General features: G+C 70.6%; 50 protein-coding genes (1 of these 50 running past the window's edge). 28 read left to right on the top strand and 22 right to left on the bottom strand.

Going from position 1 to position 57671, the window contains the following annotated elements; translation table 11 throughout:
* The 8 genes from VFZ70_00890 to VFZ70_00855 form a co-directional block, all read right to left on the bottom strand.
* Positions 1-694, bottom strand: the 5' portion of a protein-coding gene (locus tag VFZ70_00890; protein ID HEX6254342.1) for a PhoH family protein. The gene continues 296 nt to the left of window position 1, outside the view; only the first 694 of its 990 coding nucleotides appear in the window; its start codon is at positions 692-694; its stop codon lies beyond the left edge, outside the window.
* Positions 695-767: 73 nt separating this feature from the next.
* Positions 768-1169 carry an HIT family protein gene (locus VFZ70_00885; GenBank protein ID HEX6254341.1) on the bottom strand — a complete coding sequence of 134 codons (402 nt, stop codon included), beginning with the start codon at positions 1167-1169 and terminating at the stop codon, positions 768-770.
* Between the two features lie 243 nt (positions 1170-1412).
* Positions 1413-3617 carry a prolyl oligopeptidase family serine peptidase gene (locus VFZ70_00880; protein ID HEX6254340.1) on the bottom strand — a complete coding sequence of 735 codons (2205 nt, stop codon included), beginning with the start codon at positions 3615-3617 and terminating at the stop codon, positions 1413-1415.
* 14 nt (positions 3618-3631) lie between these two features.
* Complete coding sequence (locus VFZ70_00875) at positions 3632-5539, bottom strand: AAA family ATPase (protein ID HEX6254339.1); 1908 nt, start codon at positions 5537-5539, stop codon at positions 3632-3634.
* A complete protein-coding gene (locus VFZ70_00870; GenBank protein ID HEX6254338.1) occupies positions 5536-5910 on the bottom strand; it encodes an RNA methyltransferase PUA domain-containing protein in 375 nt (124 codons plus the stop codon). The genes VFZ70_00875 and VFZ70_00870 overlap by 4 nt, the downstream gene beginning before the upstream one ends.
* Before the next feature lie 10 nt (positions 5911-5920).
* On the bottom strand, positions 5921-7045 hold the full coding sequence (locus VFZ70_00865; protein HEX6254337.1) for a J domain-containing protein: 1125 nt from the start codon (positions 7043-7045) through the stop codon (positions 5921-5923).
* Positions 7045-8106 (bottom strand): heat-inducible transcriptional repressor HrcA, encoded by a 1062-nt coding sequence (gene hrcA / locus VFZ70_00860; GenBank protein ID HEX6254336.1) that lies wholly within the window; start codon positions 8104-8106, stop codon positions 7045-7047. The genes VFZ70_00865 and hrcA overlap by 1 nt, the downstream gene beginning before the upstream one ends.
* Before the next feature lie 164 nt (positions 8107-8270).
* On the bottom strand, positions 8271-8735 hold the full coding sequence (locus VFZ70_00855) for a hypothetical protein (protein HEX6254335.1): 465 nt from the start codon (positions 8733-8735) through the stop codon (positions 8271-8273).
* Positions 8736-8798: 63 nt separating this feature from the next.
* Here VFZ70_00855 and VFZ70_00850 point away from each other — a divergent pair, with 63 nt between their 5' ends.
* The 4 genes from VFZ70_00850 (at position 8799) to VFZ70_00835 (ending at position 15346) form a co-directional block, all read left to right on the top strand.
* Positions 8799-9224: an SRPBCC family protein gene (locus tag VFZ70_00850; protein HEX6254334.1), complete on the top strand. Its 426-nt coding sequence runs from the start codon at positions 8799-8801 to the stop codon at positions 9222-9224.
* Between the two features lie 265 nt (positions 9225-9489).
* On the top strand, positions 9490-11658 hold the full coding sequence (locus tag VFZ70_00845; protein HEX6254333.1) for an adenylate/guanylate cyclase domain-containing protein: 2169 nt from the start codon (positions 9490-9492) through the stop codon (positions 11656-11658).
* Complete coding sequence (locus tag VFZ70_00840) at positions 11655-13184, top strand: mechanosensitive ion channel domain-containing protein (protein ID HEX6254332.1); 1530 nt, start codon at positions 11655-11657, stop codon at positions 13182-13184. Before VFZ70_00845 ends, VFZ70_00840 begins: the two co-directional genes overlap by 4 nt.
* A gap of 2 nt (positions 13185-13186) precedes the next feature.
* Positions 13187-15346, top strand: a complete 2160-nt coding sequence (locus tag VFZ70_00835; GenBank protein HEX6254331.1) for a HAMP domain-containing protein — start codon at positions 13187-13189, stop codon at positions 15344-15346.
* Positions 15347-15386: 40 nt separating this feature from the next.
* Here the strand turns inward: VFZ70_00835 and VFZ70_00830 are convergent, their stop codons facing one another.
* The 3 genes from VFZ70_00830 to lepA form a co-directional block, all read right to left on the bottom strand.
* The gene (locus VFZ70_00830) at positions 15387-15641 is read right to left on the bottom strand and encodes a DUF308 domain-containing protein (protein HEX6254330.1); all 255 of its coding nucleotides are present in this window, start codon (positions 15639-15641) and stop codon (positions 15387-15389) included.
* A gap of 131 nt (positions 15642-15772) precedes the next feature.
* Positions 15773-16966 carry a radical SAM family heme chaperone HemW gene (hemW, locus tag VFZ70_00825; protein HEX6254329.1) on the bottom strand — a complete coding sequence of 398 codons (1194 nt, stop codon included), beginning with the start codon at positions 16964-16966 and terminating at the stop codon, positions 15773-15775.
* Positions 16967-16970: 4 nt separating this feature from the next.
* On the bottom strand, positions 16971-18800 hold the full coding sequence (lepA, locus tag VFZ70_00820; GenBank protein HEX6254328.1) for a translation elongation factor 4: 1830 nt from the start codon (positions 18798-18800) through the stop codon (positions 16971-16973).
* A gap of 244 nt (positions 18801-19044) precedes the next feature.
* On the opposite strand from lepA, the gene rpsT reads away from it, so the two are divergent.
* Together rpsT and VFZ70_00810 are read left to right on the top strand one after the other, a co-directional pair.
* Complete coding sequence (gene rpsT, locus VFZ70_00815) at positions 19045-19305, top strand: 30S ribosomal protein S20 (protein ID HEX6254327.1); 261 nt, start codon at positions 19045-19047, stop codon at positions 19303-19305.
* Positions 19306-19343: 38 nt separating this feature from the next.
* Positions 19344-20147 carry an HAD-IIA family hydrolase gene (locus tag VFZ70_00810; protein ID HEX6254326.1) on the top strand — a complete coding sequence of 268 codons (804 nt, stop codon included), beginning with the start codon at positions 19344-19346 and terminating at the stop codon, positions 20145-20147.
* A gap of 264 nt (positions 20148-20411) precedes the next feature.
* Here VFZ70_00810 and holA read toward each other — a convergent pair whose 3' ends face one another.
* From holA to leuS, 4 genes are all read right to left on the bottom strand, one after another.
* Complete coding sequence (gene holA / locus VFZ70_00805) at positions 20412-21371, bottom strand: DNA polymerase III subunit delta (GenBank protein ID HEX6254325.1); 960 nt, start codon at positions 21369-21371, stop codon at positions 20412-20414.
* A gap of 52 nt (positions 21372-21423) precedes the next feature.
* A complete protein-coding gene (locus tag VFZ70_00800; GenBank protein HEX6254324.1) occupies positions 21424-23658 on the bottom strand; it encodes a ComEC/Rec2 family competence protein in 2235 nt (744 codons plus the stop codon).
* Between the two features lie 110 nt (positions 23659-23768).
* Positions 23769-24455 (bottom strand): helix-hairpin-helix domain-containing protein, encoded by a 687-nt coding sequence (locus VFZ70_00795; GenBank protein ID HEX6254323.1) that lies wholly within the window; start codon positions 24453-24455, stop codon positions 23769-23771.
* 353 nt (positions 24456-24808) lie between these two features.
* A complete protein-coding gene (gene leuS, locus VFZ70_00790) occupies positions 24809-27283 on the bottom strand; it encodes a leucine--tRNA ligase (GenBank protein HEX6254322.1) in 2475 nt (824 codons plus the stop codon).
* 314 nt (positions 27284-27597) lie between these two features.
* Here leuS and VFZ70_00785 point away from each other — a divergent pair, with 314 nt between their 5' ends.
* Positions 27598-27951, top strand: coding sequence for a phage holin family protein (locus tag VFZ70_00785; protein ID HEX6254321.1), 354 nt, complete (start codon positions 27598-27600; stop codon positions 27949-27951).
* Here VFZ70_00785 and VFZ70_00780 read toward each other — a convergent pair.
* The 4 genes from VFZ70_00780 to VFZ70_00765 all read right to left on the bottom strand — a co-directional run bounded on the left by VFZ70_00780 (position 27948) and on the right by VFZ70_00765 (position 31869).
* Positions 27948-28436: a hypothetical protein gene (locus tag VFZ70_00780; protein HEX6254320.1), complete on the bottom strand. Its 489-nt coding sequence runs from the start codon at positions 28434-28436 to the stop codon at positions 27948-27950. The two genes, VFZ70_00785 and VFZ70_00780, sit on opposite strands and share 4 nt — an antisense overlap.
* A 143-nt stretch (positions 28437-28579) precedes the next feature.
* Positions 28580-29080 carry a hypothetical protein gene (locus VFZ70_00775; GenBank protein HEX6254319.1) on the bottom strand — a complete coding sequence of 167 codons (501 nt, stop codon included), beginning with the start codon at positions 29078-29080 and terminating at the stop codon, positions 28580-28582.
* Positions 29064-29867 (bottom strand): phosphoadenylyl-sulfate reductase, encoded by an 804-nt coding sequence (locus tag VFZ70_00770; GenBank protein HEX6254318.1) that lies wholly within the window; start codon positions 29865-29867, stop codon positions 29064-29066. Before VFZ70_00770 ends, VFZ70_00775 begins: the two co-directional genes overlap by 17 nt.
* Before the next feature lie 10 nt (positions 29868-29877).
* Entirely contained in the window at positions 29878-31869 is a 1992-nt protein-coding gene (locus VFZ70_00765) for a MoaD/ThiS family protein (protein HEX6254317.1), read from the bottom strand.
* A 221-nt stretch (positions 31870-32090) separates the two neighbouring features.
* Here VFZ70_00765 and VFZ70_00760 point away from each other — a divergent pair, with 221 nt between their 5' ends.
* The 4 genes from VFZ70_00760 to VFZ70_00745 all read left to right on the top strand — a co-directional run bounded on the left by VFZ70_00760 (position 32091) and on the right by VFZ70_00745 (position 36399).
* Positions 32091-33197, top strand: coding sequence for an acyltransferase family protein (locus VFZ70_00760; GenBank protein HEX6254316.1), 1107 nt, complete (start codon positions 32091-32093; stop codon positions 33195-33197).
* A gap of 177 nt (positions 33198-33374) precedes the next feature.
* A complete protein-coding gene (locus VFZ70_00755; GenBank protein HEX6254315.1) occupies positions 33375-33623 on the top strand; it encodes a hypothetical protein in 249 nt (82 codons plus the stop codon).
* 335 nt (positions 33624-33958) lie between these two features.
* Positions 33959-35599: a thiamine pyrophosphate-binding protein gene (locus tag VFZ70_00750; GenBank protein HEX6254314.1), complete on the top strand. Its 1641-nt coding sequence runs from the start codon at positions 33959-33961 to the stop codon at positions 35597-35599.
* A 26-nt stretch (positions 35600-35625) separates the two neighbouring features.
* Positions 35626-36399, top strand: coding sequence for a cyclase family protein (locus tag VFZ70_00745; protein ID HEX6254313.1), 774 nt, complete (start codon positions 35626-35628; stop codon positions 36397-36399).
* 289 nt (positions 36400-36688) lie between these two features.
* On the opposite strand, the gene VFZ70_00740 is transcribed toward VFZ70_00745, so the two are convergent.
* Positions 36689-40513, bottom strand: coding sequence for an adenylate/guanylate cyclase domain-containing protein (locus tag VFZ70_00740; protein HEX6254312.1), 3825 nt, complete (start codon positions 40511-40513; stop codon positions 36689-36691).
* A 21-nt stretch (positions 40514-40534) separates the two neighbouring features.
* On the bottom strand, positions 40535-41908 hold the full coding sequence (locus VFZ70_00735; GenBank protein HEX6254311.1) for a hypothetical protein: 1374 nt from the start codon (positions 41906-41908) through the stop codon (positions 40535-40537).
* Positions 41909-42157: 249 nt separating this feature from the next.
* On the opposite strand from VFZ70_00735, the gene VFZ70_00730 reads away from it, so the two are divergent.
* Positions 42158-42589 (top strand): cyclic nucleotide-binding domain-containing protein, encoded by a 432-nt coding sequence (locus tag VFZ70_00730; protein ID HEX6254310.1) that lies wholly within the window; start codon positions 42158-42160, stop codon positions 42587-42589.
* Positions 42590-42717: 128 nt separating this feature from the next.
* Here the strand turns inward: VFZ70_00730 and VFZ70_00725 are convergent, their stop codons facing one another.
* Entirely contained in the window at positions 42718-43026 is a 309-nt protein-coding gene (locus VFZ70_00725; GenBank protein HEX6254309.1) for a YbjQ family protein, read from the bottom strand.
* A gap of 179 nt (positions 43027-43205) precedes the next feature.
* Between VFZ70_00725 and VFZ70_00720 the strand changes: the two genes are divergently transcribed.
* The 16 genes from VFZ70_00720 (at position 43206) to VFZ70_00645 (ending at position 57671) form a co-directional block, all read left to right on the top strand.
* Positions 43206-43652: a hypothetical protein gene (locus VFZ70_00720; GenBank protein ID HEX6254308.1), complete on the top strand. Its 447-nt coding sequence runs from the start codon at positions 43206-43208 to the stop codon at positions 43650-43652.
* The gene (locus tag VFZ70_00715; protein ID HEX6254307.1) at positions 43649-44866 is read left to right on the top strand and encodes an AI-2E family transporter; all 1218 of its coding nucleotides are present in this window, start codon (positions 43649-43651) and stop codon (positions 44864-44866) included. The genes VFZ70_00720 and VFZ70_00715 overlap by 4 nt, the downstream gene beginning before the upstream one ends.
* 91 nt (positions 44867-44957) lie before the next feature.
* On the top strand, positions 44958-45344 hold the full coding sequence (locus tag VFZ70_00710) for a DUF6325 family protein (protein ID HEX6254306.1): 387 nt from the start codon (positions 44958-44960) through the stop codon (positions 45342-45344).
* Positions 45345-45583: 239 nt separating this feature from the next.
* Positions 45584-46414, top strand: a complete 831-nt coding sequence (locus VFZ70_00705) for a putative protein N(5)-glutamine methyltransferase (GenBank protein HEX6254305.1) — start codon at positions 45584-45586, stop codon at positions 46412-46414.
* A gap of 394 nt (positions 46415-46808) precedes the next feature.
* Positions 46809-46955, top strand: coding sequence for a hypothetical protein (locus VFZ70_00700; GenBank protein ID HEX6254304.1), 147 nt, complete (start codon positions 46809-46811; stop codon positions 46953-46955).
* 211 nt (positions 46956-47166) lie between these two features.
* Positions 47167-47817: a phosphoribosyltransferase family protein gene (locus tag VFZ70_00695; GenBank protein ID HEX6254303.1), complete on the top strand. Its 651-nt coding sequence runs from the start codon at positions 47167-47169 to the stop codon at positions 47815-47817.
* A 140-nt stretch (positions 47818-47957) separates the two neighbouring features.
* Positions 47958-49124, top strand: a complete 1167-nt coding sequence (locus tag VFZ70_00690; protein ID HEX6254302.1) for an FAD-dependent oxidoreductase — start codon at positions 47958-47960, stop codon at positions 49122-49124.
* On the top strand, positions 49121-49879 hold the full coding sequence (locus VFZ70_00685) for a 2Fe-2S iron-sulfur cluster-binding protein (protein HEX6254301.1): 759 nt from the start codon (positions 49121-49123) through the stop codon (positions 49877-49879). Before VFZ70_00690 ends, VFZ70_00685 begins: the two co-directional genes overlap by 4 nt.
* Before the next feature lie 2 nt (positions 49880-49881).
* Positions 49882-50283, top strand: a complete 402-nt coding sequence (locus VFZ70_00680) for a hypothetical protein (GenBank protein HEX6254300.1) — start codon at positions 49882-49884, stop codon at positions 50281-50283.
* A 1-nt stretch (position 50284) separates the two neighbouring features.
* Positions 50285-50671 (top strand): hypothetical protein, encoded by a 387-nt coding sequence (locus tag VFZ70_00675; GenBank protein ID HEX6254299.1) that lies wholly within the window; start codon positions 50285-50287, stop codon positions 50669-50671.
* Between the two features lie 184 nt (positions 50672-50855).
* Positions 50856-51140: a dsRBD fold-containing protein gene (locus VFZ70_00670; GenBank protein ID HEX6254298.1), complete on the top strand. Its 285-nt coding sequence runs from the start codon at positions 50856-50858 to the stop codon at positions 51138-51140.
* 356 nt (positions 51141-51496) lie between these two features.
* Positions 51497-53863 carry a M14 family zinc carboxypeptidase gene (locus VFZ70_00665; protein HEX6254297.1) on the top strand — a complete coding sequence of 789 codons (2367 nt, stop codon included), beginning with the start codon at positions 51497-51499 and terminating at the stop codon, positions 53861-53863.
* A gap of 71 nt (positions 53864-53934) precedes the next feature.
* Positions 53935-54570 carry an HAD-IA family hydrolase gene (locus VFZ70_00660; protein ID HEX6254296.1) on the top strand — a complete coding sequence of 212 codons (636 nt, stop codon included), beginning with the start codon at positions 53935-53937 and terminating at the stop codon, positions 54568-54570.
* 307 nt (positions 54571-54877) lie between these two features.
* The gene (locus VFZ70_00655) at positions 54878-55765 is read left to right on the top strand and encodes a basic amino acid ABC transporter substrate-binding protein (GenBank protein HEX6254295.1); all 888 of its coding nucleotides are present in this window, start codon (positions 54878-54880) and stop codon (positions 55763-55765) included.
* 62 nt (positions 55766-55827) lie between these two features.
* The gene (locus tag VFZ70_00650; protein ID HEX6254294.1) at positions 55828-56934 is read left to right on the top strand and encodes an amino acid ABC transporter permease; all 1107 of its coding nucleotides are present in this window, start codon (positions 55828-55830) and stop codon (positions 56932-56934) included.
* Positions 56931-57671 (top strand): amino acid ABC transporter ATP-binding protein, encoded by a 741-nt coding sequence (locus VFZ70_00645; protein HEX6254293.1) that lies wholly within the window; start codon positions 56931-56933, stop codon positions 57669-57671. Before VFZ70_00650 ends, VFZ70_00645 begins: the two co-directional genes overlap by 4 nt.

The raw sequence follows: 57671 nt of genomic DNA, 5'->3' as shown, positions 1-57671 counted from the left end.
TGAAGCTGTCGTTCAGGGTGCGCCCCCGCATGTACGCCAGCGGCGCGACCTCGATCGTGCCGCGCTCCATCAGCATGGTCAACTGCTCGGCGTCCATCATGTCGTGCAACGCGTCGAACAGCGGTCGCAGGTACGGGTCGATCTTCTCGTACAGCGTGCCCGGCAGGAACCCGAGCCGCTCGCCGGCCTCGACCGCGGGGCGCGTCAACATGATCCGGTTGACGTCCTTGCGCCGCAGCGCCTCGACGGCCATCGCCATGGCGAGGTAGGTCTTGCCCGTGCCGGCGGGCCCGATCGCGAACACCACCGTGTTGTTGCGGATGGCGTCCAGGTACGCCCGCTGGCCCGGCGTCTTGGGCCGGATCAGGCGCCCGCGGTGCGACAGGGCGGTGTCACCGAGCACATCGGCCGGACTGGCATCGGTGTCGGCGCGGACCATGTCGATCGTGCCCCGCACGAGCGACTCGTCCAGTTCGTAGCCGCGCTCGAGCAGCTTGACGAACTCGTCGAAGACCCGTGACACCTGCTGCGCCTCGGCCTCGGGACCGGAGATGGTCACGTCGTTGCCGCGCACGAGGATCTCGACGTCGAACGCGCGCTCGACGATCCGAAGCAGCGAGTCACCGGTTCCCAGCAGGGACAGCATCGAGTGCTCGACGGGGACGGAGGTCTTGATGCTGGTGATGCCTGGCAACGATGGCTCTCGTCGGTCTCATGGTCGTTTGCGTCAGCAGTGTATCCCCGGGCGCGGCGACGCGGTACGGCGATCAGCCGCCGTCGAGCGCCGTGCGGATCGTCTCGGCGGCCCGGTCGAGATCCGCCGGTGACGGGTCAGGGTCGGCGTTGGCGAAGTTGAGGTCGCGCTCGTGGTCGATCGGCACGAGGTGGATGTGCACGTGCGGCACCTCCATCCCGGCGAGGATCACCCCGACCTTGACGGGATCGTAGGCGCGCTGCAGCGCCCGGCCCAGCCGCTGCGCGACCTGGTTCAGGTGCAGCCATTCCTCGGCGTCGAGATCGACCCAGTGCTCCACCTCGACGCGTGGCACGACGAGCACATGGCCAGGCCTGAGCGGGTTGATGGACAGGAATGCCACGCAGCGCTCGTCGCGATGGACGAACCGGCCGGGCAGTTCACCCTCGATGATGCGCGTGAACACGCTGGGCATGGCACTATTCCCGTTGGTCAGACGCGTCCGGTGTGGTGACGCTGCCGGGTCCGGCCGGTTCGCCGGGTTCGTGGGCGAGGTGGCCGGGGCGTTCGTGCGGGGCGCGGCCGCAGTCGCACTCGCCGGCCACTCCAGACGCCTTGCGTGCCATCCCCAGCGTCGGCAGGGCAGTGGTGCCCGGCGGGGTCTCCAGCCGCACTTCGCCACAGCGTGGGCAGACGACCTGGTTGGCCTTGGCGCTGGTCATCGGTCTGTGTCTCCTGCCGCCTCTAGTACGGTGTCGCAGAACGCGAGCACGTCGGCGGCCTCGTCGATCAGCTTGCTGGTCGGCTTACCCGCTCCGTGGCCCGCCGATGTCTCGACGCGCAACAGCACCGGCGCGTCAGCGGCCTGCGCCGCCTGCAGTGCCGCGCAGAACTTGAACGAATGGCCGGGCACCACACGGTCGTCGTGGTCACCGGTCACGATCAGCGTCGCCGGGTACCGGGTGCCCGGCCGCACGCGGTGCAGGGGCGAGTAGGCGTACAGCGTTGCGAACTGCTCGGCGTCGTCAGGATCGCCGTAGTCGCTGCGCCAGGCCCACCCGATGGTGAAGCGGTGGAAGCGCAGCATGTCGAACACGCCCACGTGTGCGACCGCGGCCCCGAACAGATCGGGGCGCTGCGTGATGCACGCCCCGACCAGCAGCCCACCGTTCGACCCGCCCTCGATGGCCAGGCGCCCGCGGGTGGTCCACCCGTTGTCGGCGAGCCAGTGGGCACACGCGATCGCGTCGTCGAACACCTGCTGCTTGTTGGCCAGGCGTCCGGCGTCGTGCCACGACGTGCCGTACTCGCCGCCGCCCCGCAGGTTGGCGACCGCAAGGACGCCCCCGCGTTCGACCCACACCATGCGCGTGACGCTGAACGCCGGCGTCAGCGAGATCCCGAACCCGCCGTAGCCATACAGGATCGTCGGTGCGGGGCCGTGCCGCGGGCCCACATCGGCGCGGTGGATCAGGAACATCGGCACCCGGGTGCCATCGTCGGAGTCGACGAACACCTGCGACGTCACCAGGTCGTCCGACGCCGCCGGGCGGCCGTCGCCGTCGCCGTCGGACGGACCGGCGGCCGGCGAGGCGCGGCCCGGCAGCGTCGGCGCGAACACCTCGGCGGTGCGCGCTGTCCCGATGTCGACCGACAGCACCCGCGTGGGCGCGGTGAACGTCGACCACGCGACGTGGGCCACGGGGTCGGACGGCAGGCCCGTCAGGCCGGTCACGGCACCGTGGCCACCGAGCTCGACGTCCAGGCTCGAGGACCCGTCCAGGTCGACGATCGCGACGCGGTGGCTGGCGTGGTGCAGGCGGACGACGACGAGCCGCCCCCCGATGAGTGCGGCATGCTCGATCGCGTCGTCACCGGCGGGCACGATCTCACGCCAGCGCGACGGGTCATGGTCGCGCGCGTCGATGGCCACCACGCGACGGTTGGGCGCGTCGCGGTCGGTCAGCACGAACAACGTGTCGCCACTGGTGCCGATGCACTGGTACTCGGCGTCGAAGTCGTCGAGCAGCGGCCGCACCCGTGCGGCGCCCGGGTCCACCGCCGCGGGCCGCCCGACCGCGTTCCGCGCGTCACCGGTCGACGCATCACTCGACGCGGCATCGGACCCGCCGTCGTCGCGGAGGTCGGCGATGTACAGCCGGGTCCGCGGATCGGTGCCCTCCCAGACGGTGACGACCAGCCATCGCCCGTCGTAGGACACCCACGGCGTGTACCCCCACTGCGGCCGGTCGTCGCGGGCGTACACGACCCGGTCGTCGTCCTGGTCGTCCCCGATCCGGTGGAAGCACAGCCGTTGATCGGTGTTGACCTCGACGTAGTCATCGCCAGGCGCGGGACGGTCGTACGCGCTGTAGTAGAAGCCCGAACCATCAGGCGCCCACGCGGCGGTCGAGAACTTGCTCCACTCGACGACGTCGGGGTGGTCGTCACCGCGCTCGAGGTCGCGGACACGCCAGGTCATCCAGTCCGACCCACGGTCGCTGCGGGCGTACGCCATCCACCGCCCGTCCAGGCTCACCGACAGCCCGGTGAGCGCCGCCGTGCCGTCATCACTCCACGCGTTCGGATCCAGGAGCATCTCGCCCGCGTCACCGGCCGTGGGCATCGTCCACAGCACGTCCTGCGCCTGCAGGCCGGTATTGCGGAGCTGGAACCATCGCGCGCCACGCCGCCACGGCGCGCCACGGCGTGGATGGTCCCACACCGCCGTCAGACGTGCGCGGATCGCCTCGCGCCCGTCGGCCTCCGCCAGCCATGACGCAGTGAGCTGCTGCTGCGCCGCGATCCACGTTCGCGTCTGCGGGGCGTCCGTGTCCTCGAGCCACCGGTAGGGGTCCGGGACGGACGTGCCGTGGAACTCGTCGACGACGTCACCTGTCGGAGCGGCTGGGTAGGTGCGCACGATCTGTTCCTCGCTCACGGCGCCGACGGTGCCCGGTCATCGTCGACGGGGTCGACCGCCACGACGACGAGATCACGCGTCGTGCGGGTCAGGGCCACGTAGAGCCCGGCGCCGCCGGACTCGCTCGCGATCTGGTCCGGGGCCACCAGGACGACCGCATCGAACTCCAGGCCCTTGGCCTGGAGCGGGGTCAGCACGGCGAGGTCCTCGGAGCCGAGCGCCGCGTCGATCCGCTGCGCCCACGACGGTGCGGCGATGACGGCCAGCGTCCCAGCGGCATCGTCGAGATCGTCGATCGCACCGCGCACTTTCGGCACGACCTCGGCGCCTTCCACCCGCATCACGAGGGGATCCCGTCCGCTGTGACGCACCGACATGGGTGGGTGGTGGCGGATGCCCGTGATCGCCGCCTGCCCCTCCACGTAGGCCATGACCTCGGCAGGGGTCCGGTAGTTGACCGTCAGCTCGTACACCGACAGCCGCGCCGGGAGCTGCGGCGCGAGGTCGGCCCAGTCGTCCAGCGCGGTGGCGCTCATCGCCTGGTCGAGGTCCCCGACGACGGTCATCGATCCCGACGGGCACCGCCGAACCAGCATCAGCCACTGCATGGGCGAGAGCTCCTGCGCCTCGTCCACCACGATGTGGCCGTAGACGTCGTCGCCGCTGACGTCGGGCTCGAGCTGACGTCGCAGCATCTGACGTACCTCGGCGCGTCGCCCCGGATCGATGCCCAGCGTGTCGATCGCCTCCTCGATCCGCCTGCCGTCGTCGCGTCGTTCCCGGCGCGGCCGTCGGCGCTCGACCGCGGCGACCAGCACGTCGAGCAGGGCGACGTCCGCCTCGGTCCAGCCGTCGCGCACGGTGCCGGCCAGCAGGTCGATCTCCTCCGCCGGTAGCACGTCGGTGGCGACGCGCCGCAGCAGATCGCCGTCGGACAACAACACCCTCAGCATGGTGGCCGGCAGGTCGTCCCACTCGTCGTCGCGCACCCGCGACCACGGCCAGCGGCGCGCCAGGCGGTTGAGCACCGTCGCCATGCGCGCGTCGCCCTTGACGAGCTGCAGCTCGGGGGATTCGTCGAGCGTCGCCAGTCCGTCGCCGAGCAGGTCGACGATGCGGGACATGCGCACCGACCGCTCGCCCAGGCCCGGCAGGACGTCCCCGATGTAACGCAGGAACCGCGCGCTGGGTCCGATGATCAGCACCCCGCTACGCTCGATGCGGTCGCGGTTGGTGTACAGCAGGTAGGCGACCCGGTGCAGGGCAACCGCCGTCTTGCCGGTCCCAGGTCCGCCCTGGACGACCGTGACCCCGTCCAGCGCCGCCCGGATGACATCGTCCTGCTCGCGCTGGATCGTGGCGACGATGTCGCCCATCCGCTCACCCCGTGGGCGCGCCACCGCCGCCAGCAGCGCCGCTTCGCCCACGAGTTGCACATCCCCGTCGGTCGCGGCGGTGACGTCCAGCAGTTCGTCATCGAGACCGATGACGTCACGCCGACGCATGTGCACGTGCCGCCGGCGGCGCAGGCCCATCGGCTCCAACGGGGTGGCGCGGTAGAACGCGGCGGCGATCGGCGCCCGCCAGTCGACGACGAGCGGCTCGTAGTCCTCGTCACTGATGCCCAGCCGGCCGATGTGCCACGCGTCGCCGTCGTGCTCGTCGATGCGCCCGAACACCAGCCCATACTCCGCGGCGTCGATCTGGTCGAGGCGATGCAACGTCGAGCGGACGAGGGCGTCGCGGTCGTGCCGCGCCTGGTGCGTGCCACCGCGCCCCTGGGTCAGTACCTCGGACGACCGCTCCTCGGCGCGCCGCCGGAGCACCTCCAGACGCGCGTAGGCGCGGTCGACGTACGCCTGCTCGCGTTCCAGCTCGTCGGACGACCGCCGACGCTCGCCTTCGTCGTCCGAGCACATCATCCCAGGCGACCCAGTCTGTGGAGCACCAGCGCCGGTGCAACGACCGCGGCCATGTCGGCCCGCATGATCGTCGGACTCAGCCGTTGGATGCCCTCGTCCAGCTTGCGGCGCTTCGGCAGGCCACACACCACACGCACCGACGCCGGCGGCGACGGCGCGTGCGTCTCCGCCGTCACCGCGCAGACCGCGGTACCGTTCGACGTCGACGAGATCACGGCGCGACGCACCGTGCCCGTGCCGTCGGCCACGCTCACCGGGTCCCCCACGCGCCGGCGCAGCACCGTGAGCACGTGGTGCGCGACATCGTCGCGCAGGACCACCCGACCGTCGGCGCAGTCGGCTGGTTCGACGAACACGTGCGGCGTCGCCATGGCTGTCGGCTCAGGTGCCGAACACACCTCGCAGCCGGTCGAACAGGCCACGGTCGGTCGACGAGCCGGGACGGTCCTCACCACGCAGCTCCGCGAGCTCGCGCACCAGCCCTCGCTGCTGATCGTCGAGACCGGTCGGGATCTCGACCTGGCAGTGGACGTACAGATCACCACGGGCTCCGCCGCCGTTCAGCTTCGGCATGCCGGCACGCCGGACGGTCAGCACGGTGTCGGGCTGCGTTCCCGGCGGCACGGTGAGGGTGTGTGACCCGTCGATCGTCGGGATCTCGATGTCCACGCCCAGCACGGCCTGCACCATCGGCAGACGCAGGCGGCAGTGGAGGTCGTTGCCGTCGCGCTCGAAGACGTCGTGGGGCTCGACGCGGATGCGCACGAACAGGTCGCCGCTGCGCGCTCCCATCCGGCCGGCCTCGCCGCGGCCGGCCAGACGCAGGCGAGTGCCGGTGTCCACACCCGGGGGTACGTCGACCGTGACGGTCTCGTTGGTGCGGCGGCGCCCCTCTCCGGCGCACACCGGGCACGGGTTTGCGATCGTCTTGCCCGACCCACGGCACCGCGGGCAGGTCGTGGTCGTCAGCATCTGTCCGAAGATGCTGCGCGTGACCTGCTGCACGCCACCGGTGCCGTTGCAGTTGCTGCACCGGACCGCTCCGTTGCCGTCGGCGTCACCGCTGCCGTCGCACGTCTCACAGGTGCGCAGGACGTCGACCCCGAGATCGCGCCGGACGCCTTCGGCGGCCTCGTCGAGTGCGATCGTCAGATCGATCAACGCGTCGCGTCCGGCCGTCGACGCCGTGCGCGTGCCACCCGTGCGACCGGCGAACCCGCCACCGAAGAACGAGTCGATGAGGTCCGACAGGTCGCCGAAGCCGGCGAACGGATCGCCACCGGCCGCCCCACCCGGACCACGCGGATCTCCGAACCGGTCGTAGTTGGCGCGCGTCTCCGGGTTGCGCAGCACCTCGTACGCGGTGGTCAGCTCCTTGAAGCCGTCCTCGCTCCCGCCCGCGTCGGGGTGCAGCTGGCGTGCCTTCCGTCGATAGGCACGCTTGATGGTCTCCTGATCGGCATCGCGCTCGACGCCCAGGATCTCGTAGAGGTCACGCGCTGCCATCAGCCGTCCGTCGTGCCGGTGCCGGTGAGCGCCGCCAGCGCCCGCTCGAGTGAGGTCGCGACCGCCCGGACGGTCGCCATCGCCTGCCCGTAGTCCATCCGCGTCGGGCCGAGCAGGCCCAGCGATCCCAACGACTCGCTCGCGCCGTACCGCGATGCCACCATCGCGAACGGCGACAGCTCGTCCACCGGCAACTCGCTGCCGATCCGCACCGCGAGGTCGTCCTGCTTCAGCGTCTCACGCAGCATGCCGAGCAGCACCACCTGTTCCTCGAGCATGTCGTAGACGTCGTCGAGCCGGTCGATGGTCTCGTCGGTGGCCCGCAGAGCCAGTTGCGCGGCGCCGCCGACGAACACGCGATCGACCTCGAGCGCCGGTGCCGTCGCGCCCGAGCGGATGGTGGTCGCCACGCGGTCGAGCAACGGCTGCAGGTTCGTGGGCGCGGCCAGCGACACCCCGGTGATCGCGTCGTGCGCTTCGGTCAGGCGCAGTCCCGACGCCGCGTCGTTGACGACGTAGCGGGCACGCTGGACGTCGTCGTCGGCGACCGGGACGTCCAGGTCGAGGATACGCTTCTCGACCCGCCCCGTGTCGGCGATGAACACCAGCAGGATCGCATGCGGGCTCAGCGTCACGAGCTCGATGTGGCGCAGCTTGCTGCGGTCCAGCCGCGGGGCCGTGACCAGCGCGGTCAGCCGGGTCAGCCGCGAGAGCACCGACGATGTGCGCCGCAGGAGGTCCTCGACGTCCGTCGCCCGCAGCAGCATCTGGTCCACGACGTCCGGGCTGGTGGGCTTCGCGAGCTCGAGCGACGTCAGGTGGTCGACGTAGTAGCGATAGCCGGCGTCGGTGGGGATGCGCCCCGCGGAGGTGTGCGGCTGGCGGATCAGGCCGGCCTGTTCGAGCTCGACCATCTCGCTGCGCACGGTGGCCGCCGACACCGCGAGGTCGAGCTCTTCGACCACGCGCTTGGAGCCGACCGGATGGCCGTCCAGGATGAAGTCACGAACGATGGCGCGCAGGATCTGTTCCTTGCGCTGATCAAGCTGTCGGGCGGCCATGGTCACCTCCCCCACACGCGGAATGTGAGTGCAACTGTGAAATGGTATCGACCGTGGCCGGGCCGATCCGCGACGGATGTACGGTGCCTGGTGAAATGCTATCCGGCCACGCCGGCGTGGCGTCGGCGGCGCAGCGTCGGCACTGCGACGCGCCGTCCCGAGGGTCAGACATCGCTGTGGGGCACGTCCACCGTGATCGTCTCTCCCCCGAACCCGTACCGCTGATCGCGACCCTCGACCGTCACCCGCCCGACGTCGGGCGGGATCTCCACGCCGGTCTGCGTGCGGGTGAACGGCTGCTCGCCGGCGTGGTCGTGCATGAGCGTGTGCGTGGCCAGTTCGGTGCCGTCGGGGGTCAGCACCCGCCACCCGTCGGCGTAACGGTCCGGCGTGTCGTACGGCGACGACACCGTCACGGCCAGATCGAAGGTCTGCTCCCCCGCCGGGGTGATCTCGACCTCCACGATGTCGGGGTGACGCTGCGCGGCCACGGACTGGGAGGCCGTCGGCGCCGCGGCCGGCGACGCGTCGGCCCCGGCGTCCGCTCCGTCGTCGCCGGTGCTCTGGCCGCAGCCGACGAGCATCAGCGGCACGACGGCGACGAGGACGGCACGGAGGGTGGTGGCCATGCCCACAGTATGTCGGCGCGGGCCGACCGTTCACGCCCCGCCATCGGCGGGCAGCATCAGCGCATGCGCATCACACACACGGTCGAGATCCCTGCGTCGGTGGAGCAGGTGTGGCGGACCTACACGCAGGTCGAGCTGTGGCCGCACTTCATGGAGCCGATGAGCCACGTCGACATCATCGACGGTGGCCCGCTCCAGGTCGGCTCACAGGTGTGGATCAAGCAGCCCAAGCTGGGCGCCGGCACGTGGGAGGTGACCGAGATGGTGCCCGGACGCAGCTGGACGTGGGTGTCGCGGCGCCCGGGCACGACCGTCACGGCCGTCCACCTGCTGGAGCCTGTCGGGGACCGGAACACCCGCGTCCACACGACCATCGACTTCGGCGGCCCGGTCGGCGCCGTGCTCGGTCGCTTCCTGGCCGACATCACGCGCCGCTACCTCGCGGCGGAAGCCGACGGCCTCCGGGAGGCGTGCGCGCGCGACGCGTGAGCCAACGGTCAGGCGGCGCGGGCCACAGGCCCCGATGGTCGACCCGCACGATCGGCACCGAAGCCCCGACCGTGTCACCGGGCCGGCGCTGCGCAGCAGGTGCTGGTGCCCTCCTCCGTGAGGTCCTACCCTCATCACACCATGACGCGATCCGCACCCGACCCAGCCGTCGCGCCGGCCGGGCACATGATGGGCACGGCCGTTGCCGGGCGTCCCGCCGTCGACACCGTGGCAGCGCACAGCGTCAGACGACAGCCCTAGCGCCATGGCGGACGAGGCAGCCGGTGCCCGGTCCACCCCGCGGGTCCGCCGTCGCGTCGTCACACTGTCGATGGGCACGTGGCTGGCGATCGCCCTGCTGGCCGTGGCCATCGTCTCGCTGATCGCCGCGTCAGCGGTCACGTTGACACGTGCCTCGTCCGTCGCCGACACCCTGCTGCACGCCCGGTCCCGTGCGCTGCTGAGCCTGCAGTCCGGCGAGGTGGAGCGGTACCTGCAGGGCACGCGGACGTCGGTCTCGGCGCTCGCCGCCTCCGAGCGCGTCGCCCGGACCGCGGACGACTTCGCCACGGCCTACCAGCAACTGGGCGACCTCCAGCCCGCGGACGTCGAGGGCGCCGACGATGAGCTGGCCACGTGGTACCGCACCGAGCTCGTACCCGGGATCGGCGTCGCGACAGGCCAGGCGCCCGATCTCCGTCGTCTCCTGCCGGAGACCACCGCCGCGCGGTACCTGCAGCACCGCCACGTCATCGTCGACGCGGACCCGTCCGCGGACGGCGACGTCGGGGAGCCGGCGGCCGGGGACACATGGAGCACCGTGCACGCGGAGGCCGATCCCCGTCTCACCGATCTGGTCGAGGCGTCGGGCCTGGAGGACCTGTACCTGATCGACGCCGACACGGGACTCGTCGTCTACTCGGTCGAGAAGCTTCCCGACTTCGCGACCAGCCTGGACGTTGGGCCGTACAGCGGTTCGCTGCTCGCTCAGGCGTTCCGTCGGGTCCGCGACGATCCCGAGGCCGGCGTCGTGTCGAGCGACATCGCCCCGTACCTGCCCGCATCGGGCCAGCCGCAGGGGTTCGTCGCGGCGCCGGTGCACGACGGGGACCGGCTCACATCCGTGATCGCCGCGCGGATATCGCTCGACGAGATCGACCGCATCATGACCGTGGGAGGTGACTGGGAGGACGTCGGCTTCGGCGCGACCGGCGAGACCTTCCTGGTCGGCGCCGACGGCCGCATGCGGTCGATCTCGCGGGCGTTCGTCGAGGACCGTGCGGCCTACCTGCAGACCGTCGCCGATGCGGAGACCGCGACGGTCGAGGAGCGCGCGGCCATGACCGCCACCGGGACCACCGCCATCCAGCAGCGGGTGTTCACCGACGCCGAGATGGCCGACGTCGCGACCGGGGACACCGTGGACGGGACGGCCGCCGGCTACCTCGGTGAGGAGGTGTGGACGGCGCTCGAACCCGTCGATGTGCCCGGGCCGGAGTGGTCCGTCGCACTGCAGGTCATCGACGCCGAGCTGACCGCGCCGACACGCCGGTACCGCCGCCAGACGATCGTCGCGCTCGCGGTCCTCGTGTTGATCGTGTCATTCCTCGCGGTCGGGTGGGCCCGCAACGTGTTCCGGCCCATCAGGACGGTCGCGGAGCGCCTTGGCGACGTCACCGCCGGCCGCTCGGGCCCGGCGGCTACCGTGCCCGCCCGCACCCCCCGGGAGTTCGCAGTGCTGGCCTCGTCGGTCGAACGCATGATCCGCGCACTCGAACGCCGACGGGCCGAGGTCGAGACCGCCATCCGGGAACGTCGTGACATGGTCCGGACATTGCTGCCGCCGACCGTCGCCGAACGGCTCGACGCCGGAGACAGCCGCGTCGTCGACGAGATCGCGCGGGCCAGCATCGCCGTGGTGACGGTCAATGGCCTCGCCGGCCTGGTGCAGCGGCGCGACGAGGTACGGCGACGCGCGTTGCTGGACCGCATCGTTGGCGAGCTCGACGACCTCGCAAGGCGGAACGGACTGGATCGCGTCAAGATGCTCGGTGACGCCTACTTCGCCGGATGCGGCCTGGACCGGCCGTACCTGGATCACGCGCCGCGCGCCGTCGCGTTCGCGCGGGCGGCGCAACAGGCGGCGACGGTGGCCGCTCGGGAGGTCCCCGACCTGTCAGTGTCGATCGGCGTGGACACCGGGCCGGTCACCGTGGGGCTGGCGGGCAGCGCAATGCTCGTGTACGACCTGTGGGGTGACACGGCAACCAACGCCCACGCGCTGTCGCAGGCAGCACGGGCGGGCGAGATCCTGATCTCCGACCGGAGCCGGGCGGTGCTGCCGTCGGCGGTCGATGTCAGTGCCCGGCATCTGCCGGACGGGACCGCCTGGCGTGTGGACGAGCCCGCACCCGTTGAGGAGTCGGCGACATGACGTCCGTGTTGCGGGACCCGATCGTCGCGATGGTCATCGCACTGCTGGTCGTGCTACCCGTCGCCGTGATCGCCGCCGGCGAGGCGGAGGAACGGCTACGACAGCGCGACTCCGCGTTCCGTCCGGTGCTGTCCGTCCTGCGCTGGTGGACGCTGCCGTTGACCGCCCTGTGGTTCATCCTCCGCAGCGTCGTCGGCCTGCCGGACACGGGCCCTCTGGTCCGGGTCGTCGCGACCGGCATGCTGCTGTCGCTGGCCGTGGCGGCGCTCCTGGCGACACGGTTGGTGATCGCGCGGCTCAAGCGTCGACGGGGTACGGACAGACGCGGACAGCTGCCGCAGATCGTGCTCGCCCTCCCACGGCTGGCCATCACCCTGGTGATCGGCTGGCTGCTGCTCGACACGGTGTGGGGCGTCGACCTGTCCGCGGCGCTGACAGCGCTCGGGGTCGGGACCCTCGTGGTGTCCTTCGCGCTGCAGGACACCCTCAGCGGTCTGGCATCCGGGTTGCTGATGCTGGCGGACGCACCCTTCGCACCCGGTGACTGGATCCGTCACGGCGAGGTCGAAGGACGGGTCGTCGACCTCAGCTGGCGCAGCACGCGGATCGAGAGCCGGGACGGTGACCTGATCATCGTGCCCAACGCCGAACTGGCGGCCGCGATGCTCGTCAACTTCGACCGTCCGGGCCGCCTGCACCGCGTCGTCGTCCCGGTCCAGGTCGCCTACGCCAACCCGCCGAGCCGTGCGCGCGACATGCTGCTCGACGCTGCGCGTGCCACGCCAGACGTGCTCACAGATCCCGCGCCCAACGTCCGCGTCGTGCAGATCGACGACCCGCTCATGGGCTACGAGGTCGACCTGTGGATCGACGACTTCCGGATCGCGCCGCGCGTGTCCAGCGAGTTCGGAGCGCTCGTCTGGTACCACTCACACCGCCACGACGTGCCGTTGCCCAGCCCTGCCTACGACCTGTACGTCTACGACGGCGTCGCGGCGAGTGCCTCGGCGCGACCCGACGCCCCGACCATCCAACGCCGTCTGCGCTCGTCACCACTGCTCGACCAGCTCGACGACCCGGCGATCGAGCACCTCGAGTCGGCGGCGACCGCCGGCCGCTTCGCTCGTGACGAGACGATCGTGACCGGCGACCCGGACCGCTCGGACCTGGTCGTGCTGTGGGACGGCCGCGCCCGGCTGGTCGCGGTGGACGCCGAGGGCGCCGCAGCCGAGATCGGTCAGTTCGGTCCCGGTGACGTGTTCGGTCTGCTCGGTCGACGTGGTGCGGGCACCCGCACGGCACGCGTCGACGCGATCACCGACTGCGAGGTCATCGTGGTCGACAGCGGACGGGCGGCCGAGGTCATCAGCCGCAACCCCGAGCTGTCGGAGGCACTCGAACAGCTGCTGGCGAGCCAGCAGCGGCGCATCGAGCGCGCGGCTGCCATGCCGGCCCGTCGAACCGCGGCAACGAACGGACAGCAGCCCGACGAACCGGACGTTCCCACCACGTCGGGCGCCGACTGACGATGAACACGACCGAAACGACGGGGGTCGTCGACGAACCGAGCAGCGACCGTCGACCGAGCCTGCGGCGGCGGCTGGCGGTGGTCCTCGTCGGCATGTCGCTGCTGTCCGTGCTCGTGCTCGGCGCCTACAACTTCCTCGTGGCGCGTTCGCTGCTCAGCGACGCGGTCGAACGCCAGCTCGAGAACCACCAGGCCGGGCAGGTGCGGGCACTCGTCAACGGCCTCGACCGCATCAGTCAGGCCGTCGGCCTGCTCGCACGCGCCGGGGCGACCGTCGAGGCGCTGACGACGATGGGCGACGGCTTCCGCGAGTTGGAAAGGGAGGCCCGTCCACTGTCGGCACGCCAGCTCGACGAGCTCGAGCGGGTCTATGTGGACAGCCTCGCGTCCACCGCCATCACGTCACCACCCGACGTACTGGTGCCCGACGACCCGGCGACCCGGCACGTGCAGTACCACTACCTGGCCGCGAACCCGTTCCCGGCGGATGAGCGCCATCAGCTGGCCGAGGCACCGGGTGACACCACGGCCTACGGACGCGCCCACGCCGCGTCGCACCGGCAGCTCGTCGAGCTGCGCGATGGGTTCGGCCTCGGTGACATCCTGCTGGTCGATGCGCAGGGCACCGTCGTCTACTCGACGGACAAGCGCATCGACCTGGGGACCGACGCCCTGGTCGGGCCGTTGCGGCACCCCGGGCTACGCGACGTGGTGGAGCAGCGGCTGTCACAAGTCGGCGTGAGCGAGACGGTGTTCGTCGACTTCCGTCCATACCTTCCGGCGTCGGGCCAGCCTGTCATGCTCGCGGCGGCGACCGTCAGCGATGGAACCGAGATCATCGGTGCGGTCGTGGCCGAGGTTCCCGCCCCGGCGCTCAACGCCCTGACGACGTTCGACGGTCAGTGGCGGGCCTCCGGTCTGGGAGCGACCGGCGAGAGCTACGTGGTCGGCGCTGACCGGCTCATGCGTTCGGATGCGCGTCTGTGGCTGGAGGATCCCGACGCATACCTCGCGGCACTCGACGACGCGGGGTACGCACCTGACCTCAGCGACGCCATCGCCGCCGCCGGCACGACGGTGCTGCAGCAGCCGGTGCGGACCGCGAGCGTGGATGCGGCGTTCGACCGGGAGCCGTTCTCCGGCCGGGCCGGCGACTACCTCGACCGGCCGGCGCTGACCGTGTCCGGGCTGCTCCCGTCGAACGACCTCGACTGGGTCGTTGTGTCGCAGCTGCTGACAGCCGAGGCCAACGAGCCACTCGGCGACTTCAATCGGCTCCTGCTGGTGACCGCCCTGATGCTGGTGCCACTGGTGGCCGTGGCCGGGTTGTTCCTCGCCGACCGCATCACCCGCCCCGTGACGCCCGTCGTCGAGACGGCAACGGCTGTCGCAGGCGGCGATCTCAGCGCCCGCGCACCCGAGCTCGGGCGGCATGAGATCGGCGACGTCGGCCGGCGGCTCAACGCGCTGACGGCGGAGCTGGCCGAGCAACGCGCGGCGCGCACGGCCGAGGAACACGAGATCACACAGCTGCTGCAGTCGATCCTGCCTGCGCGGCTGGTTGACGAGCTCCGTGTCGGTCACGTCGCTGCCACCGACCTCGCCGACACGGCCACCGTCATCGCGCTGACCGTGCACGGGCCGCTCGAGCGCCACGACCTGGCGCCCGAGGAGGCGCTGCAGGCGAGCGCGCGACTGTCGCAGATCCTCGAGGACACGGCGACGCGCCTCGACATCGAACGTGTCAGATCGGCGTCGGAGCACCACCTGTTCGCGGCTGGACTCGGCGCGCCCGATGTCGCCGCTGACGTCGCAGCGACGTTCGTGACCGACGTCGGGGTCTCGTTCGACACGTTCACCGACGAGACGGGCATCGACGTCGACTACCACGCCGGGTTGGCGGCCGGTGACGTCGTCGCCGGTCTGGTGCACCCGAACACCTTCACCTACAGCGTGTTCGGCGAGCCGGCGCGCACAGCGCTGGCGATCGACGCCGTCGCCACCGACGGCCAGATCCTCATCCACCGTTCGGCGGCAGATCGGCTGCGGGACGACTGGGACCTCGCACCCGCTGACGGGCTCGTCGACCTGCGCGGCGAGCCGGTCGACGCGACGATGCTCGTCACACGTCAGCCGGCGGCATCGCCGGACGATCGTTAGCCGGCAGCCGACCCACGCTGGAAGAGCGCCATCGCCGCCATCACGACGCCGACGACCAGCATCCATGCACCGGCGAACCACGCGTCACGAGCGCCAGCCCGGGCTGCGCGATGACCAGTACACCCGCCACGGGCGAGAGCACCGCCACCAGCAGTCGGATGAAGCGGTCACCCCGCTCGACGGTGGCGCCGACGATCCCGATGACGCCGCCGACGACCCAGTACCAGCCGATCACCAGGCCCACCGTCACCGTGCTCAACAGCGGCGTCGCGAAGATGACCACGCCACCGATCACGGCGCCGGGTGCGAGGGTACGACGACGATACAGAGTGGCGGACCTCCTGGACACCACGTGGTGCGCATGTCCCCGCACCGCTCCAGTGGAGGTCCAGGTGGCAGCGAGGCGTCAGTCGAGCCCGTCGGCCGCTACAGCAGCTTCAGGGTCACCGCCGACGCGAGCCGCATCCCGGACGGCGTCAGTGCTATGTGGTGATCGGTGGCAGCGAGCAGACCGGCCGTGGCCAGGTCGGACACCGTGCGGTCGTCGAGCGGCGCGACCGCGGCGCGTGCGACGCCCTCGGTCAGGCGCAGGCCCATCATGAGGCGCTCCGCACGGCGCTGGTCGGCGTCGGGGATCTCGGACCCGGTGAGGGTCGACGCCCCGTTTCGCGCGGCCCGGATGTAGCGCTCGGGGCTGCGGGCGCACCACCAACGCCGTCCCCGCCAGTGGCCGTGTGCGCCCGCGCCGATGCCCAGCCAGTCGCCACCGCGCCAGTAGACGCGGTTGTGCACCGATTCGAGACCGGGTCGCGCCCAATTCGACAGTTCGTAGCGCGCGAGGCCCACCTCGGCCGCCCAGGCGTCGACCTGATCCATGCGCTCGGCCTGGACGTCGTCGTCGGGTGCCATCGCGGTGCCCAGCCGGACCCGGCGCGCGTACTGGGTGCTGGGCTCGACCGTCAGCGCGTACGCCGACAGGTGGCCGATCCCTGTGTCCAGCGCCGTGCGAACGCTGTGCTCCCAGTCCGCGGGCGACTCTCCCGGCGTGCCATAGATCAGGTCCAGGCTCATCTGCGCGATCCCGGCCGCGCGCGCCGCTTCCACCGCGCGCACCGGCGCGTCAAGCTCGTGCCACCGGCCCAGCGCATCGAGCACGTGCGGCGCGAACGACTGCGCGCCGATCGACATCCGCGTGACCCCGGCGTCGACGAGCGCCGCGAGCGTCTCGACGTCGACCGTCTCGGGGTTCGCCTCGACGGTCACTTCGGCGCCCTCGGCAAGGTCGAACCGCTCGAGCACATGGCGAACGACGCCGGCCAGATCCGACGCGGGCAGCAGCGTCGGTGTCCCACCGCCGACGAACAGGCTGTCGAACGTCGGCCAGTCGGGTTCGACCTCGGCGTCCGGCGGGGCGAGCGCGCGTGGGCCGCCGCCGGCGACCACGTCGATGTCGGCGTGCAGCGCGACGACATAGTCACCGATCAGTGCGCCACGGTTGGCGTACGTGTTGAAGTCGCAGTAGTGGCAGCGGCGCCGACAGAAGGGGACGTGCAGGTAGATGCCGGCGCCCGCGCGCGTCGAGGCCCCGGTGCGGGCCTCGGGCGCTGCGGGTGCGGTCACGGCGTCAGGCGTCGTCGCCGACGCTCAGCGCGGCGACGAACGCCTCCTGCGGGATCTCCACGGCGCCGACGTTCTTCATGCGCCGCTTGCCCTCCTTCTGCTTCTCCAGCAGCTTGCGCTTGCGCGTGACATCACCGCCGTAGCACTTGGCCAGCACATCCTTGCGCCGCGCCTTGACGGTCTCACGGGCGATGATCCGCGACCCGATCGCCGCCTGGATCGGGACATCGAACATCTGTCGTGGGATCAGCTCACGCAGCTTGTTGACCATCCGCTTGCCGTACTCGTACGCCTTGTCGCGGTGGACGATCGCCGAGAACGCGTCGACCGGAGCGGCGTTGAGCAGGACGTCGACCTTGACCAGGTCGGCCGTCGCCAGACCGGCGGGCTCATAGTCGAGCGACCCGTAGCCGCGGGTCTGCGACTTCAACCGGTCGAAGAAGTCGACGATGATCTCGGCCAGCGGCAGGCGGTAGCGCAGCTCCACCCGCTCCGGAGACAGGTACTCCATCTTGCGCATGTCGCCGCGGCGGCCCTCGCACAGCTGCATGACCGCGCCGATGTAGTCGCTCGGCACGATGATCATCGCGTCGACGACCGGCTCACGGATCTCCGCGATGCGGTTGGGCGCCGGCAGCTCGGCAGGGTTGGACACCTCGATGACCGCGGGTTCCTCCTCGGTCCACAGCCGTTCGTCGAGGTGGACCTCGTAGCGCACGTTCGGCGCCGTCGTCACCAGCGGGATGTCGAACTCGCGGTCCAGGCGCTCGGAGATGATCTCCATGTGCAGCAGGCCCAGGAATCCGCAGCGGAACCCGAACCCCAGCGCGACGGACGTCTCGGGCTCGAACGTGAAGCTCGCGTCGTTCAACCGCAGCTTGTCGAGGGCGTCCCGCAGGTCAGGGAAGTCCCCCGAGTCGACGGGGTACAGCCCGCTGAAGACCATCGGCGTCGGCTCCCGGTAACCCGGCAGCGGCTCCGGCGCGGGCGCCTCGACCGTCGTGATGGTGTCACCCACACGGGCGAGGTCGACCTCCTTGATCGCAGCGGTCAGATAGCCGACCTCGCCGGGACCCAGCACATCGGTCGGCACGGGCTCCGGCGAGATGACGGCGAGCTCGTGGACCTCGTTGGCGAACCCGGTCGCCATCAGCCGCACGTCCATGCGGGGACGGATCTGGCCGTCGACCACGCGGACGTAGGTGACCACACCGCGGTAGCTGTCGTAGACCGAGTCGAAGATCAGCGCCCGCAGGGGATCGTCGGGGCTGCCGACCGGCGGCGGGACGCGCGCGACGATCTCCTGGAGGACCTCCGGCACGCCGTCACCGGTCTTGGCCGACACCGCCAGGATGTCCGCCGGATCGCCACCGATCAGCGCCGCGATCTCCTCGGCCACCTGGTCGGGGCGCGCCGCGGGAAGGTCGATCTTGTTGAGCACCGGGATGACCTCGAGGCCGGCCTCGACCGCCACGTACAGGTTCGCGATCGTCTGCGCCTGCACGCCCTGCGCGGCGTCGACCAGCAGCACGGCGCCCTCGCACGCGTTCATCGCCCGGCTGACCTCGTAGGAGAAGTCGACGTGGCCCGGCGTGTCGATCAGGTTCAGCACATACTCGTCGCCGTCGAGCGCGCGGTACGGCATGCGCACCGCCTGCGCCTTGATCGTGATGCCGCGCTCGCGCTCCAGTTCCATGCGATCCAGGTACTGCGCGCGCATCGTGCGATCGCCGACCAGGCCGGTCAGCTGCAGCATGCGGTCGGCCAGCGTCGACTTGCCGTGGTCGACGTGGGCGATGATCGCGAAGTTGCGGATGCGGTCGGTCGGGGTCATCTGCCGTGACCTACCGCTTCGCTGTCTGAGGTCAATGTGTGCGACCTACCGCTTCGCTGTTTGAGGTCATGTCCGCAGTCTGGGATCGCGTGCGCGAGCCCGGTAGGTGGCGGGACGGGATGTCAGCGATGCTAGCGGTGGCCGTGCGGTCGCGTGCCGGGGCGCGCTAGACTCGATCCGTCGCGCCGTAGTGGCGCACCTTCATCCTGCTCCGTCATCAGCCACACGAAGGCGTCACACCGTCATGGCCAACATCGCCAGTCAGATCAAGCGCAACCGCCAGAACGAGACGGCCCGCGCACGCAACAAGGCGACCCGCAGCGCCATCAAGACCGCGCTCAAGCGCTTCGACGCCGCGGTCGACTCCGGTGACGCCGCCGAGGCTCGCGCTGCCCACGACGCGGCCGCCAGCAGGCTCGACCGCGCCGCCCGTCGCCGCATCGTCCACCCAAACTTCGCCGCGAACCACAAGTCGAAGATGGCGCGGCGCCTCCAGTCGATCTGACCGACACCGAAGCGGCGTCACCGCGTCGACCACGCGCCATGCCCTCCGACGCCGAGGCCACTCCGATCGCGTACGCAGGCGTAGTCATCGACCTCGATGGGGTGTGCTACCGCGGGAACGATGCGATCCCCGGCTCGGCCGACGCGATCGCCAGGCTGCGATCCGCCGGCGTCGGTGTGGCGTTCGCGACCAACAACGCGACGCGCACGCAGAAGCAGAGCGCCGACAAGCTGCGATCGCTCGGGTTCGACGCCGAACCCGACGAGATCATCACGTCGGCCATCGCGGCGGCCGACCTGGTCGAGCCGGGAACCCGGTGTCTGGTCATCGGCATGCAGGGACTGCGCGACGCGTTGACCGACCGCGGATGTGAGCTCGTCGAGGACGCCGAGTCCGCGCAGGTCGTCGTGACGGGCCTGGATCACGACCTGACCTACGACAAGCTCGTCGTCGGGACCCGTGCGCTGCTGGCGGGCGCCCGGTTCATCGCCAGCAACACGGACGGCAGCTTTCCGGCAGCGGACGGCATCAGCCCGGGCGCTGGGATCATCGTCGCCGCGTTGGAAACCGCCACCGGACGGTCCCCTGAGGTCGCGGGCAAGCCCGAGCGGACGCTGTTCGAGAGCGCCGCGGCGCGGCTGCCCGACGGCCCGACGCTGATGATCGGCGACCGTGTCGAGACCGATCTCACAGGGGCGGCGTCACTCGGCTGGGACACCGCGCTGGTGCTCACGGGTGTCAGCGACCGCGACGACGCGGACGCGGCGGATCCGAAGCCGACCTACATCGCCGACGACCTCGCCGACCTGGTCACCCGGCTGCTGGACGGCCCACCGGACTAGGGTCTGTCGCTCGGACCGATCGTGCACCGAGGGTGCAGCTGCGACCGGCTCGCACGGCGCGCTGAGCGACGCATACCGGGTTGTCTTCGCGCGAGCCGCAACGACGCGAGCAGGGATGCAGATGCGACCGAATGCCGGCCGGGACCGGGACACAGACCCTGAAGCCCGCGACCGACGATCGGACCGCCCTGCAGCGCATGAGCCGCAGGCGACTGTCCGTGCCTTGGCCGCCGGCGACGGTCGGGGCGAGCGTGCCCGGGGCCGTCACCGCGGGTCGTGATCAGCGGCCGGCGTCGCGACGTCGACGACGGCGCGCTCGATGACCAGCTGCGGCGGCACGTCCCCGCTCTTGAGCAGGACATCGGCGTCGGCGAGCGTGCGCATGGCGCGGGTGAGCTCGCCGGGTCCGAAGTTTCCTCGCGCGGCCCGCAGATGGCGCGCCTGTCCCCCGCTGATCCGCAGGCCGACCCGCTTCGGGTCGACCTTGCCGGCGACCGCAAGGATGCTACGCACGCGGTAGACCAGTGCCCCGAGCACCATGATCGGGTCGTTTCCGGCCTCGAGCACGCCCCGCAGTAGCTCCAGCGCCCTGGCGGGTTCGCGGCTGCACATGGCGTCGGCGACCGCGAACGACCCACGGCTGCCGTGCCCGACGACCGCCCGTTCGACCTCGGCCTCACCAATGGTGCCCGGATCGGCCGCGGCGACGACCTGGGAAACCTTCTCAGCGATCTGCCCGACGTCGAGTCCGGCGTGCCCGAGCAGGGCCGTCACCGCGTCGTTGGTCGCCTTGCGCTCGTGCTGGGCGAACTCGTCACGGACGAGCTGCGCCCACTTGCGGTCCTCCCAGTCCCTCGGCGGTGACACGTCGACGCGTCCGCCCGCGGCCTTGATCGCCCGCGCCAGCTTCATGATCCGACCGGTTCCCGACGCCATCAGGATCACGGTCGCCTCGGGAGGTGGCCCGTCGAGCTCGCTGACGAGCGACGCGGCCATGTCAGCCGGTAGCTCCTGGGCGTCGCGGATCAGGACGGCCCGGCGGTCACCGAACAGCGAACCCGTGCGCAGGTCGGGCATGCCCCACTCGCGCAGCTCCCCGGCACGGACGTCGATCACCTCGACCGGCGCGTCGGACCGCATCTGATCGATCAGCCGCGCCGCCGCACGACGGACGAGCAGCTCCTCGGAGCCCGTGAACAGGTACATCGGTGGGAGCGCGGACATCGGCGGCAGTCTAGTCCGGTCGGTCGTCGACCTGCTCGTCATGCCCGCGCGTTCAGGGCGAGGATGCCGGCTGCACCACCGGTCCCGCCGGCGTCAGCGTGACGGTCAGCGCACCATGTCGATCGGTGCGCCACAGCGGGACCGGGGCGAGATCGTCCACGGTGTCGGGATGCGGATGGCCGTAGCCGTTCCCGGCCCCGACCGATACGACGGCGACACGGGCCGCGACGGCGTCAAGGAAGCCGACCGCATTGGTCGCGCCCCCGTGGTGCGGCACCTTCAACACGTCGGCCCGCAGCGCCGCCGGGCCTCGCAGCAACCGCAGCTGCGCGGACTCGTCGGCATCACCGGTCAGCAGCATGCTGCCGTGAGGCCCCACCACGCGCAGCACGATCGATCGGCTGTTGCGATCCGTCCCGGGCAGCGCCACCGGTGGCGGAGCGAGCACCTCGACCGTGGCGTCGCCGATCACGAACTGCCGCCCCGCCGCCACCTCGATGACCGGCACACCTTCCCGCTGTGCGACGTCCAGCGCGTCCCGGGCGCTCGACGCCGCGTCGCGCAACTGCGGGTCACCCGCCGGGATCATCAGCGCGCCGACACGCGCCCGCCGCAGCACGCGCGCCAGACCGCCGGCGTGATCGTGATCGCCGTGGGTCAGGACGACCGCGGTCAGCGATCGGATGCGGCGTGCGCGCAGGGCGGCGTCGAGCACGTCGGGCTCCGGGCCGCCGTCGACGAGCATCCGTGCGACGCCGGCAGTGCCGCCGGGTGATTCGACCAGCAGCGCATCACCCTGCCCGACGTCCAACGCGGTCAGACGCAGATGGTCGGGCGCGGAGGCCGGCACGATCCACGGCACGACGACGGTCACCAGCCACGCGGTCACGACCGCGACGACCGCGATGCGATGGCGGGCGCGCGACGCCAGCGGTCCCCACCGGGCCGTCGTCCACACGCCGGCCGACAGGAGCACGGCGCCGAGCACATGCCGCGCGGTGGCCTGCGGCCAGCCTGCGAACAACGACGCCGTGGACTGCACCAGCGCCAGCGCCGGCCCGGCGGCCCGGGCGACCCACGTTGCGGCAACATGCGCGCCCGGTGCCGGCACGGCCGCGACGGCGGCTGCGACCAGACCGACGACCTGTGCGATGGTCGCGGCCGGCGCGGCCACGAGGTTCGCCGGCACAGCACCCAGCGGCACCGTGCCGACCGCGCTCAGCACCACCGGTGCGGTGGTGATCTGCGCCGCGATCGTCGCGCGGACGGCGATGCGCCCGCGACGACGCCGTTCCCCACCGACGGAGCCGACCACCGACAGCACACCCGCCGTGGCCAGCACCGACAGCGCGAACCCCATCTGCCGTCCGAGCAGTGGGTCACATAGCAGGAGCACCGCGACCGTGACGGCCAGGCTGTGCGTCGACTGGCGGCCACGGCCCGCCGACGCCGCCGCCAGCATGAGGGTCGCCATGACCGCCGCGCGCAGCACCGACGGCTGCCAGCGCGTCACGAGCACGAACCACCACAGCATGGTCAGCGCCAACCGGTGCCGTCCGCGGTGGCCGATGCCGCACGCCACCGACAGCGCCAGGACACCCGCCAGCACGACCGCCACGTGACGTCCCGAGACGACGACCAGGTGGCTCAGCCCGGCGTCGCGCAGGATGTCGTCGTCGACCCTGTCGCGCGATCCGAGCACGATGCCGCCGAGCAACGCCGCGCGCCCGGACGGGAGCGCGGCGTCGAACGCGGCGCCGGCCCGCGTCCGTAGCACCGTGGTGTGGGCGAGCAGCCACGGCGCAGGTCGAGCCACCGGCGGCGCGCGTGGGCGGAGCGAGACCGACACCCCGAGGGCGCGCAGGTGGGCACCGAACCCGCCGTCCGGGGTTGCGCCGACACGCATCCGGCCAGCGATCGGCTGGCCCACCGCCAGCGCGGTGTCCGCATCCAGATGGATCACCGCACGACCCGTCAGCCGGCGGTCGTCGACGCGGGTGATGCGGACGATGGCCCACGCTCCGAAGGCGCTGACCCGCGGTTCGGTGACGACCCGCGCCCACACGTCGACCGTCGCATGGCGTTCGGCCAGGCCGACGAGCGGCGAGTCGTCGCGCAGCGACGTACGGCCCCCGGCGAGACCGGCGCCCAGCAGCACCAGCGCGACCACGACCGTCGCCGCGGGGTGGAGCGGCGTCCCGTGGACGTCCTCGGCGCCGCTTCGTGCGACGGCGCAACCTGCACCGGCCGCACGGGTGGATGACGGACCGGGGACGGTACGGGCCATCCGACGCGCCACACCTAGCAGGGCAACCGCAACCGCGGCGAGCCATGGTGGCCCCGACCACAGGCAACCGACCCACAACGCGGCGGCCACCAGTACGGCGACCGGCGCCGTCACACCGTCACGAGATCGCGCAGAGCCGCGAAGGTCTTCTCGCCGATGCCGGACACCTCGAGCAACTCGTCGACAGCGGTGAACCCTCCGACCGACTCGCGATGGCTGACGATGCGACCGGCCAGGACGGGACCGATGCCCGGCAACGCTTCGAGCTCCGCCGCCGATGCGGTGTTCAGGCTGAGCGGCCCCGCCGTTCCTGCGACGGCTGCGGCTCCCGTACCTGCGTCGGCCACAGCACCGGGCGCGACGGGTCCGGTGCTCCCCGGCCGGCTGTCGGGCACGTGGATCTGCTCGCCGTCGACGACGGGCCGCGCGAGGTTCAGCTGGTCGGTCCGCGCGCGCCGTCGCAGCCCGCCCGCGGCCTCGACCGCATCGAGCACGCGGGCGCCGGCCGGCAGTTCGACGACGCCGGCCGAGGTGACCGCGCCGCTGACGTGCACGACCAGCGGTCCTGCCGACGGGCTCGGAACCGGCGGCGGCACGCTGGCGACCGCGACCGGCGAGACATCCGGCGCGGCGACCGGCTGGGGGCGCGCCATCCACCAGAGCGCGACCACGCCCGCGCATGCGAACGACGCCGCGACGAGCAGTGCCGTCACGTGCGCCGGTGTCAGCTGGAGGTCACCGACGAGCTCACGGAGGCGCTCGCCGCCACTGCGTGGATGTGGTGTCGCGTCGTCCATCGGGCCGCACGCTACGAACGACGGCCGCCACCTGCCCGTTCGCGCGTCGCCCACCTGTGGACATCGCCCCGCAGGCACCACCTACCCAACCGGCACGCACCCGCCGGGGAGGAAACAACCGCCATACGGCGACAGGTCTCCCCACACAACGCCCGCACCCAGACCACGGGGAGGAAACAACCGCCATACGGCGACAGGTCTCCCCACACGCCCGCACCCACCCGCCGGAGCAGAAACAACCGCCATACGGCGACAGGTCTCCCCACACGCCCGCACCCACCCGCCGGAGCGGAAACAACCGCCATACGGCGACAGGTCTCCCCATACGCGGTCACCGGGCCGGTACCCGGCGGTCAGGCCGCGCGCGTGACCAGGTTCAGCAGTCGGTCGGTCACCCAGATCACCTTGACGATCGCGCGATCCGACAGGTGGCGCTGGACGTTCTCCGACTGCTGCGCCACCTCTACGACGGCGTCCTCTGCCGCACCGACCGCGACCGTGACGGTGTCGCGGACGCGGCCATCGACCTGCACCGGCACCTCGACGGTGCGTTCGACCAGCAACGCCTCGTCGAACTCCGGCCAGCGCTGCTCGGCCACGAAGTCGTCGTGTCCCAGCCGCTGCCAGATCTCCTCGGCCACGTGCGGGGCGATCGGCGACAGCATGATCGCGATGATCTCCAGCGCGTGCTGGGGGTCGCCTCCGCGCGCGGCGCGTTCGCGCACGGCGGCCGACACCTCGTTGGTCAGCGACATCAGCTTGGCCAGCGCGGTGTTGTACTTGAACGCGTCGAAGTCGGCGGTGACATCCCGGATCGTCCGGTGGGCGGCGCGGCGCAGATCCTCGTCGCCGGCAACGTCGGCCACCGCGGCGCCGCGCGACTCGACGTGCTCGTCGGTCAGGCGCACCAGCCGCGACAGGAACTTGAACATGCCGGCGGTCGACACGTCCGCCCAGTCGACGTCGTCCTCGATCGGGCCGGCGAAGAGCATGGTCGCGCGCAGGGTGTCGGCGCCGAACTCCTCGACGATGCCGCGGGGCTCGACCAGGTTGCCCTTCGACTTCGACATCGCGGCGCCCTCCATGACCACCATGCCCTGTGACTTCAGCCGCGTGAACGGCTCGACGAAGTCGACGTGACCCAGATCGTGCAGCGCCTTGGTGAAGAACCGCGAGTACAACAGGTGCAGGATCGCGTGCTCGATGCCGCCCGTGTACTGGTCGACCGGCATCCACCTGGCGACGGCGTCGGCGGCGAAGGCCACGTCGTCACGGTGAGGCGAGCAGTAACGCAGGTAGTACCAGGACGAGTCGACGAAGGTGTCCATCGTGTCCGTGTCGCGCCGCGCGTCCCCGCCGCACGAGGGGCACGCGACGTTGACGAATCCCTCGGCGGTCGCCAGCGGGGCGACACCGCTGCGCGAGAAGTCGATCTGATCGACCTCAGGCAGGCGGACCGGCAGATCGTCGATCGGCACGGGCACCTGCCCGCATGCGTGGCAGTGGATGATCGGGATCGGGGCGCCCCAGTAGCGCTGACGCGAGATCAGCCAGTCACGCAGCCGGTAGTTGACGGCGTGACGACCCAGACCGCGGTCGGCCAGGTCGTCGGTGATCCGCTGCTTGGCGTCCCGCCATGGCAGGCCCTCGTAGTCCCCGGAGTTGACGATCACGCCGTCGCCGGACGCGGCCTCGGTCATCGAGGCGGCGTCGGGCAGGTCCGCGCCCTCCGGATGCACCACGATGCGCACCGGCAGGTCGTACTGGCGGGCGAAGTCCAGGTCGCGCTGGTCGTGCGCCGGCACCGCCATGATCGCCCCGGTGCCGTAGCCCATCAGCACGTAGTCCGCGGCGTAGACCGGCAGACGCTCCCCGTTGACGGGATTGACGGCGTGCACGCCCAGGAACAGCCCGTCCTTCGAGGCGTCGGTGGACTGGCGTTCGACGTCCGAACGCGACTGCACCCGCTGCACGAACGCGTCGAAGTCGTCGACCACGCCGCCCAGCTCGGCCCATGCGCGGGCCGACGGGTACTCGGGCGCCACCACGAAGAACGTCGCGCCGTACAGGGTGTCGGGCCTCGTCGTGTAGACGACGACCTCGTCGTCGCCGACCGTGAACGTGACCTCGGCGCCCTCGCTCCGCCCGATCCAGTTGCGCTGCAGGGTCAGCACCCGCTCCGGCCACGTGTCGGCCAGTTGATCCATGTCGTCGAGCAGGCGGTCGGCGAAGGCGGTGATCCGCAGGAACCACTGGGTCAGCGACTTCTTGGTCACCACCGCGTCGCACCGCTCGCAGTGACCGTTGATCACCTGCTCGTTGGCCAGCACCGTCTGGTCGTTGGGGCACCAGTTGACGTCCGCCTCCTCGCGGTACGCCCAGCCCGCCTGGAACAACTGCAGGAACAGCCACTGGGTCCACTTGTAGTACTCGGGGTCCGAGGTGTGCAGGCGCCGCGACCAGTCCCACGCGAACCCCATGCGCCGCATCGTCGTGGCGTGGGTCTCGACGTTGGCGTAGGTCCACGCCTTGGGATCGGCGCCGCGCTTGATCGCCGCGTTCTCCGCGGGCAGCCCGAACGAGTCCCAGCCGATCGGGTTCATCACCTCGTAACCCTGCAGGCGCCGGTAGCGCGCGACCGCGTCCGCCAGCGAGAAGGCCTCCACGTGGCCCATGTGCAGGTCGCCCGATGGATACGGGAACATGTGCAGGGCGTAGAACAACTCCCTGTCGGACCGCTCGTCGGCCACGAACAGCCTGGCCTCCTCCCAGGCCTTCTCCCACCGGGGTTCGATCTCGTGCGGGTCGTAGGCGTTCACGGTGCTCATCCTCACGGTCGAGAGTTACTGTCCGGCGGAGCCGGTCCTCCAGACGTTCGTGGAACCAGGCCCCACGAACGTCTTCAGACACAAGAAGACCCTCCGTGCATGGGAGGGTCGCCGCGCTGAGGTGGGTGTCAGCGCGGCCAGCTAAGGAGCAGTGCTGCTGCCATGCCCACAGCATACCCGCCGATTCGCTGTCGCAGTAGCCAATCGTCCGCCACGGGCCGCGGGCGAGCCCGTTCGTCCCGGCGTCGACGTGCCCTCCGCCCCACTGGCCCGGCCGCGGCGCGCGAGCCCGCCGGCTCAGCTATGGTGCCGGCATGTCGTTCATCCTGAAGGTCGCCGTCACGACCCTCGGTCTGTGGGTCGCCGTCGAACTGGTGTCGGGACTCCGGTTCGACGGAGATCTGGCAGGACTGATCATCGTCGGCTTCATCCTTGGCCTCGTGAACGCCTTCGCGCGGCCGATCGTCACGTTCTTCAGCCTGCCGATCGTGCTGCTGACGCTCGGGCTGTTCCTGCTGGTCATCAACGCGTTGATGCTCGGGTTGACCATCTGGATCTCCGAGGGACTGGGCCTCGGTCTCAGCTCGACCGGATTCGCCGCCACGTTCCTCGGCGCGATCATCGTCTCGATCGTGTCGTGGATCGGGCAGGCGCTGCTCGGCGACTAGCGATCTCGGCCGGGGTCGGCGGAAGGTCGGCCACGGCGACGTGCGACGCGGGCGCGGATCTGTGACGCCGTTGCCTCGATCTGCCGCCCCGTGCCCATGACGGCCGTGGGCGTGACCATCCGGCCGTCATGGAAGCGCCGGACGTAGACGGACGCGTCGCGGTCAGCCATCACGTTGACCCATGTCACGCGGTCGCGCTCGTCACGGTCGAGCGCACGCCACAGCTTCAGGCAGTACGAGCAGCCCGGGCGCCAGTAGACGACCGGTCCGTACGGTCCGGCCGTGGCAGCCGCGTCGGCGTGCGGCACATGGGGCCGCGCGTTGCGCAACGGCGAGACCCACCAGCCCCACCCGAGCGCGACGACGGCGGCCCCCATGATCGGCCACGTCAGCCGGCCCTCGACCATCCAGCCCAGCGCGATCACCGCCAGCCCGCTGCCGCCGTTGATCAATGCCGGCTTCCACCGGTCGAGCTCGTGCGCCATGTCGCCCCGGACCGTACGCGACGGCCGACGGTTCGGCACCGCCGCCGGTCCCAACGTGGCACCGGACACCGCCCCACCCGCCAGACACCCACCACCGTGGCACCGGACACCGGCATCCGGCCCCGGCTGCAACGCTCAGCGGGTCACGCCGTGTCCAGCACCTCGACGCTCTCGACGTTCATGCCGTCGGGGCGCACCGCGAGGGTCAGCGTCGCCTCGTCGGTCCGCAGCGTCACGGTGAAGTGGCCGAGCGTGCGCATCCCCACACGGGCGCTGCGCAGCTCGTGGTCAGCCACGGCCCGCAGGGCGCTGTTGATGTCACCGAGCTGGCGGGTCAGCGCCCGTCCAGCGGGCGTCCGGCGGAACACGCCCGTGAGGATCTTCTCGCCCTCCGCGCGGTACAGCTTGCGTGCGCGTGCCGTCTGCAGCGCGAGCTCCAGCAGCGACTGCAGGTGCACGACGAGCTCGGGCGGCACACTGCCCTCGTCGACGGCGTCCGCCAACGCCTCGTACCCGGCGCGGCGCTCCTCCGAGAGGGCGGGCAGCAGTGCCGCGAGCTCAGCGGCGACCAGTTCCTGCTCGGCGTCGTCGAGTTCGACGGTCGCGTCCGGTCCCTGCGCGAGGGTGTCAGTGGCCGTCGGCATGCGCCTCCCCGAGGATCGCGTGCACCTCGTGCTCGAACCCGCCCGTCTCGATCGGGCAGTGCATCCCGCACTCCTTCGGTGCGTCGGACTCCCACCACCACCGGCCCGCGCGGTCGTCCTCGCCGTCGCGGATCGGTCGCGTGCACGGATCACACCCGATGCTGGTGTACCCCTTGCCGTACAGCGGGTGGCGGGGCACCGCGAAGTCGGCGAGGTAGTCGTCGACGTCCTCCGCCGTCCAGTCGGCCAGCGGGTTGATCTTCACGATGCCGTCGTGATCGTGGTCGAGCTGGACCTTCGTGATCGCGGCGCGCGACGCCCACTGGTCGCGCCGCAGGCCGGTGAACCACGCGTCCAGGCCCTCCAGCGCCTCCGTCAGCGGACGCACCTTGCGGATCTGGCAGCACATCAGGCGGTTCTGGACGCTCTCGCGGAACAGATCCGGCCCGTTGCGACGCACCATCGACGCGACCTCGTCGACATCGGGACAGCGGACCTCGACCCGCGCCTGCGGGTACCGCCGGCGCACGTCATCGATGAACGCAACGGTCTCGGGTGGCAGCCGACCCGTGTCGACCGTCACCACCCGCACCTGCGGGAACATCTGATAGGCCATGTCGAGGATGGCCATGCCGTCGGACTGGAACGCCGTCACGACCGCGACGTTCTCACCGAAGGTGTTCAGCGCCCACTCGATGACGTCCTCGGGCTCGCCGTCATCCAGCTCGACCGCCAGCTGACCGATCTCGAGGTCGTCGAAGACCACGCGTTCCTTCAGCACTCCCACTCCCCCTGACCTAGCCGCCCGCGAGGGCCGGCAGGATCGACAACTCGTCACCGGGTTGCAGCGGCGCGTCGAACCCACCGAGTCCACGGATGTCGTCTTCGCCGATGTACAGGTTGACCGCCGGGTTGATCTGCCCCGGACCGCTGACAAGATAGGCGATCAACCTCGGGTGCAGACGCACCAGGTGATCGAGCGCCTCGCCAACAGTGGAAACGGTCGCGTCCGTGCCGTCCGTACCTGCCGCGGCCGGAAGCGAGATCTCGTCCGCACCGTCGGAGAGCTCCAGCAGCGTTCCCGGCACGCGGACGACGACATGGTCGGCGTCACCGTGCGCGGCGGTCGGTCCGGACACGGCCTGTCCCGAGGCGATCGCGCGCAGCTCGTCGTCGGACGTGGCGTCACAGAAGGCGCGGAACCCGAGCGCGTCACCCGACCCGTTCAGCGCGGCCTTCCGCTCCAGCCACGCGTCGAGCAGGCGGACGAGCACGTCCGTGATGTCGGTCGTCGGCACGCGTCGCAGCAGGGGCGTGCCGATCGCTGCGGCGCGCCCCAGGCCGCCACGCAGCGTGACGTCGTACGCCTCGATGCGTTGATCGGTCGACGGATCCTTGGTCGTCGTGCCCTGCAGGCCGATGTCACCGATCCAGTGGTGGGCGCACGCGTGCGGGCAGCCATCGACGTACAGCTTCAGGTCCTCGACGGCGGCGCCGAAGCGGCCCTCGAGCACCTCGAGGATCTCGGACAACTTGCCCTTGGTCTCGGCGACCGAGTAGTTGCAGAACTTATGACTCGTGCACGCGATCGAGTTGCCGTACACCTTGTTCCGCGTGATCGGCAGCCCCAGTCGCTCCATGGCGGCGAGGAAGCCGTCGAGCTGGTCGGTGGGCACGTTGCCGACGATCAGGTCCTGCTGACGGGTCAGGCGCACGTCGCCGCCGAACGGCTCGACCAGGTCGGCGATGCCGATCATCTGATCCCCGGACAGCCAACCCATGGGAACCGAGAACCCGACGTACACCCGTCCGTCCTGACGCTGGGCGTGCACGCCCAGGTGGTCCACCCCGTCGACGGGATCCGGCGCCGGGTGGTCCTCGAGCTGACGCCCCAACCGCTGTTCGACCTTGGCGCGCACGCCCTCCGGGCCGTGGTCGTCCATCATGAACTTGATGCGCGCCTTGGCGCGGCTGATGCGGTACTTCGGGTCTGACTGCCACGCGTCGGTGACCGCCCGCAGCACCTCGATGACCTCGTCCCGCGGCACGAACACACCGAGGTCCCTGGCCAGGCGCGGGATGTTCGACAGCCCGCCGCCGACGCTGAGGGTGAAGCCCTCGCGACCGTCCTTGACCACGCCGATCAGCGCCACGTCGCTGATCTCGGGCGCGTTGCACTGCCCCGGGCACGCGGCGATCGTGTACTTGTGCTTGCGCGGGAGGTTGGAGTACTCGCGGTTGCCGTAGAAGTAGTCGGCGACGTCGGCGATGATCGGCGTGACGTCGAATGGCTCGTCGTTGGCGATCCCCGCGACCGGGCAGCCGGTGATGTTGCGGACGGTGTCGCCCTCTCCCCCGACCGTCGTCAGGCCCGTCGCCTGGACGGCCGCGATCACCTCCGGCAACTGGTCGAGCCGCGCCCAGTGCAGCTGGATGCCCTGGCGGGTGGTCAGCTCGCCGTAGTTGCGCCCGTACCGCTGGGCGATCTCGCCGACGCCCCGCAGCTGCGCGGGCTGGATCAGCCCACCGGACACCTTGATGCGCACCATGAACGTGCCCAGCTTGGGCTTGTCGTGCGTGAGACCCCACCAGTTGAGGCGGACGATGTCCTCCTCAGGGACGGCCTCGTACCCCATCGCGATCAGCTGCGGAAGCTCGTCGACGATGTCGAGCGGGAACTTCTCCTGCTTGAGCCGCTCGATGGAGTTGCGCTTGTAGACGAGCTCCCAGGTCGGCTTCTCACGGCGCCGGCGTCGGGGCGGGCGCACGGTCGTGCCTACTGCTGCCATGGCGGGATCAATCCATCGTGGTCGATGACGCGGGATCGCGGACCTTGGTAGCCGTGGCGTCCGGTGCCAACCCCGTGCGCCCGTGGTCGATACGGTAGAAACGGTTTCTCATCCCATCGCCGACCCCACACAACGGTGAGAACCCCTCGCTGTGGACCCGCCCGAGTCACCGGGCCGCGACAGCGCCGAAGGCGTCGGCGTGACGCGCGGCAGCACCGCCGTTGACCGTCACACTGGGTGTCGTGGAGCAGGTGCACGCACCGACGACCGTGTCACGGCCCGTGCGCACGCGGATCCGTGGTCTCGACGTGGCGCGGGCGCTCGCCATCATCGGCATGGTCATGATCCACGTCGGGCCGGCGCGCACCTCCGGCGGGGGTCTCGCAGGCGCGGCGTACCGCGCCGCACACGGTCGCGCCGCGATCGTGTTCATCGTGCTGGCCGGTATCGGCGTGTCGCTGCTGGTCGGGGCCCGCGACGATGCACACCTCGCCGCCGCCCGCGAGCGCCTGGCGTGGCGCGCACTCGTCCTGCTGCCCGCCGGCATCGCCCTGCAGAGCCTCGACGTCAACGTCGCGGTGATCCTGCAGTACTACGCCGCGTACTTCGTGGTCGCCGCGCTCGCCATCACGCTGAGCGATCGGGCGCTGCTGGTCGTGGCCGGGGTGGCGGCGACGATCGGGCCGGTGCTGCTTCTCGTTGTGGAGCGGTCCACACCCGAACTGTTCCAACCCGGCGTGCCGCAGTGGTTCGCCGTCGACCGCATCGTCCGCGACGTGCTCGTCACCGGCTACTACCCGGTGCTGGTGTGGACCGCACCGCTGCTGGCGGGCATGTGGATCGGTCGCCGCGATCTACGGTCGCCGACGGTCGTGCGGACGATGACCGCGGCGGGCGCAGTCGTAGCGGCGCTCGGCCTCGTGCTGTCGGACGCACTGGTCGCAGCGGTCGGTCCGGCTGCGACCGACGGCGACTGGCGCAACCTGTACGTCGTCGAACCACACAACGAGATGCCGTTGTGGCTGCTGACCGCGACCGGCATCGCGATCGCCGCGATCGGTCTGTGCCTGCTGCTCGCACGGACGGCGCCGCGCGCGACGTGGCCGCTGGCCGCGCTCGGTCAGCTGGCGCTGACCGTCTACATCGCCCATCTGCTGGTGCTCGAGCTGTGGCCGGCGACCCTGCTGCGCGACACGTTCGTCACGGCGTGGTTGTCGGTCGCACGGTTCACGGTGGTGGCGCTGGTCGCCGCCACGGCCTACCGGGCCGTGGCGTCCCGCGGCCCCTTCGAGCTGCTGCTGCGGCCGCCCACGTCCCTGACACGCTGAGGGGCCGCGGGAGCGGTCGTGGGTACACCCGAGCCTGCACCTGGCACTGCGGATCGCCGAGCACACTTCGAGGCCCGGGTGCTGCCAACCACAGAGGGCGATCCCGAATCTCGATGCGACACGGTTGTGTGGCGCCGGCGTGGAGATCCTTCTCCCAGGACCACATCGAAGGATCCCATGTTCTTCATCCTCGGCATCCGGAGCCGCACCACGACCGTCGCCCGCGGCCGGTTCCGCTGCCCGAACGAGAGCACGGAGCGCCGGTTCGACCACCTGCGCGCGCGCCGCTGGTTCACCGTGTTCTTCCTCCCAGTCATCCCGCTGGGAACGCACGGCGAGTGGGTGCGTTGCAGTGGCTGCGGCGCCCGGTACGGACCGGACGTCGTCGTCCGCCACCGCGCCGCAGGACGCGCGGCCCGCGGCTGACACCGGCCGGGATCAGCCTGCGGCGATCGAGTCTCGCGGCACCGGTGGACAGTGCTCGCACCGCAGCTGGGATCCCTCGCGCCGGAGACCCCGTCGATCTCGTCGAGCAACCGGTCCACCCTGCGGGCCACTGCGTTCATGCTGGTCCACCTGGCGCGCCTCTGCCGGTTCCACCGGCTCACGGTCGCCCTGCCGCGCGGCGTCCGGCCCGGCGCCCCGCAGCGTCCGGCCCGGTACGGCGCAGCGTCGGCGCTGCGATGCGGCCGCCCCGGCGGACCGCGGATGCTAGGGTCCCTGCGGCGCGGCCGGACGTGGCGCCGGACGAAAGGCGCAGCATGCGGGTGGCCGAGGCGGTGGGACAGGCACTCGCGGACCTGGGCGTCGCGCACGCGTTCGGCGTCATCGGCAGCGGGAACTTCGCCGTGGTCAACGCGCTGCATGCCGCGGGCACCCGGTTCGTCCACGCGCGGCACGAGTGCGCCGCGGTGTGCATGGCCGACGGGTACGCACGGGTCTCGGGACGTGTCGGCATCGCGACGTGCCACCAGGGACCCGGCCTGACCAACGCGCTGACCGGGTTCACCGAGGCGGCCAAGGCGAGGACCCCGTTGCTGCTGCTCGCGGCCGACACGTCGGCCGGCGCCGTGCGCTCGAACTTCCGCATCGATCAGGCTGCGGCGGTCCGGGCATGCGGTGGGGTCGCCGAACGGGTCCACGGGCCCGACACCGCCCTGGCGGACGTCGCGCGGGCGTGGCGGACGGCAGCGCAGCAGCGCCGGGCCGTGGCGCTGATGCTGCCACTGGACACCCAGGCCGCCGACGCCACATCCGCAGGCCCACCACCGCAGCCCGTCGTGCCGACACCCGCGCCCACGTCGGATGTCGTCGCCCAAGTCGTCGACGTGCTCGCCGCCGCGGAGCGGCCGGCGATCATCGGCGGGCGGGGCGCGGTCATGGCCGGTGCGGGCCCGGCGCTGCGCCGACTGGGCGCGCGGATCGGCGCCGTGCTGTCGACATCGGCCAACGGCAACGGGCTGTTCGCCGGCGACGATCACGCGCTGGGCATCAGCGGCGGCTTCGCGTCACCGGTTGCAGCGGACCTGCTGGCGTCCGCCGACGTCGTGCTGGCATTCGGTGCCACGCTGAACATGTGGACGACCAGGCACGGCACCCTCGTCGCCGACACCGCGCGCGTCGTGCAGGTCGATCTGGATGCCTCGGCACTCGGCACGCACCACCGGGTCGACATCGCCATCGCGGCCGACGCCGCCACGACCGCGGAGGCGCTGCTCGCCGAGGTCGAGCGTCGCGGACTCGCCCGCGAGGGACTGCGGGATCCGGCGACCACGCGGCGCATCGCGTCCGGTGCGTGGAGGCACGTGGACTACGCCGACGGATCCACCGCTGACACGATCGATCCCCGCACGCTGTCGATCGCGCTGGACGACCTATTGCCGTCGGAACGGACGATCGCCATCGACAGCGGGCACTTCATGGGGTGGCCGGCCATGTACCTGGCCGTGCCCGACGCCGACGGCTTCGTGTTCAACCAGGCGTACCAGTCGATCGGTCTCGGTCTGGGCGCCGCGATCGGCGCAGCCGTCGCCCGCCCCGACCGCCTCGCCGTCGCCGCGCTGGGTGACGGCGGCGCGATGATGTCGCTCGGCGAGTTCGAGACCGCCGCCGGCCTGGACGAGCCCCTGCTGGTCGTCGTCTACAACGACGCGGCCTACGGCGCGGAGGTCCACCACTTCGGACCGATGGGCCATCCCGTCGATCTGGTCCGGTTCCCCGCGCCCGACCTGGCCGCCTACGGCCGTGCCGCCGGCGGTCGCGGCATCGTCGTCCGGTCGACACACGACCTGGAGCAGCTACGCGGATGGCTCGACGACCCCCGCGGCCTGTGCGTGGTGGACGCGCGCGTGACACCGACCGTGGTCGCGGAGTGGCTCGAGGAGGCGTTCCGCGCACACTGATACGACCACACGACGAGGAGGAGCACGTGCCCGTCCTGGACGATCTGCTGGTAGCGCTGCGCTCGGGCGCGGTCGAGGTCATCGACCTCACCGCGCCACTGCGCGCCGAAACCCCGATCCTGCGGCTGCCCGAGCCGTTCACGAACACGCCGGGGTTCTCACTCACGGAGCTGAGCCGTTACGACGACCGCGGCCCGGCGTGGTACTGGAACGCCATCCATACGGGAGAGCACGTCGGCACGCACTTCGACGCACCCGTGCACTGGGTCACCGGCCGGGACGGTATCGACGTCTCGCAGGTGCCCCCGGCAGAGCTCGTGGCCGCGGCCGTCGTGCTCGACATGACGGCGCAGGTCGCAGATGATCCCGACTTCGTGCTCGAGGTCGACCACGTCCGTGCGTGGACCAACCAGCACGGCGGCCTGCCCGACGGTGGCTGGCTGCTGTACCGCACCGGCTGGGACGCGCGGTCCGCGGATCAGGAGGCGTTCCTGAACACCGACGAGGACGGCTCGCACACGCCCGGCCTGTCGCCCGAGTGCGCCCGCTGGCTGGCCGAGGACACCCCGATCATCGGCATCGGCGTCGAGACCGTCGGAACCGACGCCGGGAGTGCGGTCGGGTTCGAACCACCGTTCCCGTGCCATGCGTTCTTCCTGGGCAACGGCAAGTACGGGCTGACCCAGTTGCAGAACCTCGCGCAGTTGCCCGCACGCGGCGCGGTCGTCATCGCGCCGCCGCTGCCGATCGTGAAGGGCTCGGGCAGTCCGGTTCGCGTGCTGGCGCTGGTGCAGCGCTGAACCTGGCCGGCCTGTGAACGACGTGCAGGCGGGCGAGGAGCGGACGACAGCCCGTATGCTGCCGCCTCTCCGGCGCACATCCAGGCGTTCGTGGCAAGGGGCCCTTCAAGCTGAGGCTCCGCTTCCCTCGGACCGAACCGGTCCAGTTCCGGTACCTGCTCGACGACACCCGTTGGGAGAACGACGAAGCCGCCGACGTCTACTGGCCGGACACGCCGGGACCCGACAACAGCGTGGTCTTCACCTCCTGACCACCACCGCCTGCCGCTGCGCGCCGCACGGCGCCGGATCACGTCTCGGTGATCGCAGCGGTCGAGCGCGGATCGAGGCCGGCGATCGGATCCTGCCCAGCACGCAGGAGCCGACCGATACCGTCGGCACGACGCACGCCCGCCAGGTTGCCCTTCGCCACGTAGCGGTTCCGCGCCTGCTCCGACGCGTCCACCGCGTGCGCCGACTCGCCCGTCAGGTGCAGTGCCTCGGCGAGGTCCAGCCACGCATCGCCCTGACCGGACGGGTCGTCAGTGGCCTCGATCAGCCGCACCGCCTCACGCAGCAACGCGACGCCTGTCGCAGCGTCGCCGCGCCTGGCCGTCAGCTTGCCGTCGACGCACCCCGCGACGATCTGCACGGCGAGATCATCGGGCGCCGCGAGCTCACGACTGAACGCGATCAGGTCGTCGGCCTCGTCGAACCGCTCCTGGCGATACACGGCCTCGGCCAGCAACGCCGCGGTCAGCGCGATGAAGTTGTGCTCACCCATACGCTGCAGCGCCTCGTAGTCCCTGCGCAGTTCGACCTCGGCGCGGGCAGGCTGATCCGCGAGCAACTCGATCGGTCCGGTGCTGAGTGACACCAGCGCCGCCTGGGTGTCAGCGCCGAGCTCGTCAAGCGTGTGGCGCGCCTCGATGCAGGCCTCGCGGGCGTTGTCGAAGTCAAGCGCCATGGCCGTGAGCAGCGCGAGATCGACCCGCGTCATCGCCGCGCTCCGGCGGTCCGACGCGACACGCTCCAGGATGTCGCGGCACACCTGAGTCGCCTCCGAGACCGGCATCGGGCCCTTCTGTGCGAGGAAGGCCAGCGCCCGCAGCGTGCTGCGCTCGAGGATCGTGTTGCCGGCACGACGCGCGTACTCGATGAGCTGGTTGGCGGCGTGCTGCGCGGCCGCCCAACGGCATGCGGCGACGTCCACGTTGAACCGCAGCTGCCAGGCACGACTGAGTGCGTCGGGGTCCGCGGATGCGGTCAGGCGGTCCAGCGCCTCGTCGACCTGGCTGGCGACCTGCTCGGCGTCGGTCGTGTGTCCCGTCAGGTACTCCAGCCGTGACCTCGCCATGGTCGCCGCCTCGACCGCCGCGCCGTTGCCCGCTTCGCGCGCGGCCTTCGCGGAGTCGTCGAACGCGGTCATCGCCCGGTCGAACCACCCGGCCTCGTCGAGCGCGCCGCCGGCGAGCAACAGGATCCGCGGCCTCGCGGCGTGCCCGTCCGGGAGCAGATCGGCCGCACGCAGCAGCAACGCGGCCGCCGCGGGCATGTCACCGCGCGCCAGCGCGCGCTCGCCGGCGTCGCCCAACCGGCCGGACGCGTCGACGCCGAGCGCCTCGACGCGCGGATCGACCCGGCCCAGCTCGCGCCAGTAGTGGTACGCCTGTTCCAGGTGGTAGCCCAGGATCTCCTGGAGCTCGGTCGCGCGGTCGCGGGTCTCCTCGCGCGCGTCGAGCCAGCGCACGAAGCGCTCGTGGAGGATCGCCCTCGACTCCTTGAGCAGCGTGTTGTACGTCGCGTCGCGGATCAGCTGATGCTGGAACCGGAACGCGGCGTCGAACTCGTCGACCAACTCCACGAGCTCACGGTCCGTCAGCCGTGCCAGCTGATCGGGGACGAACGGCCGCACGTCGCGCTCGACGAGCGCGACGACGGCTTCCTGCCGGAACTCGTTGCCGATCACCGACGATGGCTCGATGACGTGGCGCTCGCGCTCCGGCAGACGGTCCAGCCGGGCCGCCAGCAGCGCCTCGATGCTGGCCGGCACCTCGAGCGTCGACAGATCACCGCCGGCACGCCACCGCCCATCGACGTACTGCAGACGACCGTCGTCGATCAACATCGACAGGAACTGCTCGAGGAACAGCGGGTTGCCGCCCGCCGCGCCCGCGATCAGCTCGACGACCTCGTGATCGATCTGCGCCTCTCCGAGGAGCAGCAGCAGGAAGCGCTCGCAGAGCTCGGCGCTGAACGGCGCGAGGACCACAGACGGCGCGTCGCCGATGAACTCGCGGTGCTGTTCGAGGGCGAGGGGTCGTGCCGAGGACAGCAGCATCACGGGGCCGCGAACTGTTGATGCGAGGCGATCGACGATCTCGATGAACGTCGGTTCCGCCCAGTGGATGTCGTCGAGGACCAGCACGACCGGTCCCCTGCTGCTGTGGCGCTCGACGAGCGCACGCATCGCCCAGCCCAGCTCCGCCACCGCATAGGGGGTGTCGGTCAGTCCGGCGATGGACTCGACACGCGCGAGGACCTCCGGATCGTCGCCCACCAGCTCGGCCAGCCGCCGGCGAGCCACGTCGGCCGCGTCGTCGTCGGTGATGCCGGTGGCGGCGTGCACCATCTCCAGGAACGCCCAGAACGTGATGCCCTCGCCGTAGGCGAGGCAGCGACCCGAGAGCACCCGCGCCGTACGTTCCGCCTCGGTCAGGAACTCGTGGATCAGCCGGCTCTTGCCGACGCCCGCCTCGCCGATGACGGTCACCCGTCGAGCCTGCTGCCCGCGGATCGTGGCTCGTAGCAGGCGTCGCAACGCGGCGAGGTCGTCGTCGCGCCCGACCAGCGGAAGCGTGTGCGCACGGCCGATGCGACCACTGTCGACCTCGACGAGCCGGTGGGCGCGCACCGGCTCGCTCTTGCCCTTCAGCTCCAGCGCCGGCATCGGCTCGGTCACGGCACTGTCGCGGACGAGGCGCCGTGTCAGCGGGCCGATGACGACGTCGCCGGCTGCGGCCGCCTGTTCCAGTCGGGCGGCGACGTTGACCGCGTCGCCGGTGACGAGGCGCTGCGCCTCGATCGCATCACCGGCGACCACCGTGCCGGTGTTGACGCCGATGGGCTGGACGAGCGTCACGCCGAACCGGTCGCCGAGCTCCACGTTCAGATCGACGAGCGCGGCCTGCATGTCACGCGCCGCGCGCACCGCCCGCTGCGCGTCGTCCTCGTGGCGCACCGGTAGCCCGAACACCGCCATCATGGCATCGCCGATGAACTTCTCGACCGTGGCGCCGTGGCGTTCGAGGATCGGACGCATGACGGTGTCGTACCGGGCCATCGTGACCCGCACCGTCTCCGCGGACGGTGGACCGTCGTCGCTCTCCAGCCGCGGGTCGGCGAACAGGATGGTCACCATCCGGCGGGACTCACGCACGACGTCGCTCGCCGCGAGGGTGGCACCGCACATCTCGCACCAGCGCGCATCGTGATCGTTGGCGGACCCGCACACGTCACACAGTCGCGCAGGGCCGGCGGGGCGTTCTGGACCGACGTCCTCACGCGGCGCGGTGACGCTGACGACCTGCCAGGCGTCCACCGTTGCGTGCCCTCCGCGCCCCGACACGGGCCCCATCTGTGCGGTCGTCACGGCGGCACCGGTGAGGTGGCGCGTCGTGTCGTCGATCAGCACCTCCATGACGGGTGCGGCGGCTTCGAGCACCTCGGCCCTCGCCAGCACCTCGCCGGCGAGGACGTCGTGATCGGCGTGCCAGTCGTCGAGCGACACCTCGGGAAGCCCGCCCGACGCGACGCCGGTGCGATTGGCCAGACGCACGCCCCACGTCGCGTCGAACCGGTCGTTGAGCCACGTCAGCGCCGCCTGCGCCTCGGTGGCCGCGCGTACGGCACGCCGAGCCGCTCGGCCGGGGTCGTCCGCACCATCGAAGACCGTGACGAGCGCATCACCGATGATCTTGGCGATCACACCGCCGTGGGACTCGTAGACGATGCCCATCTCATCGAAGTAGCGGCGCAGCACCGCACGCAGCGTCTCCGAGTCGAGGCGCTCGGCCAGGGCCGTCGAGCCCTTCAGGTCACAGACGACGATCGTGACCCGCCGACCACTGTCCACGCGGCGACGTCTCCTTCGGCCCTAGTGACGCATCCAGGGATCGCGGTTGTCGGTCGCGATCTCGATCGTGACCGTCGACGTGGGGTTGTCGAACGACCGGTGGCGCACGCACGGCCGTACCGGTGCCCGGTTCGAGCAGTCGGGGAGTTCACCGACGTTGAGGTCCACCACGCTGCCGTCGGGCTTGGTGACACCCCGCACCGTCGACTGCTCGCCGTTGTCCGTCTTGAACGGATAGGGCGCGGCCCAGCAGATCTCGTACGCGTTGGCCGGGTGCTGCGCGTTCATGACCTCGTACACGACGGTGCCAAGGCGCTCGCTGAACACACCCGACAGGAAGAACTGCCCGGCCAGTGAGCTCGCGGATGAGTTCTCGCACGTGAACCCCGGAGCGTCGAACGCGCCCAGGCTGGCCGCCAGGGTCTGCTGTGTCGCACCCGCGCCGAACGTGACGGAGATCACCTGGTTCTGCCGCCTCGCCACGGCCGCTTCCGCGCACGGCTGGTTGGGCGGGCAGTCCACGGCATCATCCACGATGTCGAACGCGGTGCTGGTGACGGTCGCGTCGGTACCGCCGCCATCGAAGTCGGCGGAGGCGACGAACGCATAATCGAACGCGCTGGGTGCGAGGGTCGGGCCCGGCTCGAAGCTGGCGAATCCGGCCACGGCCTCGACCGAGGTGGTGCCGCCCAGCACGATGTCGTCGGCGGGCACGTCCGGGTTCTGCGCCGTCAGGTCGACGGTCGCCGTCGAGTGGGTCGCTCGCTCCCGGTCCGCGGACGCGTCGAGGATGTCAACGGTGATCGGATCGCCCTGGTCGTCATACGGGGCGCTGGTGATGGTCATCTCGCGCTCGGCGTCGGCAGGCTGGTCGACGAACTCCAACGAGCACGTGCCGTCGATCGATGCAGTGAGACCAGGGTTCTCCCAGAAGAAGTCGTTGCCCGTGCCGAGATAGGTGTTGCTCTGCTTCGCCGTGGCCTCGAACTCCTCGGAGTCCCCCTCCGTGCACCGCTGGACGTCGACCGTGACCAGGAACGTGAAGCTCTCATCCGGATCAACCGGCGCGAGTCCCAGCCCGCGCAGTTCGATGGTCTGCGGGTCCGACGCGGAGATCTCAACCGACGGATCCCCTTCCTCGTCGGTGACGCCGAGAAGGTCGAATGGGCTCGGCGCCGTCACATTCGCCGACCCCAGGCTCTGGTTCGTCGACGTGTTGGTGATCGTGATCTCCAGCGTCGCGTTGGCATCACCCGCAGGGACCCCGGAGACATCCAGCCGGAACGTCTTGTTCTCCGCCACCTGCCCCTGCACCGGTGTCATCGTCACCGCGAGTAGTGCCGCGACGGCGATGCTGATCATCAGCGCGGTGTGCATCCTGCTGCGTACGGCCATGGTCGTACCCCTCAGTGTCTCCCGCCAGGATGCCCGCCCGGATCGCCGGGCACCATCGCTGCTGAGCGTAGTGGTCGATTCGGTTCGTGGGAAGACCTCCGGCCTCTGGCAACGACCGCCTGGCGTTGCCGATGCGCTACGCTGCGACGCGCTGGCGCCAAGGCGTGCGCGACGCAGGTGTCGCGCACGGCGCGTGACCGGCGCAGGCGGGTGAGGATCCGCCCGCCCAGTGCGAAGGAGGGCCCTGACATGCTGCAGAGACGACGCGAGGAGAAGGTCGCGTGGCTACGGAGGGTTCCGCTGTTCTCGAACCTGTCCACGGGGCAACTCGAGGCCCTCACACCGCTCGTCGAGGAGGTCGAGACGACCCCCGGCCAGGTGCTCATCCACCAGGGCGAATACGGCCAGGAACTGGTGATCATCGTCGAGGGCGCGGTCGAGGCCGCGCGTGACGGCGAGCACCTGCGCGACCTCGGTCCGGGCGACGTGGTCGGCGAGATCGCGCTGCTCGACGGCGGCCTCCGCACCGCAACCATCACTGTCCGTGAGCCGACGACGGTCTTGATCATCAGCAAGCGAGCGTTCGACACGGTCCTGGACCAGGTACCGGGGCTGCCGCACGAACTGCTGCGCGCCATGGCCAGGCGACTGCGCGACGCCACCGAGGGCACCACGGCCTGACCCACGCCGATGCCCCCGACACCGCCCGACGCCACGTCGTAGGCGCACCTGGCGCACGGACGGCGTCAGGCACGCGACCCGCCGCCGTCAGCGAAGCCACCGACGCGCCGGCCGTCAACGCATGCGCGTCAGCCCAGTCGGACCGCCGTCCCCGACGCGCTGACCATGAGCATGTTGGCGCCGACCGTCTCGTAATCGATGTCGACGCCAAGGACCGCTTCGGCGCCGAGATCGGCCGCCTGGCGTTCCATCTCGTCGATCACCGACGCCACGCCCGAGCTCAGCTCGTTCTCGTATGACTTCGAGCGGCCACCGAAGATGTTGCGGACGCCCGCCGCGACGTCCTTGAACGCATTGACGCCCATCACGGACTGGGCACACACCACGCCGAGGTACTCCGTGACCTCGCGGCCGGACACCGATGGCGTCGTCGTCACGATCACAGCGTCTCCCATCGATCGATTCCCGGGCGTCGCCCCTCCGGCGCCGCAACGTGCGGCGGGACGTGACACCGTCACGCGCCGCTTCGGGCCACTGTGCGCAGATCCTCTCGTGGTCGTCAACGGTGCTGCATGGCGTGACACCCCCCCGGACGCTGGTTGTTGGATGTTGTTGCGTGCGCTACGCGCCGATGGAGGGCGAGCGCTACCACATGACCGCGGAGTCGATGCTGCCCCACGTCGACGAGAACACGATCGGCGTCGTGGCGATCCTCGGCTCCACGATCGGCAGCTACGAACCCGTCGCGGAGATCGTCCGCGCCGCCCGCGCCACCCGGCGAGCGCGGGCTCAGGCAGCGGGTTCAGCGCGCGGGGCGGCGCAGCGTGCGAGCTCACCCGCGACCTCCATCAGGCCGACGAGCATCAGCAGGGGCCCGCGCCCTTGGCTGACCCGGCGGCCGGGCGTAGCCTGGCGCCGAGCCCTCTGCCCGAGAGGACGACGCATGGCGTTCGAGCCGTCATCGAGTTTGGTGAGCATCGCCGGGCTCGACGCCGACAAGGAGGGTCTCATCAGGATCACCTTCGGACCGGAAACGCCCCCGACCGCCCAGGCGGCCCGATGACGCGGAGTGAACCGGTGGACGACCGGGACGTCCGGCGGCCTGCGACGCCAGCCGTGCCCGCCGACGATGTGCCGCCCCCCGTGTCGCAGATCATGCGGGTGGAGATCGGTGGACGCACGGTGTGGCAGGTGATCGGCGCGATCCTGCTGACGCTGGTGCTGGTGCGGGCGGCGAGCGCCGCAAGTGGACTGTTGACGATGGTCGGGTTGTCGTTCTTCTTCAGCCTGGCGTTGGATCCCGCGGTGCGGCGGCTGGTGGCGCGATTCGGATGGCGGCGCGGTGCGGCAGTGGGCGTGATCTACCTGGCGGGCGTCGCGTTCGTCGCGTTCATGGTGTACGTCCTGGTTCCCGCGATCGGGGAGCTCGCGAACCGCATCGCCGCGAACGGCGACGAGTGGATCGCACAGCTCAACGCGTTCGCCCAGGAGAACTTCGGGTTCCCGATCGACGAGGCCATCGGCGAACAGGTCGTGGGCGCCGGCGAGGAGACCGACCAGTTCGCGGCGGAAGCGTTCGGGCGCCTGGCGGGGATCGCCTCGAGCGGGATCACCCTGGTGTTCAACCTCGCGACGATCGCGATGTTCACGTTCTACTTCACTGCCAACGCGCGTGGCGTCCAGCGGGCCGTCCTGCGGTTGTTCTCCCCGAGGGCACAGCGGCGGATCGGGTGGACCTGGGACACGGCGATCGAACAGACCGGCGGCTACTTCTACTCGCGGGTCATCCTGATGGGGATCAACGGCGTCGGGTTCCTGCTGACGATGGTCATCGTGGGCATGCCCGTGTCGTTGGCGTTGCCCCTGGCCGTGTTCGCTGGATTCGTTTCGGTGTTCATCCCTGCGATCGGGACCTACCTCGGGTCAGCCATCCCCATCCTGCTCACGCTGGCGGTGCAGGGCCTGGTCGCGGCGTTGGCCGTGCTCGGTTACGCATTGGTGTACCAGCAGTTGGAGAACTACTGGCTGAGCCCACGCATCAGTGCGGGGACCATGTCACTCAACGGCGGGGTCGCGTTCGGCGCGGCGCTGGCGGGCGGCGCGATCGCCGGCCCGATCGGCGCCTTCGTGGCGCTTCCGGTCGCCGCGTTGATCTCCGCGGTGATCTCCAACTACGCCGCGAGCTACGAAGTCGTCTACCACTCCCCCCGCGACGACGTCGGCGACGCGAGCGGTGGACAGGCCCCGGTCGCGCAGTCGACCGCACCTGACGAATGATCGCAGGGGCACAGCCGACCGACACAGGAGAGAAACATGCCCGATGCTGACGTCCACGGCCCGATCGACTTCGTACTCATAGAGTTCCCGGGTGACCGGCTCACCGGCGCGGCCGCGGGCGGCGATACTGGATCTCGTCGAGCAGGGCATCGTGGCGCTCTACGACCTGTTGGTGGTCCGCAAGGAGGACGACGGCACCTTCACCGGCATCGATGTCAGTGAGCTGTCGGCTGACGCGCTGGGTGGGTTCACCGCCTTCAGCGGCGCCCGCTCAGGACTGCTCGGAGACGACGACCTCGCACAGGCGGCCGACGCGATGACGCCGGGCACGGTCGCCGCACTGCTCGTGTACGAGAACGCGTGGGCCAGGCCGTTCGTCGCTGCGGCCCGCAAGGCGGGTGGTCAACTGGTGGCGAGCGCGCGGATCCCCGCGCCGGACGTCATGGATGCGCTCGATGCGCTCGAAGCGGACGAATGAGGAGGATCATCGTGCCTGGACTTCTTCGAGGCATGGCCCGCACGGCGGTGGTGGCCGGGACTGCGACAGCGGTCAGCGGTCGTGTCGCACGACGACAGGCGGAGCGGTTCGCCGCCCAGAAGGCGCGCATCCTCGGAGGCTGAGCCCGGCGGTCGCTGCCCGCCGTCGCGCGGCCGCACTCCTCTGACGACCACGACCGGCGGGGCGGGATCTGATGGTTCCGCCGTTACGCTGGCGGCATGCGACCGGATGCGGCGGTGCCGTCGAGGGACATCTGGCCAGACGACGTCGTCAACCGACTCCGGGCGTCAGGCTGTGTGCACGCCGAAGATGAGGCACGCCTGTTGCGCGACACGGCGACGACACCGGTGGAGCTCGCGACGATGGTCGATCGTCGGGTGGACGGCCTGCCGCTGGAGCACGTCCTCGGTTGGGCCGAGTTCTACGGACTGCGCATCGAGGTCGATCCCGGCGTGTTCGTCCCACGGCGCCGGACCGAGCTCATGGTGCACGTGGCGGGCGAGTTGACGAACCAGTCCGCCGTCGTGGTCGACCTGTGCTGTGGCACCGGTGCCATCGGCGCCGCCGTCGCGGCGATCATCGGGGCCGTTGAGCTGCACGCGGTCGACATCGCCCCCGTCGCGTGCGCGGGCGCACGCCGCAACGTCGCGCCCGCCGGTGGTCGGGTGTACGTCGGCGACCTGTACGCGCCGCTGCCCCGACCGCTCCGGGGCCGGGTGGACCTGCTCGTGGTCAACGCCCCCTACGTCCCGACCGAAGAGCTGCGGTTGCTGCCACGGGAGGCGCGACTGCACGAGGCGCGCGTGGCTCTGGACGGCGGCCGGGACGGACTGGACATCCAGCGGCGGGTCGTCGCTGACGCGCCGATGTGGCTCGCACCCGGCGGGCACGTGCTGATCGAGGCCAGCAGGCGCCAGTCGCAGGCGACGACAGGCATGCTCCGCCGGGCCGGCATGAGCGCGGTGCCACGCCGTTCCGCCGAACTGGAGTCGACCGTTGTCGTGGGGTCCCACCGCCCACTGGGTGTACCGGCGACCGCGCGGACCTGACCACGGTTGCCATCCGGGCGATCCCGTTCTCCTCGGCTCCGTCGAGCGGCCGTAGGACGCCATGCGCCGGTTACACTGCCCGGCAGGAAGTTGGCCGGGCGACGATGCCCCGCCGCGCACCGACCACGAACCGGCGCGGCTCGTCACGCCGGATCGCCGTGCGGAACGGCGGGCAGGCCGCCGCGGGTGCGAGGGCGGCGCGGGCTCTTCAGGTCAGAAGATGACCACGGTGAGGTGGTACGGGCCGACCTGCGGGCTCGGACACGCCGCGCAGTGGAGTGGCCCACCCGGTGATCGGTTCGCCGGCGTTGAGCGGCTACGGTGCCTCCCGTGGTGTGCCGCCTCCATCGCGTCGGTCGCTGCGCTGTGGACCTCCGACATGTGATGGCGCACGATGAGTCGAGCGACCGCGTCGGCCCTGCCGGGCGGGTACGTGGGGTTGGATGACGCACGGCGCCTCCGCCAGGAGGTCGACCGGGTGCGCACGGGCCTCGCCGAGCTCGGCGTCGGTGCGAGCGACGTCCCGCCCGAGCGCCGATGAGCGCGGTCTGCAGACGCGACACCTCTCGCTGGAACGCGGACGCTCCGATCGGTGCTCGGTCGACTCCACCCTGTGCTCCGTCACGCGGTGGGGTCAGGGACCTCCGACAGGCCGGATCGAGTCGATCGGCCCCGCGCGTCGACAGCAGCCGCCGCGACGCTGGACGGCGGGCGGGTGTGATCGCTCGTTCCCTGGGTGACAGGAGGCACAGATGCGCTTCGTCAACCGTCAGGACGCAGGGCGCCGACTGGCGTACCACTTGACAATGGAGCGGCTCGACGACGTCATCGTGATCGGCCTGCCCCGCGGCGGCATGCCTGTGGCGACCGAGGTCGCGACACGGTTGGGTGCGCCGCTGGACGTCGTCGTCGCACGAAGACTCGCCTACCCGAAGGATCCCACACTCGGCATGGGAGCGATCGCGGAGGGTGGCATGCGCCTCATCGACGGGGACCTGGTCGCCCGCCTCGACATCACACCGGCCCAACTCGAGGGCGTCGTGGCCGACGAGGAGACGGAGTTGCACCGCCGAGTCCGTCTCTATCGCGGGACGAAGCCACCGCTGTCGGTCGACGGCCGCACGACGATCCTGGTCGATGACGGCGTCGCGACCGGGCGAATCGCGCACGCGGGGATCGAGGTGCTGCGGCGTCGCGGCGCCGCACACGTGGTGCTGGCCGTGCCGGTCGGGCCCGCCGAAACCGTGCGCAGGCTCGGTGGCGACGCCGACGACGTCGTGTGCCTGCACACACCGCGGTCGTTCACCTCGATCCGCCAGTGGTACACCCACTTCCCGGCGGTGCACGACGACGAGGTGGCGACGCTGCTCGCGACGCACGGGACCGTCGCCGGCACCGGCTGAGCGTGCGTCGCCGATCGGCCAGCGGTCGACCAGCCTTCCCCGCGACCTAGCCGAGCGGACGGCGCAACCAGGGACTTCCGGCCTGGGTCGATCCACCCGCACCGGGTCTACTCGGCAGTGGTCGACGAGGGAACGGCCACATGGGTCGTGCACGGGTCATCGTGATCGGCGCGGGATCGACAGGCGCCGCGACGGCGCACGACCTCGCGCTGCGCGGACTCGACGTCATCGTGGTCGAACGCGGCGAGGTCGCGTCGGGCACGACCGGACGCAACCACTGTCTGCTGCACTCCGGTGGCCGCTACTGCGTCACCGACGAGGAGGCCGGCATCGAGTGCATCGACGAGAACCTGACCCTACGTCGGATCATGCCGGACCTGTTGGAGCTCAACGACGGGCTGTTCGTCGCGACGAACGAGGACGACCTGGCGTACCGCGACACGTTCCTGGAGGCGTGCGCGCGGTCCCACATCCCGGCCCGTGAGCTGACGCCGGCACGCGCACGGCGCATCGAGCCGTTCCTGACCCCCGACGTGCTCACTGCCGTCCAAGTGCCCGACGGTGTCTTCGAGCCCTACCGCCTCTGCCTGGCGTTCCTTGCGACCGCGCAGGCCAGCGGCGCCGAGGTCCGGACGTTCACCGAGGTCGTCGACCTCGCCAGCGACAACGGCGTCGTCAGCGGCGTGACGGTCGTCGACAGGCTCACGGGCGACGTCGACACCATCCGAGCGGACCTCGTGGTCAACGCGGGTGGACCGTGGGCGGAGCGCCTCGCGTCGATGGCCGAGGTCGACGTGCCGGTCAGTCCGACGCCCGGCGTGATGGTGACGGTGGACCGCCGGCTCAACAACATGGTCATCAACCGCCTCAACACACCGTCCGACGGTGACATCGTGGTGCCGCAACGCACCACATCGATCATCGGAACGACGTCGTGGACCGTCGACGACCCCGACCACATCCCGATCCCGGGTGACCACGTGACGCGGATGCGCGAGCGCGGCCGCGACCTGCTCCCACGGATCGCCGATGCGCGGGTCCGCGGCGTCATGGCCGTGGCCCGCCCGCTGATCAGCAAGCCGGGGGTCGACGCCCGGTTGGTCAGCCGCACGTTCGAGTGCTTCGACCACGAGGCGGACGGCATGGACGGCTTCGTCACGATCTCCGGCGGCAAGACGACCACCGCGCGGGCCATGGCCGAGAAGGTCTCCGACATCGTGTGCGGCAAGCTCGGCCTCGCCGCGCCCTGTCGGACCGCCGAGGTGCCCCTGACGTCATACCGGCGCTTCCATGCGAGGACGACATGACCGTCGCCGCAACCCTCGAGATCCTCCGCTGCAGCCCGGGCGGTGCCGATCGTCGGCTCGAACGCTTCGACGTCACCGTCCATGACGGCGCGACCGTGCTCGACGCGATCGAGGCGGTGTGGGCACACCACGACCGCACGCTGACGTTCCGCCACGCGTGCCACCATGCCTCGTGCGGATCCTGTGGCGTCCGCGTGAACGGTGTCGAGGTCCTGCCCTGCGTCACCGATCTCGACGATGCGATGCGCGAGCGCACACCCGTGCGTGTCGAACCATTGCGCAACCTCCCACTCGCCGGCGACCTGGTGGTCGACGTCGCCGCGTTCTTCGAGCGCATGCAGGCCTCGGACATGACGATCACGCGCACCGCCGAGGACGGGCTGCCGACACCGGCGCAGCGCGAGGTGCTGGACACCGCGGCCGTCGAGGTCGCCGACGGACTGACACGGTTCAACCGATTCGAGAACTGCATCGAATGCGGGATCTGCATCAGCGCGTGTCCGACGATGGCCACCGATGACCGGTTCCGGGGCCCCGCGATGCTGGCGGCCCTCGGTCGCGCGCAGGAGGAGTCGAGTGACCCGGGCCAACGCGACCACCTGCTGGACCTGGCTGACGGTGAGCACGGGGTGTGGCGTTGCCACGGCGCCTGGGAGTGCACCGCACGCTGCCCCCAGCAGGTCGATCCTGCGGAGTCGATCATGCAGCAGCGTCGCGACCTGCTGCGGCGCCGGCTACGCCGACGCGGGCGGTGAGGATGATGTCAGCCGGCGCACCATCGGGTCGCACACGGGCCGGTTCAGCCGCGCGGTGGCTGGACGTCCGTCACCGCGGGACGGGCACGTGGGCGTACGTGGCGAACCGCGTGACCGGCCTCGGCCTGGTCGCCTACCTGTACGTCCACCTCGCCGTGCTGAGCCTGCTCGCGCGGGGCGCCGGTTCGTACGACCGCTTCGTCGACGTCATGCGGTCACCACTGTTCCTGGCACTCGACCTCGTGCTGATCGCCGGCTGGCTGGTCCACGCGCTCAACGGTCTGCGCCTGACCATCGTCGGCCTCGGGTTCGGCGTGCGGGCGCAGCGCGCGATGCTGCTCGCCGTCGGGATCGGCACCGTCGTTGCGGTCGTGGTGGCCGGCGCGCTGCTGTTCGGAGGGTGACGTGAGGACCGACACCGCTCGACGTGTGACCGACCCGGGGTTCGCCGCCGGGGAGCGGCCCAGCTGGGCATGGGTGTGGCAGGCTGGGACGGGCGTCGCCCTGCTGGTTCTGCTGACGGTGCACATGGTCGCCCACCACTTCGTCGTCGAGGACGGGCTGCGCTCGTACGCCGAAGTCGTCGAGTACCTGCGGTCACCGGTGATCCTGGTCACCGAGCACCTGTTCCTGGCCACGGTCACCCTGCACGCCATGCTCGGCGTGCGGGCGGTGATCCTCGACCTGGGCCTGTCCCCACGTGGCGAGCGGCGGACGACCCGCTGGCTGGCGGCTCTCGGCGTCGCCACCGTCGGGTACGGCGTGTGGCTGCTGTGGGCCGTAGCGCTGTGAGGCGCGACGCGGCACAGGCGTCACACCTTCACGGCGACGACGCGGGCCACGCGCGACCCACAGCCCGTGACGTCGGTGTCGACACGACGCCCGCCGGACCACGCGCGCCGGGACGTTGGGCTCTGCTCGGCGACGTCGGACCATGTGAGAATGCCGGTTGGACGTCACCTGCTCGGAGGACGCGATGGACACCATCAAGCACTGGACCGTCGACATACACCTCACCGAGCACGACGCCGAAGGTGTGGTCCGCACACACGCGGAGGCTCGACTGCGGGCTCGGGACGACATGGATCTGCGGGGCCGTGGTGAGGCGCGCAAGCACCCGGACGACCCCGATGTGCCCGAGATCGGCGACGAACTGGCCGCCTCCCGCGCGTTGTCGGCGCTCGCCCACGCGCTGCTCGAGGCCGCCGCCGACGACATCGAGCGGGCCACCGGTGAACCCGTGAGGCGGCTCGACGCCTGACTCGCCAGACGGTGTGCCCGATGCTCAGGCGATCGTCGTGGTCCAGCAGCTGCGCCATGGGCGATCAACAGCCCACCAGCCAGGAGCCGGATCGACGCCCACGACGTGTGCCCACCACTCGCCGAGCACGCACCGGGCACGAACTGGTCGGCCACGGGAACACCAGCACCTCGACGTCGCCGCCGAGCACGGTCACACCTCCCACCGCCCGCAGGCCGGCGGTCTTGACAATCGATCCCGCGGGTGACAAGTATCCGGGGCGTGTGAGCGTCGTCACCCCGCGAAGGTCGTGATCAGCTCTTCCATCCCTTGAGCGGTGCGCACCCGGACCGCCGCTTCCTCGAAAGGACAGGCACATGGGTCGATGGTCACGTCGTCTGACCGCCGTCATGGTGGTCGCACTCGTGCTAGGGATGCTCGTCGCCTCGGGACCGGTCGCCGCGGACCCCGGAGGCCCGTGGTGGGACGTGGAGCCCGAAGAGGAGAACCCCTCGCCGTTCTACGACTCGATCCTCTACTCCGAGATCGGACCGAAGCTGCGGGAGATCGAGACGTCGAGCAACCGCGTCCACGTCGAGGTGGCCGGTCAGTCCGCCGGCGGACGTGACCTGTACCTGGCGGTGGTGTCGGCACCCGAGGCGATGGGCCGCCTTGGCCGGTACAAGGCGATCAGCAACATGATGCTGAAGGACCCCGAGCGGGCCCAGCAGATGATCGCCGAACTCGGTGACTACAAGGTCCCGCTCTTCATCAACGGCAGCATCCACGGTAACGAGTACCCGGGCACCGATGCCGCGATCCGCCTGATCGAGACGCTGGCGTACGGCGATTCGCCGGAGGTCCAGGCGGTCCTCGACAACGTCATCCTGATCGTCAACGTGGTGCAGAACCCGGACGGTCGGGTGCTCGGCATCCGCCAGAACGTCAACGGCTTCGACCTCAACCGTGACTTCCTGTCGCAGACCCAGCCCGAGGCACGCGCCACGGTCGAGATCCTGACCGAGTGGAACCCGCTGATCACGCTCGACCTCCACGGGTTCGTCAACCCGATGCTGATCGAGCCGACCACGCCGCCGCACAACACCAACTACGAGTATGACCTGTACCTGCGGTGGGCGTTGCACCAGGCGTACGCCATGGAGGACTCGCTGTTCGACCGGCTCGGCCTGCCGGCGCAGATCCCATACCGCGACTTTGCCGACGGCTGGGACGACTGGGGTGGCCAGTACGTGCCGATGTACGCGATGTACCACGGGTCGTACGGGCACACGCTCGAAACGCCGAGCCGCGCCGAGCTGGGCGTCGACGCTCACGAGGCGGCCGTCTGGGGCGCGCTGAACTTCGTCGTCGAGAACAAGGATGCGATGCTGCACGACCAGGTCGAGATCTTCCGTCGTGGTGCGCTCGACCTGCCCCAGATGCCGATCCCCGACGAGCTTCTCGACGAGACCCAGTTCAACCAGTACAACGAGCTGGTCGTCCAGGAGTTTCCGACCGCGCACGTCATCCCTGTCGACGAGCCACTGCAGCAGAGCCCGCTGCAGGCCCAGCGCCTGGTCGACTTCCTGTTGTTCAACGACGTCGAGGTCGAGGCTGCCTCCCAGCCGTTCACCGTCGACGGGACGACCTACCCCGCCGGCACGTACGTGGTGTGGATGGACCAGGCGAAGCGCAGCCTGGCCAACACGTTCCTCGAGGACGGCAAGAACCTGTCCGACGTGGTCGGCATCACGTTCTACTCACCGCCGGCCGTGTGGAGCCATCCGCTGCTGTGGGGCGCCACCCGGACAGTCGTCGACAGCGACCTTGACGTCGCCACCCGCCCGGTCACCAAGGCGACCGCGGTCCACGGCGAGGTCTCCGGCAACCGCGCCACCGCCTACGCGTTCGAGCCGACCAGCCTGCAGGCGTTCCGCGCAGCCAACGAGCTGATCGCGGACGGTGTCGCAGTGCGCCGGGCGGCCGAGGTCTTCACGGACGGCGGCCACACGTTCGAGCCGGGCAGCTTCATCGTCCCGGGTGACCGTTCGCTGGTGAACGCGTTGGCCAGTCAGGACGGCCTGGATGTGTACGCGCTGGGGTCCGTGCCCGACAGCGTCGCCATGGAGGCCCAGAAGATCGCCGTGTTCGCCGACGAGGGCACACGCCACGCGCTCGACCAGCTGGGTTTCGAGTACGACACCGTCGGCACGGGAGACGTCAACAGCGGCGTGGTCGAGGACTACGACGTGTTCGTCAACTACAGCCGGTCGTGGGGCGGCCTGCAGCAGTCCGGCCGGGACTCGCTGGCCGCCTTCTTCGCCGCGGGTGGCGACTACGTGGGCCTGCGTAGCACCGGGATCGGCCTCGCGTTGGATGCGGGGATCCTCGATGCGGAGTTCGACAACGGCGACGGCAACGCCATCGTCGAGGTGGACTACACCGATAATGGTGCCGCCGGCGGGTACCCGGACGACGACGTGGCGTTCGTGTTCACTCCGGCGTGGTTCACCAGCCTCGGCCCCGACGTCGACGTGGCGGCCACGCTGGGCGCCGACGACTTCCTGATCTCGGGTTACTGGCCCGGCTGGGAGGTCAGCGGTGCGGCAGGCCGGCCGATCGTGGTCAGCGGCGACGCGGGTGACGCCGACGTCACGCTGATCGGTCTTGACGCGACGTTCCGCGGCCATCCGGAGAACGCCTTCCGTCTGCTCGGCAACGGCATCTTCGAGGGCCTCGACTGATCGACCCCGTCGCGGCCGGCGTCGTCCTCGACGGCGCCGGTCGTGGCATCTGCGCACGCCATCGGCCGAAGATGACAGCGACGAGCCCCAGCCGCCGCGCGGTACTGATCGACGTCGGTGGGGTCCTCATGCCGGACGATCTGACCGCTGCCGCGACATTCTGGGGCGGCCGCCTCGGAATACCTCCGCACGCCTTCCTCGCGGCGGTGTTCGCCGGCAGCGACGACCACGTTCTCATCGGCCGCACCAGCGAAGTGGCCTGGTGGCGCATCATCGCCGACCGGCTGCATGTCGGTGAGGACGTGGTTGCCGCGATCCGACACGACCTGACCGTCCGCCAGACATGGGACACCGATCTGCTGACCGGGCTGCGCCGCGTGCGTGACAGAGCGACGATCGCCATCGTCAGCAACGCATGGCCCGACATGCGAGAGAGCATCGCCGACGCCGGGTGGGATTTCGCTGACGCCATCATCCTGTCCTGCGACGTCGGATACGCCAAACCTGACGTCCGCATCTACGAGACCGCTCTGCATCGCATCGGTGTGGACGCCGGTGACGCCCTGTTCATCGACGACACACCTGGTCACGTCGAGACGGCACGTTCCCTGGGCATGACCGGACACATCCACACCCATACCGGTGAGACCCTCGATCGGATCGAGCACTTCGTCCAGTCACAGGGCCCGGGCGGGCCACCAACCTGACCAGAGCCTCAGGCCGGCGCGCTCCGATCCTCAACGCCGGGCGGTCCGTCCGTAGCGGTGCCCTACGTGGCGTTGTCGCCCACACCTCACCCTACCGACGGCGTCGCGGGAGGCCAGCCCCGGGCACCGACCCCAGCCGCCGGCATCTTCGGCGTGACGACCCGGCAGGGCCCTCAACCGGCACGGGAAGGTCAATGACGTAGGCCGAACGGCCCACACGCCGGGGGACCTCCGCTGTTGGGCGTGGCCACGCCGTCGGCGCAGACTTCGAGGCAACCCATTGCACGAGGACTTCGCGGGAGGCACGATGCGCCGACAACTTCTGATCGTCATCGCGGTGTTCACCGTCGCCTTGGCCGCATGCGGGGGGGACGCCGCCGAGACGGCGACGGAGACCGCGGACGGCGGTTCGGCGGCCGCGCAGGACTCCGAGGAGCCCGAGGTCCAGTTCGCCACCTTGGAGGAGGGCACGTTGACGGTGGGATCCGACATCCCGTTCCCGCCGTTCGAGTACGAGGAGGCGGGTGCGCTGACCGGCTTCGACGTCGACCTCATGGAGGAGATCGGCAGCCGCCTGGGTGTCGAGGTCAAGTGGGTCGACACGTCCTTCGACACGATCTTCACCCAACTCGCGGCGGGGCAGTTCGACATGGTCGCGTCGGCGACGACGATCACCGAGGAACGCGCCGCGACCGTCAACTTCACAGAGCCGTACTACCGGGCGCAGCAGGCACTCACGGTCAACAGCGAGCAGTCGCCGGACATTGCCTCGGTCGACGACCTCGGGCAGGGCGACTCCGTGGCGGTGCAGACGGGCACGACGGGTGAGAGCTGGGCCAACGAGAACCTCGGTCCGCAAGGTGTCCAGGTGCGGACGTTCCCCGAGGCGGGCGACACCTTCACCGCCGTCGAGGCCGGGCAGGTCACCGGCGTGATCTTCGACGAGCCGGCTGCGGTCGACGCGGCCCAGGGCCGGGAGGCGCTGGCCGTCGTCGACACCATCGACACCGGCGAGGAGTTCGGGTTCCCGGTCAATCCGGGGAACGAGCCACTGCTCGACGCGGCGAACCAGACGCTGTCGGCGATGTTCGGGGACGGGACGTACCAGCAGATCTACGAGCAGTACTTCCCGGAGGCTCCCGCCGGCAACGTTGTCGGCGGCGAGGAGACCGAGGCCACGGCCACGGAAGGGTAGGCGCCGAGTGGCGTGGCACGCGTGCGGTGCTCCCCCAGGGCGCTGCCGGCGAGGAGGGACGCATGACCGGGACCGCTGAGACCCTCGATCCACTCGCGACCGCCCAGAAGCGACCAGAGCGGACGCTGAGTGACTGGCTCGAGGACCAGACGAGGGTGTCGCTCACGGCCGGCGTGCTCGGCGCTGCCGCACTCTGCCTCGTGGTCATCGGCACACCGATCGTGATCACCGCGTTCGGCTGGGTGCCGTCCGCCCAGCTCGCCGAGGGGATCACCAGCACGGCGCAGGGCGTGCTGTTGTGGATATCGCTCGGCCTGGGCCTCATCGGGGCCGGGCTGGGCTGGGGCACCTATGGGCGCATGCCCAACAAAGCCGCGCGCGAGACAGCGGTCGGTGGTGCGGTGCTCGGAGCGCAGGCCGTCGTGCTCGACGTGGTGTTCCTGTGGGTGCGCACCGGCGAGGTCGACCTGCTCGTCCGGCAGTACTTCGAGCTCGGCCTGCTCGCCGACCAGGGGCCACGGTTCGTCCGAGCCGCGTTGAACACTCTCGTCCTGTCCCTCGCAGGCGAGACGATCGGCATCGTGCTCGGGCTGATCCTGGCCGTCTTCGTGCTGTCCCGCCGTCCGCTGGTACGTGCCCCCGCGCGGCTGTACATCAACTTCTTCCGCGGGACGCCGCTGATCTGGCAACTCAGCTTCGGCTGGCTGGGCATCGTGCTGGCGCTCGGCCTGGGCGTGGGTGCGTACCTGGCGGCCATGGTCATCCTCGGGCTCAACGCCGGCGCATACAGCGCGGAGATCTTCCGGGCGGGCATCGAATCGATCGACCGTGGCCAGTTCGAGGCCGCCCGCTCGTTGGGGATGAGCTACGGCAGGGCGCTGCGTCACGTCATCCTGCCCCAAGGTGTGCGCCGGGTGATCCCGCCGTTGACCAACGAGTTCGTGATCCTCATCAAGGACACGTCCCTGGTGTTCATCCTCGGGCTCACGTTCTCGCAGAAGGAGTTGCTGAGCACCGCGCGTGACCTGTATGCGGCATCGTTCAACGCGACGCCCTGGCTCGCCGCCGCTGCGGGCTATCTGGTGATCACGCTGCCGATGATCCGTGTGGTCCGCATGCTCGAAGAACGGCTGAACAGCGGCCTGACCGGCCTGGTGGGCGCGCAGTGAACGGGCAGGACCGGCTCCTGCGCGTCGAGCAGGTGCACAAGTGGTTCGGCGACCTCCACGTGCTGCGGGGCATCACGGTCGACGTCAGGCCCGGGGAGGTGATCGTCCTCATCGGGCCGTCGGGGTCGGGCAAGTCCACGCTGCTGCGGACGATGAACATGCTCGAGGAGCCCACGCTGGGCAAGGTCTGGTTCGACGGCCAGGATCTCACCGACGTCCGGTCGGACCTGAACAGGGTGCGCACCCGCATGGGCATGGTCTTCCAGCACTTCAACCTCTTCCCTCACATGACCGCCCTGGCCAACGTCACATTGGCACTCGATATCGTGCTGGGACTCGACGACGACGCGGCGCGGGAGCGGGCGCTCCTGCAGCTCGATGCGGTCGGCCTGGGCGACAAGGCCGACGCGTATCCGTCGCAGCTGTCCGGCGGGCAGCAGCAGCGTGTGGCGATCGCCCGGGCGCTGGCGATGGAGCCGAAGCTCATGCTCTTCGACGAGGTCACGTCGGCGCTCGACCCCGAGCTGATCAAGGGGGTCCTCGACGTCATGGCAGGGCTGGCCTCCGAGGGGATGACCATGGTGGTCGTCACCCACGAGATGGGGTTCGCGCGGGGAGTGGGCAGCCGCATGCTCTTCATGGACCAGGGCGTCGTGCTCGAGGAGGGCGAACCAACGCGGATGTTCGCCGATCCGCAGCATCCGAGGACCAAGGAGTTCTTCTCACAGATCCTCTGA

It is taken from the genome of Euzebyales bacterium, assembly GCA_036374135.1.
In the GTDB taxonomy this organism is placed as follows: domain Bacteria; phylum Actinomycetota; class Nitriliruptoria; order Euzebyales; family JAHELV01; genus JAHELV01.
Note: the sequence above shows the minus strand (reverse complement) of the source record. Positions and strands in the feature narration are given on the sequence as shown.

Bases quoted from the DNA above. Each gene is read 5' to 3' on its own strand.
- VFZ70_00885 (HEX6254341.1), bottom strand. From the start codon at position 1,169: ATGCCCAGCGTGTTCACGCGCATCATCGAGGGTGAACTGCCCGGCCGG.
- VFZ70_00875 (HEX6254339.1), bottom strand. From the start codon at position 5,539: ATGATGTGCTCGGACGACGAAGGCGAGCGTCGGCGGTCGTCCGACGAG.
- VFZ70_00870 (HEX6254338.1), bottom strand. From the start codon at position 5,910: ATGGCGACGCCGCACGTGTTCGTCGAACCAGCCGACTGCGCCGACGGT.
- VFZ70_00865 (HEX6254337.1), bottom strand. From the start codon at position 7,045: ATGGCAGCGCGTGACCTCTACGAGATCCTGGGCGTCGAGCGCGATGCC.
- hrcA (HEX6254336.1), bottom strand. From the start codon at position 8,106: ATGGCCGCCCGACAGCTTGATCAGCGCAAGGAACAGATCCTGCGCGCC.
- VFZ70_00855 (HEX6254335.1), bottom strand. From the start codon at position 8,735: ATGGCCACCACCCTCCGTGCCGTCCTCGTCGCCGTCGTGCCGCTGATG.
- VFZ70_00850 (HEX6254334.1), top strand. From the start codon at position 8,799: ATGCGCATCACACACACGGTCGAGATCCCTGCGTCGGTGGAGCAGGTG.
- VFZ70_00845 (HEX6254333.1), top strand. From the start codon at position 9,490: ATGGCGGACGAGGCAGCCGGTGCCCGGTCCACCCCGCGGGTCCGCCGT.
- VFZ70_00840 (HEX6254332.1), top strand. From the start codon at position 11,655: ATGACGTCCGTGTTGCGGGACCCGATCGTCGCGATGGTCATCGCACTG.
- VFZ70_00835 (HEX6254331.1), top strand. From the start codon at position 13,187: ATGAACACGACCGAAACGACGGGGGTCGTCGACGAACCGAGCAGCGAC.
- lepA (HEX6254328.1), bottom strand. From the start codon at position 18,800: ATGACCCCGACCGACCGCATCCGCAACTTCGCGATCATCGCCCACGTC.
- rpsT (HEX6254327.1), top strand. From the start codon at position 19,045: ATGGCCAACATCGCCAGTCAGATCAAGCGCAACCGCCAGAACGAGACG.
- VFZ70_00810 (HEX6254326.1), top strand. From the start codon at position 19,344: ATGCCCTCCGACGCCGAGGCCACTCCGATCGCGTACGCAGGCGTAGTC.
- holA (HEX6254325.1), bottom strand. From the start codon at position 21,371: ATGTCCGCGCTCCCACCGATGTACCTGTTCACGGGCTCCGAGGAGCTG.
- VFZ70_00800 (HEX6254324.1), bottom strand. From the start codon at position 23,658: ATGGCCCGTACCGTCCCCGGTCCGTCATCCACCCGTGCGGCCGGTGCA.
- VFZ70_00795 (HEX6254323.1), bottom strand. From the start codon at position 24,455: ATGGACGACGCGACACCACATCCACGCAGTGGCGGCGAGCGCCTCCGT.
- leuS (HEX6254322.1), bottom strand. From the start codon at position 27,283: ATGAGCACCGTGAACGCCTACGACCCGCACGAGATCGAACCCCGGTGG.
- VFZ70_00785 (HEX6254321.1), top strand. From the start codon at position 27,598: ATGTCGTTCATCCTGAAGGTCGCCGTCACGACCCTCGGTCTGTGGGTC.
- VFZ70_00780 (HEX6254320.1), bottom strand. From the start codon at position 28,436: ATGGCGCACGAGCTCGACCGGTGGAAGCCGGCATTGATCAACGGCGGC.
- VFZ70_00775 (HEX6254319.1), bottom strand. From the start codon at position 29,080: ATGCCGACGGCCACTGACACCCTCGCGCAGGGACCGGACGCGACCGTC.
- VFZ70_00765 (HEX6254317.1), bottom strand. From the start codon at position 31,869: ATGGCAGCAGTAGGCACGACCGTGCGCCCGCCCCGACGCCGGCGCCGT.
- VFZ70_00755 (HEX6254315.1), top strand. From the start codon at position 33,375: ATGTTCTTCATCCTCGGCATCCGGAGCCGCACCACGACCGTCGCCCGC.
- VFZ70_00750 (HEX6254314.1), top strand. From the start codon at position 33,959: ATGCGGGTGGCCGAGGCGGTGGGACAGGCACTCGCGGACCTGGGCGTC.
- VFZ70_00735 (HEX6254311.1), bottom strand. From the start codon at position 41,908: ATGGCCGTACGCAGCAGGATGCACACCGCGCTGATGATCAGCATCGCC.
- VFZ70_00730 (HEX6254310.1), top strand. From the start codon at position 42,158: ATGCTGCAGAGACGACGCGAGGAGAAGGTCGCGTGGCTACGGAGGGTT.
- VFZ70_00715 (HEX6254307.1), top strand. From the start codon at position 43,649: ATGACGCGGAGTGAACCGGTGGACGACCGGGACGTCCGGCGGCCTGCG.
- VFZ70_00705 (HEX6254305.1), top strand. From the start codon at position 45,584: ATGCGACCGGATGCGGCGGTGCCGTCGAGGGACATCTGGCCAGACGAC.
- VFZ70_00700 (HEX6254304.1), top strand. From the start codon at position 46,809: ATGAGTCGAGCGACCGCGTCGGCCCTGCCGGGCGGGTACGTGGGGTTG.
- VFZ70_00695 (HEX6254303.1), top strand. From the start codon at position 47,167: ATGCGCTTCGTCAACCGTCAGGACGCAGGGCGCCGACTGGCGTACCAC.
- VFZ70_00690 (HEX6254302.1), top strand. From the start codon at position 47,958: ATGGGTCGTGCACGGGTCATCGTGATCGGCGCGGGATCGACAGGCGCC.
- VFZ70_00685 (HEX6254301.1), top strand. From the start codon at position 49,121: ATGACCGTCGCCGCAACCCTCGAGATCCTCCGCTGCAGCCCGGGCGGT.
- VFZ70_00680 (HEX6254300.1), top strand. From the start codon at position 49,882: ATGATGTCAGCCGGCGCACCATCGGGTCGCACACGGGCCGGTTCAGCC.
- VFZ70_00670 (HEX6254298.1), top strand. From the start codon at position 50,856: ATGGACACCATCAAGCACTGGACCGTCGACATACACCTCACCGAGCAC.
- VFZ70_00665 (HEX6254297.1), top strand. From the start codon at position 51,497: ATGGGTCGATGGTCACGTCGTCTGACCGCCGTCATGGTGGTCGCACTC.
- VFZ70_00660 (HEX6254296.1), top strand. From the start codon at position 53,935: ATGACAGCGACGAGCCCCAGCCGCCGCGCGGTACTGATCGACGTCGGT.
- VFZ70_00655 (HEX6254295.1), top strand. From the start codon at position 54,878: ATGCGCCGACAACTTCTGATCGTCATCGCGGTGTTCACCGTCGCCTTG.
- VFZ70_00650 (HEX6254294.1), top strand. From the start codon at position 55,828: ATGACCGGGACCGCTGAGACCCTCGATCCACTCGCGACCGCCCAGAAG.